This is a genomic window from Bhargavaea sp. CC-171006 (assembly GCF_009761675.1).
GTDB lineage: Bacteria > Bacillota > Bacilli > Bacillales_A > Planococcaceae > Bhargavaea > Bhargavaea changchunensis.
Genome location: NZ_QUZH01000007.1, coordinates 1 through 57,671, shown reverse-complemented (window position 1 = coordinate 57,671; position 57,671 = coordinate 1). Strand labels below are relative to the sequence as shown.

The window sequence follows — 57,671 nt, the reverse complement described above, 5'->3', positions numbered from 1 at the left end:
TCCTTCCGCTGACTGACCTCTCTTCGATGAAATCGACCGCTTCCTACGAGTTCGAACCTTCCGCGGAAGCCATCCTGGAAGTGCTCCTCCCGCAATACGCGGAAAGCCTCATGTACGGCGCTCTGCTGGACGGCAAGGCTTCCGAGCACGCATCTTCGATGACCGCGATGAAGGCCGCGACTGACAACGCGAAGGAACTGATCGACGATTTGACACTTTCATTTAACCGTGCGCGCCAGGCAGCGATCACCCAGGAAATCACGGAGATCGTCGGCGGGGTCGCGGCGCTGGAATAAGCGCCGGCCCTGTCCATGCTTGGCTCCCGCAGTATACAGACAGGAGGGAACAGCATGAACCAAGGACATGTCCTCCAGGTCATGGGTCCGGTCGTCGACGTAAAGTTCGACGGCGACAACATGCCTGAGATCTACAATGCCCTTACAGTCCAGATTGCGCGCCCGAACGAAGAGGCGCAAACACTGACGCTTGAAGTTGCCCTTCACTTGGGCGACGACTCCGTCCGCACGATTGCCATGTCCTCCACGGACGGCCTTCAGCGCGGAGCGGCTGTCACCGACACAGGTTCGCCAATTTCGGTTCCTGTCGGAGACGTAACGCTCGGACGTGTATTCAACGTCCTCGGCGACACAATCGACCTTAACGAGGAAATCCCTGCATCCGAACGCCGTGACGCCATCCACCGTGATGCGCCGAAATTCGAGGAACTGACAACTGATGTTGAAATCCTTGAAACAGGCATCAAAGTCGTCGACCTTCTCGCTCCTTACATCAAGGGCGGTAAGATCGGCCTCTTCGGCGGAGCGGGCGTCGGCAAGACGGTCCTCATCCAGGAACTCATCAACAACATCGCTCAGGAGCACGGCGGGATTTCCGTCTTTGCGGGTGTCGGCGAACGTACCCGTGAAGGGAATGACCTTTACTTTGAAATGTCCGACTCCGGCGTTATCAAGAAGACGGCGATGGTCTTCGGCCAGATGAACGAGCCGCCGGGCGCACGTATGCGTGTTGCTCTGACGGGTCTGACAATGGCTGAATACTTCCGTGACGAAAAAGGCGCGGACGTACTTCTCTTCATCGACAACATCTTCCGGTTCACACAGGCCGGTTCCGAAGTATCGGCCCTTCTCGGCCGCATGCCTTCCGCGGTTGGTTACCAGCCGACGCTGGCAACCGAGATGGGTAAACTCCAGGAGCGGATCACATCCACGAACAAAGGGTCCGTCACATCGATCCAGGCGATTTATGTCCCTGCCGATGACTACACTGACCCGGCTCCTGCGACAACATTCGCCCACCTCGACGCAACGACAAACCTTGAGCGTAAGCTCTCGGAGATGGGGATTTACCCTGCGGTTGACCCGCTGGCTTCCTCTTCCCGTGCGCTTTCCCCTGAAATCGTCGGCGAAGAGCACTACGAAGTCGCGACACAAGTCCAGCAGACGCTCCAGCGCTACCGTGAGCTTCAGGACATCATCGCGATCCTCGGTATGGACGAGCTCGGCGACGAAGACAAGCTTGTCGTCGACCGTGCCCGCCGCATCCAGTTCTTCCTTTCCCAGAACTTCCACGTTGCCGAGCAGTTCACGGGCCAAAAAGGTTCTTATGTACCGGTAGCGGAAACGGTCAAAGGCTTCAAGGAAATTCTTGAAGGCCGCTATGACCACCTTCCTGAAGATGCATTCCGTCTTGTCGGACGCATCGAGGAAGTTATTGCAAAAGCGAAGGAAATGGGCGTAGAAGTCTGATTATCCTGACCAGGAGGGAAAAGCATGAGCACAATCAAAGTGAATATCGTCACTCCCGACGGTCCGGTATATGATTCGGATGCGAACATGGTCATCGCGGTCACTACGACCGGTGAACTCGGAATTCTTCCGGGTCACATCCCGATGGTCGCGCCGCTTGAAATCGGCGCCGTCCGCCTGAACAAAGACTCGTCCACCGAACGTGTGGCGGTCAGCGGCGGATTCCTGGAAGTCCGTCCGGATCAGGTCACGATCCTCGCCCAGTCCGCCGAACTTGCGGAAGACATCGACACTGCCCGCGCCATCGAGGCGAAAAAGCGTGCCGAGGCCCGTCTTCAGCAAAAGCAGGGGGACCTGGATGCCAAACGTGCAGAGTTGGCACTCAGTCGCGCGATGAACCGTTTGGACGTCGCGAAAGGCAAAATCTAACGATATCCTCACAGAGAAAAGCGGGCAGAATCGATCTGCCCGCTTTCTTTTTATTTTTTTGCTTGTTAGCGGATAATGTTGATATTTAACTGTGGAGTGAAGGGCGGCGACTCCAGCGGGAAAGGAAGTGCGGAGAGACTCCGCAGGAGGCTCGATGCCTTCCCCGCGGAAAGCGTCCGCCCGGAACGGAAAGCAACAACACTCTATAACAGAGCATTAATTTTTGGCATGAAGGACTGAGAAATCCGGATTTTTCAGAAGAACCTATTCAGAAAGGCGGTTTGCGGAGTTGGATCAATATTTTGCCTTCCAGTCTGTGACAGGGCTTATTTCCCATATCTTTTTCATCGCAGTCGCTTTTTATGCACTGCAGGCGCTCATGCCCGAAAGCTGGATCCGGAAGAACAAAGTGTTTCAGGCACAGCTCCTGTATATTCTGCTAAGTATCGCCATCGGTTCCGCTGTATCGAATTTCTTCCTGGACATATCCTATTGGTCAAGGCAGCTCCCCAGCCTTTTCGGCTGAGGGCTGTCCTTCATGGACGGGCGCGCGGAGCATCCGTTGTGGTGTGTTCCTGTCTCCGTCCATGAAGGACAGATAAGAAAAAAGACAGGAAGCTGTTTAACACAAATTTCATAGGGAATGAACAAATTAGGTATGAAGACCCGTGCCGGCCGGTGGGCGCTTACCGACACAAAAACAGAAGAATCGACGTATAGTATGACGAATGTGTAAAATTTACGCTGCTAAGTGGCCGATGACTGGCGCAAATCTTGAAACGGCGACGGAAGCATTGTAAAATGTTAATGGTTTGTGTTTTTATAGCGGACCCGCAGAATTCCTGACTGCAGGGCTTCAGAGGCGGGCCGTACCTTACGATACTACTTGAAAATCAGATCACGGAACACACGGATACGAGAGAGAAGCCGGAGGGACTTATATTGGAAAAGATTATTGTTAAGGGTGGTCAGGCGCTGAAAGGGTCGGTTCGTGTCGAAGGGGCAAAGAACGCGGTTCTTCCTGTTCTTGCCGCGGCACTCCTTTCAACTGAAGGGACGAACATCATCAAGGATGTCCCGATTCTGACGGATGTATACACCATCAATGAGGTATTGAGGAGTTTGAACGCAACGGTCGATTTCGACGCGGAGCGCAATGAAGTGCGGATTGACGCATCTGCTCCGCTGTCAAGCGAGGCACAGTTCGAATATGTGCGCAAGATGCGGGCATCCATCCTTGTCATGGGGCCACTGCTTGCACGTAACGGTTACGCGCGTGTTGCGCAGCCGGGCGGCTGTGCAATCGGGTCCCGGCCGATAGAACAGCACCTGAAGGGCTTTGAGGCGATGGGTGCCAAGATCAAGACGGGCAACGGCTACGTCGAAGCAAAAGTGGAAGGTCGCTTGAAGGGCGCCCGCATTTACATGGACTTCCCGAGCGTCGGCGCAACGGAGAATATCATGTCCGCGGCTGCGCTGGCCGAAGGGACGACCATTCTTGAAAACGCGGCGAAGGAACCGGAAATCGTCGACCTTGCGAACTATATCAATGAGATGGGTGGCCGAATCATCGGTGCCGGTACGGATACGATCCGGATCGAAGGCGTCAGGTCACTGCGCGGAGCAACCCACCACATCATTCCGGACCGGATTGAAACCGGCACGTTCATGGTTGCCGCAGCGATCACCAAGGGCGATGTCATCATCGAGAATGCGGTGCCTGAGCACAATGCCGCACTGATCGCAAAGCTTAAGGAAATGAACATCGAAATTGAAGACACCGATGCCGGCCTGCGCATCCGCGCTGATCAGCCTCTGCGTGCGGTGGATATCAAGACGATGCCATACCCTGGCTTCCCGACAGACATGCAGTCCCAGGTGATGGCGCTCATGCTGACGGCTGAAGGCACAGGAGTCCTTACGGAAACCGTATTTGAAAACCGCTTCATGCATGTGGAAGAATTCCGGCGCATGAACGCAAACGTTAAGATCGAGGGGCGTTCCGTCATCATGAACGGCCCGTCCAGCCTGCAGGGCGCCGAAGTGGCGGCCACTGACCTGCGTGCTGCTGCTGCGCTGATTCTGGCGGGGCTTGCGGCAGAAGGCATCACACGCGTGACTGAACTTATCCACCTTGATCGCGGCTATGTCGACTTCCATGGGAAGCTTGCACGTCTCGGAGCGGATATCATCCGTGTGAATGACGACGAAACAGCAGACGAAAAGGAAAAGGAACTGGTATGATTTCTTCGGGAGGGCGGCTACAGCCCTCCTGAAGATTGTGGAATGGTCTGCAAGGCCGGCTGCCACACCGCCAATGCATTCATCTTATCCTTATCTATCTATAAGCAAAGCGGACCGGCTGTGAGCCGGTCCGCTTTTTCATATCTCTTCTTTCCGGCACATAGAATCGGGTATGAAAAAAATAATTGCACTCGGACTGATCATCTTCTTGTTTTGCATGCCGATTCTGTTGAAAAAAACTGAAGGTATGGCGGGGGACAAGCTTCCCGCGGCAACTGCGCCGATAGAAGTCGCTGTCACGGAAGAAGGAGCGGGGTGCCAAGTTTTCCTGACAGTAGAGGGAGAGCCTGAACCGGTCCCGCTTGAGGAGTACGTAGTCGGCGTGGTTTCGGGCGAGATGCCGACCGGCTTCAGCAAGGAAGCACTGAAGGCGCAGGCTATTGCTGCCCGCACGTACGCCCTGCGAGTAACGTCCGGCGGCAAGCAACCGATTGGCAAAGACACCGCACACCAGGTGTATAAGCCTGAGGCGGAGCGGAAAAAAGAGTGGGACAAGGCCTATTCGGATAACGAGCGGAAAGTGAGGGAAGCGGTGACCGAGACGGAAGGCAAAGTGCTGATCCATGAAGGTGAGCTCATCTCTGCCATGTTCCACTCCACCAGCAACGGAAAGACTGAAACGGCGAAAAATTACGGAGGCACTGATATTCCGTATCTTCAGAGTGTTGAAAGCCCAGAGGATGCCAAGGTATCTCCAAGATTTGAGGATTCGGAGACCTTCACACTCAGCCAATGGAACAAGAAGCTCGGGGGAGATTGGAATGCGGCCAAATTCGGGACGCTCCGTCTGAAGCGGAACGAGACCGGACGTGTTCAGCAGGCGGAGGCGAACGGATTTACGATGGAAGGACGGGAGATGCGGGAAAAGCTGGGACTCCGCTCCACGGACTTTGACATCGCATTCGATCCGGTCAAGAAAATCGTTCATGTTTTTACGAAAGGGTACGGCCATGGTGTCGGCATGAGCCAATACGGGGCAGAAGCCTACGCGCGCGAAGGGTGGCCTGCTGAAAAGATTTTATTCCACTATTATGAGGGAACAACAATAAAAAAATTGGAAGCGGACGATCCGGAGTGTTTAAAATCCCCTTAACCTGCCAACAATGCGGTTGAGGTGATGATAATGAGAGAAGAGAAACCGAATAATCCTTCTCAGAAGAACAAGAATCGCAAAAGCTGGTTGTGGCCGGCCATCTATTCAGGATTCGCGGTCTTATTCGTAGGGATGGTCTGGACCTATCAGGCAGTAACGAATGACGATGCAGGTGAAAAAGCTGAAGTATCACAATCCGGTCCCGCAGGTGGAGGCGGAAACGTCACTGTGGAAACCAATGCCTCGAACGAAACCATGAAATTCCCGTTCGATGAAGCGCTTCTCGATGGCGTATCTGTTATTCAGGAATACTATGACATGGAAGCAGATTCAGAGCAGCGAGAGAAAGCTCTTCTCGTCTTTAGTCAGACGTATGTGACAAACAGCGGCGTGTCACTCTCGAACGGTGATGAGCCGTTCGAGGTGAAGGCAGTGCTGAGCGGCACGGTGGAAGACGTGGTTGTCGACGAATTCATGGGCAACAAGGTGACCATCAAGCATGCTGATGGCCTGGAGACGACTTATGGCTCGGTCACGGGCATTCAAGTGGAAAAGGGCGACCAGGTTGCCCAGGGTGAGACGATCGCCACTACTGCCGCCAACGAGTGGAACCCGACGGCAGGCAATCACCTGCTCTTCGAAGTGAAAAAAGATGGTGTCGCGGTGAATCCGGGGAATTACCTGGCATTCTGATCTCAGCCGGGCAGCCGACCAAGTGTCGTGCTGCCCGGTTTTTAATGTTTTGGGGATCCGGTGAGGGGGGGACGTTAACAAAGTATATTGAGACGTTGCTAAAGAAGCGTTGCAAACGACAATCCTCCCGAACAGTGCGGTCACCGCCTTTCTTCCCAAAGACGATTTTCCTTCATCCGGTCTGAATCCCCGATTGGCGGCATATGTTGTGAAAAGCGTTCCTACATGAGGAAAGGAAGAGAACGTGCACGAACATATCCGGCGCCGATGCCTGAAGTTGGGGGAATTGCTGCTGGAGACGAGGGCGACCGTCCGGGCGCTTGCCCGATCGACGGGATATTCCAAAAGCACCGTCCACAAGGATCTGACGGAGCGGCTCCCGAACGTGGATGGGGAGCTGGCACGTGAAGTCGCGGAGGTGCTCGCCTATCACAAGGCGATCCGGCACCTGCGCGGAGGCGAGGCGACGCGCGACAAGTGGCGCCGCACCCGCACCGGGTCGGAAGGGTGCAAGGAACCGGCGGCCCCGAAATCCTGAAAAAGCGGTCCGCGTCCGGCATTCTGCCGGACCGACGGGGCGCTTTTTTCATGGGAGAGCAGCCGTGATTCCCATATGTTCATTGTCCGGCTGCTATGATAAAATGGGACAAGACAGAAAAACGTATGGGAGACGGACGAAGGGAGCACGGATATGTTCTACAGGGATATCGGAATCGACCTCGGCACGTCGAACACGCTGATTCACGTGAAGGGGAGCGGCGTCGTGCTGAACGAGCCTTCGGTCGTCGCGATTGATCCGAAAACAAAACAGGTGCTGGCTGTAGGGGACGAGGCATACCGGATGCTCGGACGTGCGCCGGGGACCATCCAGACCATCCGTCCGCTGAAAGACGGCGTCATCGCCGATTTTGATATGACCGAAGCCATGCTGACCAAGTTTATTGACCGTCTCGGTGTAAAAGGATTTCTCCGAAAACCGAGAATTCTGATCTGCTGCCCGGTCGAGGTGACCGCTGTCGAGCAGAAAGCGATCCAGGATGCTGCGCTTAAGGCTGGTGCCCGCAGTGTATACATAGAAGAAGAGCCGAAGGTTGCCGCAATCGGCGCCGGTATGGATATCTTCCAGCCGAGTGGCAATATGATCATTGACATCGGCGGAGGCACGACCGACATTGCGGTCCTGTCGATGGGGGGGATCGTCACAAGCCAGTCCGTCAAAATCGGAGGATACACGTTTGATGCGGACATACTGCAGTACATCAAGAAACATGAGCAGCTGCTGATCGGGGAACGGACAGCGGAGCTGATCAAACAAGAGATCGGGACGGCGCTTCCGGGTGCGGAAAAGAAGACGATCGACATTCGCGGCAGGGATCTCGTCAGCGGCCTTCCCCGTGCCGTTACAGTGGATTCCGACAAAGTAGCCGGTGCCATAAGGGAATCTGTCATGGCGATCGTCCAGGGAGCCAGGAACGTGCTGGAAAAGACACCTCCGGAGCTTTCGGCGGACATCATCGACCGGGGCATCATCCTGACGGGCGGAGGCGCGCTTCTTGACGGAATTGACGGCCTGCTGTCTGAACAGGTGAAGGTGCCTGTCTATCTGGCAGACGATCCGCTTGGATGTGTAGTGACGGGGACAGGCATCATGCTGGACCGTCAGCGGCCGGTATTCGTCAAACGCTAAATCAATGCACGGATTAGGGAGATTGCAATGACTGGAAAAGAAAAGACCGAACAGAATACCGGCAAACGGCAAAAAAACGGGATAACCGGCCGCTCAGGTGAACGGACATTCCGCGCGACAAACCGGACGGCTGAGCGGCAAAAAACTGCCGGACGGAATAAAGCCTCCGTGGCCGCAGTTCCTCCACCGCAGCGTACAGCAGGCAAAGTGTTCAAGGCAACCAACCGGACCGCGGAGCGGGAAAAGGCGCTTGCAGGTGCACGAAAAAAAACGGCGGGAAAACAGGCTGCAACGGAAGGCGGCCGGCAGGAGGTCGGCCGCTGGGTCCAGATCCGGCTCATTCCGATCTGGCTGCGCGTACTGTTGTTTCTGATAGGTGTCGTGCTGGCCGCCGTGCTGGGCGTGATGTTCGGCTACGGTGTCATCGGTGACGGCAAGGCACTTGATGCACTGAAGCCGGAGACATGGCAGCACATCTGGAAAATGATCAAAGGCGATGTATGACCGCCATCAGGCAGGCCATATTGAAGGAGGAGCACGTATGTTGACGACAGAACAGATTCAGGCAATCCTGCCGCACCGCTATCCGTTTCTTCTGGTCGACCGGATAACGGAACTGGAAGAGGGCAAGCGGGCAGCAGGCTATAAGAACGTGACCATCAATGAAGATTTCTTCAATGGACATTTTCCCGGCTATCCGGTCATGCCGGGTGTCCTGATCGTCGAGGCGCTGGCGCAGGTAGGGGCGACTGCAGTACTTTCGATTGAAGACAATGCAGGCAGGCTTGCGTTTTTCACCGGCATCGACAATTGCCGCTTCAAACGGCAGGTAAAGCCTGGTGACCGGCTGGATTTGGAAGTCGAGCTCACGCGCCTCAGGGGCACGATGGGCAAGGGCCATGCCATCGCCCGGGTCGACGGCGAAATCGCATGCGAAGCGGATATCCTGTTCGCCATCGGCCCCAAGGCCGAAGCGTCAGAAGCCTGACTTCATTTAGCATGTGCAGGAAAGTCCGCTTCATGCGGGAAGTGCAGGCTGAAATAGGAAATGAGAATTTAATCATCGTTCCTCCCCAAACGGCCAAGCTAAGACCATCGCGCAGGCCTGCGTGATGACCGAGGCAGAGTGGCCGTCCGGACGGCCGTGCTGAAGCCTTGCACAAAAGCCGGAGGGGAGGATTTTTAATGCTGAAAAAAGCGGCACCGACACTGTTTGCCACCGCTGTCATACTTGCGGGTTGCAACGGGAACAACCAGGACGCACTCCCGGCAAACAACGAAACTCCGATGGAGGACATCCAGGACGGCAATAACCGGATGTACGATGAAGACCGGATCAATGACGGAAACGGTGACGGCATGAACGGGAACGGGACAAACGGCCCCGTCGACCGAGATGGTACGGGACCGGGATTCGGTGAGTTCGGAAATGATAACGGCGGAGGAACGGATGTCGAACAGCGGAAAGATATCATAGAAGATGATCTTAACCGCAATGGAAACGGCAATGGCGGCGGCATGGGCGGCGGCTGATGAAAAAGAACCCGGCTCGGGCAGGCGCCCGGCCGGGTTTTGTCATGTAAAGAACCGCCTGCAGAGGCGGCAAGCTCAGGAATTTTGTTTATCCCGGTCGCGCTTAAGCTGCGGCCGGTTTTTCATGTCTGACCTGAAACGGTCAAGCATTTCGTCTCCCTGCAGCCCTTCGGCGATCAGTTCCTCGAGGAGGTGTTCGGCGTACTGGGAACGGACCCGCTTTAGCGGTCCTTTCAGAAGGATTGAGATATGGTCGCCGATTTCTTTTACCGCATAAACGGCGAGCCTGAATCCGGCAGGTTCGTTTTCAGGGTAGGAAATGACAGCCTTTGCGTTAAGAACTTCACCCGATTCAAGCCATTCATCAAACACCGGCTTGTGCTCTTTATCGATGAACATCTCCAGGATCCAGGAGCGGCGGCTGTTTTCTTCATTGATGATGATTCCGTCGAAAAGTGGGCAGGAAAAGAATTCTCCGTCATTCCTCTCAAAATGGACAGACAGCAGTTTAAATGATTTCACAGGGCTTCACCCCCCGGTATTTTGTACGCCCAGTATACCATACCGGAACCTTGCAGAAATATTCTTTCGTAACTGCCAAAATTCGATTTTAGAGGTGACCGAAAAAAACAGAAAACCCAGTTATGACAAGGATGCAGCTATTTGCTTAACCGGAGTTCATTTTGGGCAAAAATCAATTTTGCCGCAAAATACGGGTCCAATCTTCAAAAATAGCGTTTTGCTTCCTGCCTCTCTGCTCAAGTATGCTTGGCTCAACTACAGTGAAGGAGGTGAACGATTGAATCAGGTGGCATTGGTCGGGCGTCTTACGAAGGATCCCGAACTGAAGAACCTTTCGGAAGGGCGGGTCCAGACCAGTTTTGTGCTGGCCGTCAACCGAAGGTTCAGGAATGACCGGGACAATGACGCGGATTTTGTTTTGTGCACGGCCTGGGGAAAAGCGGCAATCAACACCGTGAAGTACTGCGGCAAGGGATCGCTTGTCAGCATCGGAGGCCGCCTGCAGGCAAGATCCTATGAAAAAGACGGCAACCGGGTCTATGTCACGGAGGTGGTGAGTGAGGAAGTCCGCTTCCTTGCTACAAAACCGCCTGCCCGCACGACTGTTGTGGCCGACAGTCCGCAAGGGGGCAATGCAGCAGGGACAAATGCCGGACCATATCAGAACACAGGGCCGGAAGAACGGGTAAAGCAGGACTACCATCATGACCGACACGGAAGTCCGGCTGTCAGGGGACAGACCCTTCCGCCCGAGCTGGTATTCGAAAACCGGAAAGAAGAAGACCAAGAAGAACCGATCCGGCCATGACCCGGGAATCCGGCGGGACCGCAACGCCGGAAAGCCCGGATCGCTAACCGGACCCATTAGGGCCATCCCACACACCCTTTGATCAGGAAACGCCACCCTTCAGAAAGGAACTTATGGCATGGAGCACATTAAGCAGCAGCTCGGCCGGACCGAGCAGCAGATTGAGCAGCTGATCCGGATTGTCGCCCATCTTAACGAGCGTGTCATTTATCTGGAGAAAAAGCTGAGTGATCGTCATTGGCAAGAATCGGATGTTCTGAAATTCGTCATGAAGCGATGAATGAGTGAAAAATGGTGGAGAATACAGGATAAAAGATGGCCCGGCCATGGGGGTGGCCGGGCCGTCTGCTACATAGGACAGCTTGATATGAAATGGAAGGATCGTCAACGTTTCACAAAAGATCATCAACATCTCACCAGAGATCATCACCGTTCCGCCGCTCACCCGATCATGAACAGGTCGTTCAGTTCTTCGTCAGTGAGTTCCGTGATCCAGGCGCCGGACTGGATGAGGTCGGCGGAGAGAGCAGCTTTTTCGGAGATCATCTTGTCAATCTTTTCTTCGATTGTGCCGATGGTCACGAATTTGCGGACATGCACAAAGCGATCCTGGCCAATCCGATAGGCACGGTCGGTCGCTTGGTTTTCGACAGCCGGGTTCCACCATCGGTCAGCATGCAGCACATGGTTGGCTGCCGTAAGATTCAGCCCGGTACCGCCGGCCTTCAGCGACAGGATGAACACCGGGAAGCCGCCGTCCTGAAATTCCTCGACGAGACTGTCGCGGCGGCCCTTCGGCATGCTGCCGGTCAGGAATGGTGCTTCAATGTCATAAAGGCTGGACAGGCAGTGACGGATCAGTTCCCCCATGCCGATGTATTGGGTGAAGATGAGCACCTGCTCGCCGCGGTCGACAATATCCGCTGTGAGCGTCATGATCCGCTCGAGCTTCTTGGACCGGGCAATCATCTCATCCGGCTCCGCGAACGGCTCCTTCAGGAAAAGGGAAGGATGGTTGCAGAGCTGCTTCAGCCGGCTAAGCATTTTAAGGATGATGCCGCGCCTGCGGAATCCTTCCGCTTCCATAAGAGTCGCTTTTGTTTCGCTGATATAACCTTCATAAAGTGCGGCCTGCTCTTCGGTGAGCGGCACGAACTCGTTTTCCTCGAGCTTGTCGGGAAGGTTGAGCTTTAGCGCCGGGTCTGATTTGATCCGCCGCAGAAGGAATGGGGAAATTTTTGCTCGCAGACGCTGCATCTGTTTTTCCGAACCGTCCCGCTCGATCGGCCCGATAAATGCTTCCTGGAACTCCGAGAAGCGGCCCAAGTAACCTCTGTGGATAAAATCGAAGATCGCCCATAGTTCTGCGAGCCGGTTTTCGATAGGCGTGCCTGTCAGGGCGATGTGGTGCCTGCCCCTGAGTTTCCTAACCGCCCTGGACTGTTTGGTCTGCATGTTCTTGATGTTTTGAGCTTCATCCAGCGAGACGGCGTCCCACTCCATCGCAGTCAGTTCCTCATGATCCTGCATGAACGTGCCGTAAGTCGTCAGGACAAGGCCGTTGCCGAGTGATTCCAGTGCGGCTTCCAGATCACCGCCCTTCAGGCGGGAAATTCCGTAGTGGATAAGGACCGGGTGTTCCGGTGCAAACCGCTGTAGTTCTTTTTGCCAGTTTCCGATAACTGAGGTAGGGCAGATGATGAGGGAAGGGGCTTCCGCGTTCCCGGATTCCCGGGCATGCAGCAGGTAGGCGATAAGCTGAACGGTTTTGCCGAGCCCCATGTCGTCCGCAAGCACCGCCCCGAATCCATGATTCCGCATGAATACGAGCCAGTCGAACCCTTTCTGCTGGTAGGGCCGGAGTTCCGCCTGCAGTCCGGAAGGTACAGGGGTTTCCGGGATGCCTTCCTTGCTGCGGATCCTTTCCACCGCGTCTTTCAGCGAATGCTGGAGAAGGAAATCAAACAACGGATCATCTTCGTCCTCGTCCTCCGCTTCTTCCCGGCCCGTACCGAGTTCCTCTTCAAGGTCCCTGAACAGGAGGTCCTTGACGGTCCAGCCGCTTTTCTCCGCCGTCTCCATCATCTCCCTGATGCGGGCGAGCCATGCGGCGTCCAGCCGGAACCACTCATCGCCCGCACGGATGAACTCACGCTTTTCCTCGACGAGCCGCTTGAAATATTCGGCGGAAATGTCGGAACCGCCTAGAGAAAACGTCCAGTTGAAGTTGAGTGCATCCTCAAGGCGGGCATTGCCTGAAGAGCCGGCGGAGGCGGATGCCCGCACCCGTACACGGCGCTCCGCGGCTTCCCGGAGCCAGCCCGGCAGGATGACGTCGATATCCAGCGCTTGCAGGAGCGGCAGATCGTCTTTCAGGAATTTCCGAACCTCATGGTCCTCGAGTGAAAGAGCGATAAATGAGCCGTCCCCGACGCCATGTTCTACGGAGAGGACGGTGCGGATGCTGGACTGCATCCTGGAAACGGGGCCGGCATGCGTTTTCCACTTTTTCGGCAGAGACTCCGATGGGGGCTTTGAGACCTTGCCTGCTGCCGGTGTCCAGTGCGTGCCGGTTTTCGGGTTCACAAGGATGCTCTCCAGCATCCACCCGTCATCCTCATCTTCCGGCTCCGACAGACGGAGCGCCATTCGGAAGGGGAGGGGGGCGTCCGTTGTTTTGGCGGCCTCCGACCGGCGGAAGCGGATGACGTCTTCCAAACGTTCCTGCCCGATTCCCCCTTCAGCCAGGATTTCAGCAAAGACCCTGTCGAGGAGGCGGGCTGCTTCCGCTGACACGCTTTCCGCTACCTGCAGCGAGCCGCCCGGTGCCCCGATGATCCTGGGCAGGCCCGGTTCCCGGTAAATGGCCGCGGCTTCTTTGAAGATGCCGATCCACCGCTCGTCTTCATCCGACTTTCCGAGATAGCGGACAAACGGGTGGGAATCGCCGAACGATTCGACCACTTCACGGCTTCCTGCCCGGACAGCACCGTCACTGTCTTCGATGAGGAGTCCCATATAAGAGCGCGTGTGGCTGAAAAAGAGCAGTTCCTTCAGTGGCCGGCTTCCGATAAAATCGCCGGACGAATCGAATCCGGCAAACAGAAACCTGCCGTCGGGTGATTCGCTGACGGACAGACGGATGTCGCGGTTCAGTGTGAGCGGCTTCATGACAGCAGTCCTCCTTTCTCAAGTTCCTCCATGAGTGCGCGGAGCCGCTGGTGGCGCCGACGCAGTGCTCCGACGTAGCCGGACCACCATTCTGACCGTCCGGCTTTTTTCGCAGCGCGCTTCATTTTTTTCAGGATGCGGACAGCCTCCCGGTAATTCTGCCTGTTCTTCTGGGCGATCTGTTCCTCCACATGAATATTCATGAGGAAGACAGCCTCCATAGGGGCTTCGTCCATCATCGTCTTCAGACCGGTCCGCTCAATCCTTTCGAGGCTGGAACGGTTCAGGTGATGGTACGCCGCCCATTCCCTGTAATGGCCCTTGCTGAGGAGAAATTCTGCATATTCAGCCTCTGCGGCGCTGCCGCATCGGAACAGGATATCGGCCGCCGTTTCATCTGGTACGTCTGTTTCACGGCATAGGTCGGCAAGTCTCCCGGCTGCGGTGCGCTGGTCCAGAAATGATACAGATTCCATGTAGTTTCCGATCTGCGGAACAAGCGACATAAGGAGGTTCCTTGCCTCATCGGATTGTCCATTTTCTGCAAGGCTCGATGCCATGTCCAGATAGGAAGGGAAAAGCGGCAGGTCGCTTTGGCCGAGCGGTGTATCCAGACCCGTGGCCGGAACTCCGATAAGCACTTCCAGATAAGCGGTCATGAGCCGAAGGGCAGGCCGCTCTTCATCCTCCTCATTCATCTGGCGAAGCTTATCAAGCTCACGTTTTCCGGCATCGCTTCCGCTGAAAAGGGATTCCCACATCTCACGGTAAATGCTCAGCCACCTGCCCTGGGCATTTTCAGCGGAAAGGGTCAGCGACCGGATCAGCTCCTCCAGATCCCGATAAAACGGGTCGGCGGCAAACAGGCGGCGGGTGGTGGATAGAAGCTTCAGTTCGTCTCTGATGCCGTCTGTGAGTGAATCGAGCAGGCGCCCGTACTGCCACCGATCATATCCGATTGAGAAGCCTCCCGCCGGCGCACCGGCAGTGACTGCATGAAAGCCGAACAGCCCGGCATACAGCCGGAAAAGCGGCTTCCACTCCTGTTCGAGAGGCTCCGCTTCCCGCACCTGCTGGCGGTAAAGAGTGACTGCAGACGAAATCATATGAAAGGGGACATTGTCCCCCATCGGAGGGAAAGTTCCCGTCAGCTGACCGAAAAACTCACGCCATGCTTCCGGTGTTTTTTCCGCCGTACGGGATGGAGCAGCGGTATGGCTTGCGGAGTGGCGCCACTCCGCAAGCCAGTCCGACAGGGAGGCGAAACGCTGATATAGCGCGAAATAGGCGGCCGTAGTATGCTCGCACCCCTTATCACCATGGACACTGCATAATGCCCGCGGGTTGTACAGGCGGATTTCCGCTTCCGGCTGGGGATAGCCGGGGAAGGCGAACCGGACAATCCCGGTCTGATCGGACTGAAGAAGCCGCAACCAGTCATTCCGGACCATCATCGCCGCCTGGCGGAACCGCCGTTCCCTCACTTCAAGTGTGACAGGAAGCCGCTTCTGCTGCTCCATCGCATCAATTATTTCCGTTCTATATATATCGGCAACTTCTGTAAGCTGATCGATCAATGAACACACCGCTTTCTCTGGGCTGTTTTCCTGGCAGGAAGGAACGCCGGGCGCCCGGAAATGCCCTTAAACTAAAAAAGGCTGTCCCTCCATTATACGATGACTGGAAACAATCGTAAACGGAGGGACTGCCGATTCTCTTTAGGATGTCAGTCGAGTCTCATGTCTTTGAAAATATCCAGCATGCGCCTGGTGACTGACAGCATCTCTTTCCGTGTCTTGGGATCCTGCCCGGAGACAAATGAAATCAGCTCCCGCAACTCTGCCGACTGTTCGATAACTTCACCGTACGATTCTGCGAACGAGGCATAGTATCGGGCTTGTGCCTCCCGGGCCTCCTCGAGCAGCCTGGCCGTGTCCCGGCCACCACCACCGTATGGCCTGCCAAGCATCATGGCCAGGAATTGCTCATCTGTCATTCCGAACACTTCTTTCGCCCTGACCAGCAGATCATTCGGAAAGTCCCGCTTCCCGAGCTCATAGTTGGAGAGCACGGCCGGTTCCACGCCAAGCCGGTAAGCCATTTCTCTCTGTTTGATGCCGAGCACATCTTCCCGATATTCCCGGAACTTATCTTGAATTGCCACGATTCCATTCCCCCTTCGGGCCTGTCATGGACCCAAATTAACGGTTGGAAAGGAACCATCGTGCTTAATCAACAAAACGTTGATGATAAATCGTCATTTTGTCGATTTAAGTCTTTGAATTAACGAATATTGTAAATATGATGATAGCAATGGATCAGGGAGAAAGGAGCGGTTGAGATGACGCGGTATGAAATAAGGGTAATCGGAAAAAAGGACGGAATCAGGCCGGGGAAGTGGAGGCTCATCGAGAGAAAGGGAGGAGGGATGACCGGCTACAAGGTGGTCATGGAAGGAGACGGAGATTATATCCGGCTTCCGGAAATGGATTATGGGCCATTCCGCCTCAGCAATGTCAGCATGGATTTTACTGAGCAGGCCATTGTCTTCTATAAGCCGGTCGAGGACCGCCAGCTTTTCCGTGAGACCGGACATGCCTTCCTGTCATCCTATGTCATGGAATTCGGGAAGGACGGCTTTGGTTTCTTCGTGGACGCCAGCAGCAGACCCCGGAAAAAGAGCCGGAAAAGTCCGGGCCACAAGGAATAAAAAGATACCGGGCTTCAAGCCCGGATTATTTTGTATGCGCTTTCATATAATTATGGTAAACTGTCGATAACGGAATATTTAGAAAAGGAGGGAGCCCCATGCTGCACATCCAACGAATGAAGCCATTTTACGTTACGCAGGAACAGGCGAAGGTGAAGTTGGTCTTTGAGTATCAGTATTTCACGATCAAAAAAGGTGAAGAGCTTTTTCATTTCATTCCGGCGGAGGGGAAAGAGATCCACATCAACCTCCAGAACCTTCAAGTCGAAAATCTCGGTGACATTTTCGTTTTCCAGAAAGGCAGCCGCTTCATCCGCCTCCCGCTTTATCAGTTGCTGCTCATTTCAGATATACACACCCATCTCAAAGAAATCCTGCAGGGGGCGGACATTATGGAAAATGACCCGCTGCTGCTCGAACCCGGTGAAGCGGAAAATCTGATCGAAGAACTTGAACGGATGAACCTGTTGAACCTGATTGACCGCGCACTCGAAACAGGAGACCGGGACCTCTTCCACCATCTGACCGGTCAGTTGAATGGAACTTTATAAAATAGATGAAATCTAAAGAACCCGCCGTATGGTTTCCGGCGGGTTCTTGGCGTTTGGGATAAGACTTCACAGATGATGGAGTACTTCGAGCATCAGCGTACGAATAATCGCACCTTTTGGATAATCCTCAGGACCTGTGTCGTTTGAATGAATACAAAACAGCTTTTATTTGGTAAAGTTGGAGAGAAGCTATTAACCTATCGGGCTTGAAGGGGTATGGATGTATGTTCATTGAATTCAAATTCTGGCGTTTCCTGCTGAATCAGCGGAAACTGACGGACCGGATGGACGTGTTTGTGATGAAGGGCTTCAGATGGCGGATAGCCGGACTGTTCATCTCCGCGGCCGTCCTGTATGCCCTGATGGACATGTGGGGACTTGGGTCGAGGGGCCTCACGCCAATCGCCGTCAGCGGCGCGGAGGAAACGTTCGCCCTCAGGCGGATTTTGTCGCTCGCAGCCGCGGTCCTCTGGTCTGTCATTTATACAGCGTTTCATGTGTATGTCGTTTCGTTCATCCTACATAAGCTCACAAATGCCGGATACCGGAAACTCATTGTCCTGCAGCTGTTCGTGGCAGCGATTCTGCTTTTGGAGAAAGCAGTCGTTTTTGCAATTTTCCTGGCCAGCGGAGCCGCCACGCCGGTCTCGCCGCTGTCGTTCGGCCCGCTTGCCTCGACATTCCTGACGCATCCGGTCCTGATCTACTTTCTGAACCAGCTAAGTCTTGGAACTGCGCTTGTTGTTGCATACCAATTTCGTTTTATCCGCCAGCTCCTTCCGGAAGCCGGCCGGAGCCTTCTCTGGATCATCATCGGCCTCCAGGTGCTGATGGCGCTTGCCGTGTCCCTTTTTGGGATGATACCGGCCGAGAGCTTGTTCACGGAGCTTTTCGGAGGAGGTGGGTCGGTTGAATAAGTTTGTGAATATCGCTGTCTCGGTTGCCGTCACCGCTTTTATCGCGACAAATCTTATGTTGCTGTACGGCGGGAAAAGCCTGATTCCGAAAGATGTCTATGCGCCCGAAACCGAGCGCATGGTCGCTGCTGACTATGCGAAAAAGATGGCCAAGGAAGCGTTTGTCATTCCCGATACGGTCTACACAGCGTATGTGGACAACGATGCGACTGTGGAGGAGTGGCTTGTCCAAGAAGGGGGAGCGGTCACCGCCGGACAACCGATCGCAAAGTTGGATTCGGGCCGGATGGAAGGCCAGCGTTCGGTCTGGCAGGCCGAACAGAGTGCACTTGAAGCCCAGGAGCGCGAACTGGAGTCCACGCTGAGCCAGCTCGAACAGGAACGCCTATCTGCGGAATCCGGGTCGGGCTCCAATACCAACGCTGACGAACGGTTTGGAAACAGCAGTCCCGGGAACGACAATCCGATTGTCGACCTGAGTGTTGATGTCAATGTTGATGTTCCTCAGGAAGGGGCCTATGCCCATGCCATTGCCGCGGTGAAAAACCAAATAGCGGACATCAGGCGGCAGCTGACGGTCGTCCAGGCCCAGCTGGAGCAAAGCGGGGACTCACCTTCACTTGTCAGCCCGGTGGAAGGAACGGTCGCCAAGGTCCACAGGCAGGGGCAGCAGCTTGCCGTGGATTTGTATTCATCAGAGCGGACGATCCTGACATTTGCAGCCGGCGAAGAGTGGCAGGACATCCAGCAGGAAGACCGTGTGTTCATCCAGGCGCCCGGCCTTGATGCCGCCATCGAAGGCAGTGTGTATTCTGTTTCGGAGGTCGAGGCACCGGAATCGAAGTGGTTGGACACTTACAAAAGCCTCGACAAACGTGATGTCAGCAACCCGCTGGCCTATTACGAGGTGAGGATCCTGCCGAATGAGAACGTCGTCACGCTCCCGTTCGCGAATAATGTCAACGCCGTGATCTACACTGAAGAAGCGTTCGACGCGGTCGCTGTGAAGTCCGGCGCCCTCTCCGGCAGATACAGGGATGAAGCGATTGCCACGGTGATCAACGGTGATGGATATGCTGTGGACGTGCCGGTCATCACGCCGTTTGACTGGAAAGGGCAGAGCGTCATCACGGACAACCTGTATGCGGGTGACTTCGTGATTACGGGTCCGATCTATGACCGGAATATCTCGCCTCCGGCTATCATCCTTCCGATGCCGCTAGAATGGCCGTCCAAAGACGAATGGAAAGCCCATGACTGGCGCGATTATATGCGTTTCATGTTATTCCGATAAGCTCAACTGCAGCGAGGCCGTCCGAATTGCGGGCGGCTTTTCGTGTTTATCCCTATGTGCAGCGGGTAACCTCAAACTAGACTGCTAAAGGAGGCGTTAGGAAACATGACTGAACGTAGAGTAGTAGGTTATTATGACAACGAACAGCAAGCAATCGATGCAATCGAGGATCTGAAACGCCAGGGGTACGGATCGGATGACATTTCCGTCATCTCGAAGAACAATGAAGACGTGGAAGCTATCGAGGATGAGACAGGCACACAGGCTGCCGAAGGCGCGGCGACCGGTGCTGCGACAGGCGGCGTACTGGGCGGCCTCGGCGGCGTGCTTGCCGGTCTCGGAGCATTGGCTATCCCGGGCATCGGGCCGATTGTCGCCGCGGGTCCGGTCGTTGCCGGACTGACCGGAGCGGCTGCAGGTGCGGGCGTTGGCGGACTTGCCGGCGCACTGATCGGCATGGGTGTGCCGGAAGACGAGGCGGAGCGCTACGAAACGTACTTTAACGAAGGCAAGATTCTTGTCCTTGTCGACCGCAATGCCAGCGTAGAAGACACATCCTTCGGGGTGGGAAGCTCACTTGCCGATGAAACGACATTCACTACCGGCCGCGACCGGATTGACGAATCGGCCGCCACAACTGATCGTACAATGCTTGATGACACGGTGGATCCTGCAAACCGTGACCGGTTCAACGATCCCCTATAAATCGATTTTCGGACGCATCACTCCGCTGCACTTAAGTGCAGCGGTCTTTTTTTATGAATAAAGCCGCAGCGGGAGTGGCACGATGAAAGAAGTGAATGAAGAAGGAAAGGATGCGTCCTTATGTTTGATGGCTGGGGAGAAGGGTGGGGAGATGTCCACTTTTGGGAAATGGTCTTCCGGACAACCGTATCGTTCGCGGCACTCCTGCTTCTGACAAGGCTTCTCGGCAAAAAGCAGATGAGCCAGCTGACGTTTTTTCATTACATTACCGGAATCACGATCGGCTCAATCGCAGCGAATATCGCCGGTGAAAGCGAGACACCATTCTGGAACGGCCTTGTTTCACTGGTCGTCTGGGTGCTGCTTGTCGTTCTTCTGAGCTTCATCACCCTTAAATGGGGCGGTAGCAGGATGATACTCGACAACCAGCCGACCATTGTGATCAGGGATGGCCGACTTGACGAACAGGCGATGAAATCAGTTCAGCTGCACTTGGATGACCTGAACATGATGCTTCGCGAAGGGGGAGTCTTTACGATTAAAGATGTACAGTATGCCGTCCTGGAAACCAACGGCGCGCTGAGCATCCTTCAGAAAGTTCCCCAACTTCCCGCAACCAAAAAAGACGTCAAGGCAGGCGGGGGCCCTCCTCAGTACATGCCGTCGGAAGTCATCGCTGACGGAAGGGTCAACCGGAAAAATCTGAAGCAATACGGACTGAGCGAGGATTGGCTGCTGGAGGAGATCAGAAAGCATGGGGTGTCCCGCTCAGATCAAGTGTTTTTTGCGCAACTATTGGAAGACGGCACCCTCGATGTCACTCTGAAACAGCCTAAATTAAAAAAATGAACCTTGGGACTTGTTAGATTTAACGGGTCTCAAGGTCTTTTTTTGTACCTCATGAAAACGATAAGGTGTCTGCTCCAAATATGTAGCCCAAGATAGATGATTCCATTCAGGTAAATCTCGATAGCATTCAAAAGACAAATAAGCTGACGGTTGCGGACAGTGACAGCGGCAACACGTACAAACTGAAAGCGAAAGAAAGCACCAGCACGTTCAAGGCGGACGGCCCGGGGACCTTCACGGCAAAGAGATGATCATTACAAGTTCCGTTCCGGAAAATCTTCCGGAACGGGTTTTTGCTATCGGAAATAAAGATTACAATATGATTACATCACTGGGAAAACGGAAATAGAAGAGTACTAGACAGAAGGCGGTGGATACCAATGGTAAACCCGAGGCGGGAAGTGGAAATATTGCTGGAAGAGAAGATCCGTCAGCAACGCAAACAGGCACGGCCGCCGAGACGGCCAAGACGATACAAGACTTCTGTGAGAAAAGCCGCAAGCTATGTAGTCCTGGATTTTGAAACGACCGGATTCCGCTCGGGTGCGGACCGGATCATACAGATCGGTGCAGTCAAATACAAGGACCATGAGAAAACCGGCACGTTCGAGACGCTCATCAATCCGAAGCGGCATATCTCGCCTAGAATCACCCAACTGACCGGCATCACAAACGACGCCGTGAAAAACGCCCCCATGATCGACGAGGTCATCGGCGGACTGATCGACTTTATCGGCGACCTCCCGATTGTCGCGCATAACGCATCATTTGACATGGGCTTCCTCTATGCCATCGAAGACCTGTACGGCATCCAGATCCCGGAGTATACGGTGATTGACACGGTACAGCTGTCCAGAAAAGTCATCACTGAAACACCTGATCACAAACTCACCACGCTGAGCCGTTACCTGAAGCTTGAGCACGATGCGCACAATGCCATCGGGGACTGCCTGGTCACGGCCAAACTTTATCAGCACTGCCTTGGCGTCATCGGTTGAACGGCCTGCCGCCTGGCAGGCTTTTTTATATGCGGCGACTTCCTCCCGGTCTGGTATACTTACAGCTATGAAAGAACATGCCTTGCAGGCTGAGGAAAGGAAGACCGGCCCATGTGGAAGATTTATTTGATGCTGACGCTCGTGATGTTCATGTGGGGACTGAACCTCCCGATGCTGAAGTATTTGCTTGAGTTTGTAGGGCCCGTCACGATGACGTCCCTCCGTATTTCCACCGCTGGGGTAGCCGTCTTCATCATCCTCTCGGCCATGAAAATCATCCGTCTTCCGCGCCGTTCTGAATGGATTTATATCATCCCGGGAATGCTGCTGAACGTCGTGGCACATCACTACTTCCTGAATGCGGGACTGACCATGACCTCCGGCACCAATGCCGCACTCATCCTGGGGACAGGACCGTTCCTGACCGCAGTGTTCTCTTCGCTGCTCATCCGGGTGTTCCCGTCCAGGTTGCAGTGGCTCGGTGTCCTTCTCGGACTGATTGGTGTCAGCTCGGTTGTCCTTGCAGGCGGCGGACTGTCGGACATCTCACAGGGTGACGTTTTCATCTTCCTGTCCATCGCCGTACAGGTGCTCAGTTTCCTGATAGTTGCTAAAGCTGCGGCGACACTCGATCCGAGGCTGCTGACAGCCTATATGCTTCTGATCGGCGGCTCCACCCTGTTTGTGATCGGCCTGTTCGCGGAACCAGGCGAACTTGCCGCGTTTGGACAGGTCCCTCCGACATTCTGGCTGATCTTCGGGCTCAGTGCCCTGTTCGGAACCGCCATCAGCCATATGCTCTACAACTACTCGGTCGGCCAGGCCGGTCCGACCAAAGCCGCCATCTTCATGAACCTGAACACCTTAATCGCACTTCTCGGCTCCGCCGTCTTCCTCGGCGAACCCCTTACCAACCGTCACCTGCTCGGCCTCGTCCTGATCGTCACCGGCGTCCTCTTCGGATCCGGAGCGGCGGAGGATTTGTGGAAGAAGCGGAAACAGCGGAGTGCTGACGAGTCGGGGTGAGACGTTGACCATCTGTTGTGAGACGTTGATTATCTTCGCTGAAACGTTGACTAAGTTTAAAGAAATGTTGATTAACTTCATTGATGCAGAATTCATAAAATTAAAAATTCAGTTATTGCGTCACGGCTCTCCTTCCCCTATGGTAAAGGAAACGAAGCCGGACGCTTTTTATTTTGCGATCCCCCTCCGGCCGGAGAGGAGACTCAAGTGGATACGACTGACTGGGAGGTTCATCGCCTGGAACGCGCCGTTGTTCGTCTTCAGCCTGAGGAATTGGAAGAGGTGGGCCGGACAGACGTGCCGACAGTTGAAGCGATGCTGGGCATCGCCTCAAACGATGGGAAGTTTGAACGGGAGAGAAGGCAGGCGTTGGAAGATATTGAAACCATCCTTTATCGGAAAAGAGCAGGGAGGGCAGGGGAAGAGGCGGTAGAGCAGACACTTTCGGAAGTGATTTTTCCAGAAGGGACACATGTATTTAGAAACGTCTCGCTACTGATCAGGAAAGGCTACCGGATTGAAATCGATGTCCTGATTCTCACGCCAAGCTTTGTACTGGTCCTTGAAGTGAAGAATATTGCCGGGACTCTCTTTTTCAATGAAGGGGAAGGGAAGACCGTCCGCATCCGGGAGAATGGTCAAACCGATGAGTTTGATTGCTATGTAAATCAGCTGGATCGGCAGATTAACGGCCTTAATCAGTTTCTGTCCACCCTTCAGATTTCATTGCCAGTCTATGGGGCCATCGTCTTGGCGAACCAGAACACAGTCGTGAAGAAGCGGCCGGCCACGTACACGCTCCTGTACCGGAAACAGCTTGCGCGTTATTTCCGGTCACTTGTGGCAGATGGGCTGCCACTTGCTACGAAGATATTTGCCCGTTTAGCCGAATTGATCGGATCTCAGGTCCCCGACAGCGCCAGACTTCCTCTACGTCAAGAACTGGAACTAAACCCGAAGCTTTTTCGAACGGGTGTGCTCTGCCTCAAATGTCACCGGCTGATCCACAACGTCCGTAAGCGAAGCTGGTACTGTAAAACCTGCGACCTGCCGGGAAGAGAAGCGGTGCGCCAGGCGGTTGAAGACCGCCTGATCTTGATCGGGCCGGAAATCACGAACAAGCAATGTAGAGAATTTCTCCGGCTCCGGCATAGTTCCCAGGCGACAAGAGTCCTGAAGTCCCTGACTCTGATCAAATATGGTGAGCCTCCTGCAACCCGTTACGCTAAATTGGGCAACGGTCCGCTGATGTGGGCGGAAGAACAGGGGATTGAGGTACCTGGTGAGAATATATCAACGTCTCAATGAAATATGTCAATGTCTCAATGAAATATGTCAACGTCTCAATATAATAACGCAACGTTTCACCCTAATTACGCAACGCCACTCTTCTATCCGTCGCGGAGGCCATCATAAACTGACTGATAAGGAAAGGATGATCACTATGGCACTCAGGATCAATCCGCTGGTGGAGCAGACGCCGCTTTCGGGGATCCGTCAGATGTCGAACCGGCTTGCGGAGCATCCGGGGGCGGTGAATCTGACGGTGGGACAGCCGGATTTTCCGCCTCCGGATGAGGTGAAAGAGGCGGCGCGGCAGGCCATTGCACAGCGGGGGACGGGGTATTCGATGAATGCTGGGCTGCCGGAGCTGAGGAGGGCGGCTGCCGAGTACTATGGCAAAAAGTATGGGTTCCTTTATGATCCGTCAACCGAGACGGTGATCACAGCGGGCGGGAGCGGGTCGATGGATGCAGTGCTTCGGTCGATTCTGGAACCGGGCGATGAGGCGATTATCCCGGTACCGATTTACGCAGGCTATGAACCGCTGATCCGTTTGGCCGGTGCGTCTCCGGTTTATCTGGATACCCGGCGGACCGGGTTTATCCCGGACCCGGAAGCGCTTGAAACATTGATCACGCCGAGGACGAAGGTCGTCATCTTCAACAACCCGTCAAATCCGACCGGTGTCGCGATCCCGAAAGACCAGATGGACCGGCTCGCCGAGGTGCTCGGCAGGCATGAGGTCTTTATCCTGTCTGATGATATCTACTCCGAGAATACGTTCGACGCACCACATCAATCATTCGGAGTCTACCCGGCGCTCCGGGACCGGCTGTTCCTGATCCATGGCCTTTCAAAGTCCCATTCGATGACAGGGTGGCGGATCGGGGTGCTGTTCGGGCCGGCAGAGGTGATGCAGCACATCGTGAAGATCCACGCGTACAATGCTATCTGTGCACCGACCCCGTCTCAGTATGCGGCAATCGAGGCGTATACGGGAGACACTGATGCACCCGGTAAAATGAACCGGACCTATATCAAGAGAAGGGCATTCATCACCGCAGCACTGAAAGACATGAATCTTCCTCTCGTCCGCCCGACCGGTGCTTTCTACGCATTTCCCTCAATTGAGGAATTTCCGCTCACCTCAAAAGACTTCGCCATCCGGGCACTCGAGGAAGAGGGCGTGGCGGTCGTCCACGGCAGTGCGTTCACCATGTACGGAGAGGGACACATCCGGATCTCCTATGCCGCCAGCATGGACCAGTTGGAGAAGGGAATGGAGCGGCTCGGCACGTTTGTCCGGAAGGTTCGGGGAGACATGCGCACCGGCGTTCCGGATCCGCCTGTTAAATAGAAACCGGATAGTGGTATGATTAACTTGAAAACATGATCCGGACGGTGGATGATTATTGGAAAAAATAGAAGTACTGAATATAGAACTGGATAATTACACAAAAGAAGAATTATTGATTGAGCTTCTGGAATCAGTCAAAAATAACCGGAAAAGATTTCTGGTTACTGCCAACCCCGAAATCATTATGATGGCCAGGCAGAATCCGGAATTTGCGGGAGCTATACAATCAGCTGATTATGTAGTCCCGGACGGTATCGGACTGATTATAGGCTCACGTATTATCGGACATCCATTGAAGGAACGTATACCAGGTGTTGAATTGGTGGAAGAGCTCCTGAAGATCTCGGACGAAAATAATCTGGCGGTCTACTTCTACGGGGCGAAGCCGGAAGTATTAAAAAGGCTGTTAGATTCAGTTAATAAAAAATACCCCGGAATCCGGGTTGCCGGATCAAGTGACGGTTATACAAGTTCTCCGGAAGCTGTGGCAAAACAGATAGAATCTAAATCCCCGGACATAGTCTTTGTAGCAATGGGTGCTCCAAAACAGGAGGAATGGATTTATCGTCACTTTAAGAATTACAGTAAAGGGATCTTTGTAGGCGTCGGCGGGAGTTTTGATGTTCTTTCCGGTACGGTTAAACGTGCACCTGTAATCTGGAGGAAATTGAACCTTGAATGGCTCTATCGGCTTTTACGGCAACCCTCCAGATGGAGGAGAATGATGTTGTTGCCTACCTATCTGCTGGCTGTTATCCGAGACAGCCTGAAGAGAAAGCCGCCCAATGAATAATAAGTTAATGAATATTTGATGTGCTCCGGCATTCCTTCGTAGAACGAAAGACTGCCGGACTTTTTTTGTGTGCGACCATTTACCCACTCCAATTTCTGCTAAATAGATTCTTCTGGCATATTCCTGAATTTTGAATATAATGATAAATTCATAATTGCCACTCTATTATCGGGTGAAAAATTGCATCATAAGGGGGAAAATGGCTTGAAAACGATGAAGCGTGCATTGCTTTTGGCACTCGCGTTCGTCCTTTCATTCAGCACCGCGGCCTTTGCGGCTGTCCCGTCGGCCGGCAATGTACCGTCTTCGGGCAAGCTGGCGCTGGAAAAGTCTGCGCCAAAGCTGTCTGAGCGGCTGGCAGATCCGGAAAAACCGGAGGCAGAGGTGCGGGTCATCGTCGAGCTGACTGAAAAGCCGGCGATCGAGGAAGCGACGAACAGAGGAATCCTTTACAAGGACCTCTCCAAATTCCAGAAAGAAAGCACTCAAGAGAAACTGAAAAGTGCTCAGCAAAATGTGCTGAAAAACGCAAAGGCTAAAGCACCGAGCATGAAAGTGAAGAACCAGTTCACCACGGTCTTCAATGGATTCTCGGCCAATGTGAAAGCGAAAGAAGTGAAGGCGCTTTCTTCTCTGAACGGGGTCAAAGCTGTTTATGAAGCGGCTGAATATGAACGCCCTGCGGAAAAGCCTGAAATGATTTCTTCGAAGGATCTCGTACAGGCCCAGCGTTTCTGGGAAGAGTACGGATTCAAGGGTGAAGGCATGATCGTTGGCGTCATCGACACCGGCATGGATCCGAAGCACCGGGATATGGTTCTTACCGATCCGTCCACGGGTGAGCTGACGAAAGCGGAAGTCCAGAAGGAACTGGCAGCGGGCACCCTTCAGGGCGGGAAATACTACACGCCTAAAGTTCCGTTCGGCTACAACTATATGGATGAAAACGACATCATCGGCGACATCGCGCCGGACGCTTCCATGCACGGCATGCACGTGGCCGGCACGGTAGGGGCCAATGGTGACGAAGAAAACGGCGGAGTGAAAGGCGTCGCACCTGAAGCCCAGATCCTCGCGCTGAAAGTGTTCGGGAACGATCCGCTTTATCCGTCCACTTACGGGGATGTCTACGTCAAGGCGATGGATGATGCCATCCAGCTTGGCGCTGACGTCCTGAACCTGAGCCTCGGCTCTACAGCAGGTTACGTCGATGAGACAAGCCCGGAACAGCAGGCGGTCTCCCGCGCTGTCGAGAACGGGATCCTTGTCGCCATCTCGGCTGGGAACTCTGCTCTCTTCGGTGATGGTTACTTCTATAACTATGTGGAAAACCAGGACTACGGCGTAACAGGGTCTCCGAGTGTCTCGAAGGATTCCCTAGGGGTTGCATCGTTCGAAAACGACATGGTCCGTTCGATGAGCTTCGGCTATAAGATCGGCGGCGGTGAAGAGCAGCGGAGCGGCTATATGCTCGCGAACGACGTGGATCCGCTGGCCCAGGAACAAAAAACATTTGAAATTGTGGATGCCGGCTTCGGCCATCCGGAAGACTTTGAAGGCAAAGACTTTACGGGTAAGTATGCCCTCATCTCCCGCGGTGACATTGCATTCACAGAAAAAGGCCTCAACGCGCAGGCAGCCGGTGCTGCAGGCGTTATCATCTACAACAACACGGCTGGCACAATCAACATGGCATCCGACCCTGCGATCCGGATTCCATACATGTCGATCCTCCAATCTGATGGCCTGGCAATGTCTGAAGCGGCAAAGGCAGGCGAGACTGTCACAGTCACATTCGACGGTGAATATGTTGATACGCCAAATGCCAACGCAGGACAGATGAGCGACTTCACGTCCTGGGGTCCGACTCCGAACCTGGACTTCAAGCCGGAAATCACTGCTCCAGGCGGCAACATCTTCTCGACACTCGAGAATGACCAGTACGGCATCATGAGCGGTACGTCGATGGCGGCACCCCACGTGGCGGGCGGGGCAGCACTCCTGTTCGAGCGTGTTGATGAAGAGTTCGGCCTGACGGGACGCGAGCGTTCCGAATTCGCCAAGAAACTTCTCATGAACACGGCCAATCCGGTCGTCTTCGATGAAGGAAACGGCGATTATGTTTCTCCTCGCCGTCAGGGTGCAGGCCTGATGCAACTGGCCAATGCACTCCATACGGATGTTGTCGTCACTGACTCGGCAACAGACGAAGCGAAAGTGGCGCTGAAGGAAATCAAGAACAATACAATCACCCTGTCGCTGACTGCAGAAAACTTCTCCGATGAAGAGAAGACGTACAATGTCTCCACTGCAGTCCAGGCGGACCAGCCGGTTAATGCGGGTGGAACACTGGTAACAGCTTCTAACCTTATGGGCTCCATGGTTCTCACAGAAGATGTGGCAATCGATGCACCTGAAACCGTCACGGTTCCGGCCGGCGGCACAGCCACCATTGATGTCACAGTCGACCTTTCCAATGCAGATAGCCTGAAGTCAATCTTTACGAACGGCTACTTCGTGGACGGATTTGTCTTCCTTGAAGACCCGAATGAAGAAATCTCAGGCAATGTCCCTCTTTCCGTTCCGTTCTTCGGATTCAACGGCGGCTGGGATGACGCTCCGATCTTTGATTACTTTGCATGGGACGAGCGTACGTACTGGGGCTACACTGCCCTTGCGGATGAGCAAGGTGAGTTTGTCGACGGCGGAGGAAACTTCGAAACAGACCGCTTCGGCTTCTCTCCGAACGGTGACGGACTCCGTGACCAGGTAACCCCGGTCTACTCGCTGTTCCGGAACGCCAAGCAGATGGAAGTGAATGTCCTTGATGCGGACGGCAAGAAAGTGCGGACAATCCGTACTGCTTCAGATCTTCGTAAGCACTACATCGCTTCTGCGACTGCACTGCCGTACACGTACAGCATGAACTACGCTTGGGACGGCAAGATCAATGGCCAGCCTGCTGAAGATGGCCAGTACTTTATCGAACTCAAGGCGGTCATCGACTTTGAAGACGCCGAATGGCAGTCGATCAAGTTCCCTGTGAAGGTGGACACTATAGCACCTGAAGCCGAATTCTCCTACAATCCTGAAACGGATGTCGTCACTGCCGGCAACTTCACGGATGAAGGAACAGGCGCAGATGTCTGGGAAGTCATCCTGAACGGCGAGACAGTCGAGACGCTTCCGGTCAGCGAAACCACATTCGAGATTGCAGCGGATGAGGATGATGAGCTGAAAGCGCGTGTCTATGACGCAGCCAAAAACGTTTCTGAGTATGACATTTCAATGAAACCGGCAGAACAGAACCGGCCGGTGATTTATATCGATGAGCCGACCAACTTCTCTGTATACGGTACAAATGAAGTCACGGTCAGCGGTCATGTGGAAGATGAATCCGCAATCGCTTCTGTTACGGTCAATGGGGAAGCTGTTTCGGAATTCGATGGCAGCAATTTCTCCCACACAATCACGCTGGAAGACGGATTCCAGACAGTGAAAGTTGGCGCGACGGACGAACACGGCAACGAGATGTCCATCGCCCGCAGATTCTTTGTTGATGCGACAGCGGCACAGCTCTCCATCAAGTCGAAGCTTCCTAAAAAGACCGAAGAAGAATCTGTCACTGTTCAGGTACAAGTGAAAGACAACTTCGATGACATCCGACTCTATGTAAATGATAGCGAAGTGTTCGCCAATGACCTGAGCGAACCTTACGGCAGCAAGAACTTCGACCAGACAGTCGAAGTGGATGTTCCGCTCGTTGAAGGCAAGTTCGACTACACATTCAAAGTGGTTGATCTTGGCGGACACGAAACGACTGAGACCGTCACAATCGAGCGTACACCGGTAAAGGGCGAAACACCTGGACCGGGCAAGCCGGGTAAACCTGAGAAACCGGGTAAACCTGAGAAACCGGGTAAACCAAAGAAACCGGGTAAACCTGAGAAACCAGGTAAGCCAGATCAGGCAAGATAACCGGGAGCAAATTCTATAAAGAAATACAGAAACGGGCAATCCCAAGAATAATGGGATTGCCCGCTTTTGTTTTGTGGGATCTTGCGACTCAAAGAGTACGGCGTGAGAGTCAAGCCGCTGCACTCGGGTGCTTTGCCGATCCGGTCTGTTTTAGTGTTTCTTTTATCGGGTACTTTTAAAGTACGACCCGACAGGAGGGAAACGACATGAACCGAGAATTTGAGCAGAAAAAAAACAAGCAACCACTGGAAGACGCCCACTATGCGGGACTGCCGGAAGAAGCCGGCCCGTTCATGGAAACCGGACGGACCGATCCGCCGTCACCGGAGCTGGATGGGGATCTGGCGAGTGCAACGATGCCATCCGATGCTCTGCTGGAAGATAATCTGCACCCGTCGGAACAGCGAGGTTTCTATAATGCGGAAGACCGCGAAGAAGCGGTCAGGGAAGGACGGCTTAAAGAAGACGGCCATGTGGGAGAGGCGCAAACGAAAGATGGTGTCGCTGTTACCGGCGGGGACCGGGATGTGTATAATACATTCCGTGATCCGGATAACGGGGACAGCGATGTTATCGGGGTAGAGGACGGCAGCGTGAATTCCCCGGGAGTTGACCGTGAACCTGATGAAGGATCCGTCAGCGTTGGTCCGGACGCCAGGGAGTTTAAAGAAGAACAGTTGAACCGGAGCGGAAGCAATGCTGCCGCGGAAGGCAGGATTCCCTCTGAACTTGTGGATGAAAATTACTATGACGGTGGAGTGCCTGCCCCTGGTGCGGACCCGAATCTTGGCCCTGCACCGTTCGGTGAGGAAGTGGAACCGGTCATTGATAATTACGAGTCCAATATTACGCGGGACCGGATTGATGATCGCCACCGTGAACGTTTCCTGTAAATAGGATAAATGGATGGCGGCTGCTGTGCGAGGCAGCCGGCATCTTTTCGCATGGACAAAAAGCGGCCGCGTGCCAGTAAATAAATACATAGTGGAAGGGGAACGTAAATATGTTCCAGGAAACACTTGAATGGATCGTCGGAAAGGGGAATGACCTTCTGTGGTCATTTGTCCTGATTTACGTACTCCTTGGCGTGGGGGTGTGGTTCTCAATCAGAACCAGGTTTGTGCAGGTGCGGCTGTTTGGGGAAATGTTCAGGCTAATTACAGAGAAAAAAGATGACAAAGACGGAATTTCTCCGTTTCAGGCATTTGCCATCAGTGCCGCTTCACGAGTCGGGACAGGGAACGTGACAGGCGTTGCCCTGGCAATCGGAATCGGTGGACCCGGAGCGGTGTTCTGGATGTGGGTGGTCGCACTGGTCGGCATGGCGACGGCATTTATTGAAAGTACGTTGGCGCAGGTATACAAAGTACGGGACGGGGATACATTCCGCGGAGGACCGGCTTATTATATGCAAAAGGCTCTTGGCAACCGTTCTTTGGGCATCGTGTTTGCCATCCTCCTCACTCTGTCTTTCGGATTCATTTTTAATGCGGTACAGGCAAACACCATCAAGGAGTCATTCAGCAGTGTGTTTGCCATTCCTGACTGGGCGGTTGGCCTGATACTGATCGGACTCACTGCAGTGGTCATCTTTGGCGGGGTCAAAAGGATTGCGAGTGTGACACAGTTTCTGGTTCCAATCATGGCAGTGATTTATTTGCTCGTCGTGCTTGTCGTACTGGTCATCCATTTCCGGGAAGTTCCTGCGATGTTCTCACTTATCCTTTCAGAAGCATTTGGTCTGCGGGAAGCAGCTGGAGGCGCAGTCGGAGCAGCCATCATGCAGGGCGTCCGCCGCGGATTGTTCTCCAATGAGGCCGGGATGGGCAGTGTTCCGAATGCTGCTGCCACCGCCAGCGTCTCACACCCCGCCAAACAGGGACTCGTTCAGAGCCTTGGTGTCTTTTTCGATACAATCGTCATTTGTTCGGCGACTGCTTTCATGATCATTCTTGCAGGTGTCTATGGCACAACCGAACAGGAGGGGATTGTCCTGACACAGGCGTCCCTGGACGTGCTGGTCGGTTCCTGGGCCCCTTATTTTATTGCGGTTGCGATTTTCTTCTTCGCCTTCAGCTCGATTCTCGGGAACTATTATTACGGCGAATCGAATATTGAATTCATCAATGCAAACAGGGGCTGGCTGACAGCGTATCGCATCGGTGTCCTTGCCATGGTCATGTTCGGCTCACTGACACAAGTCCAGCTGATCTGGAACATGGCGGACCTGTTCATGGGAATGATGGCAATCATCAACCTGGCCGCAATCCTCCTGCTGGGGAAAGTGGCATATAAGGTGCTTGAAGACTTCACTGTGCAGAGGAGTCGGGGGCTGAACCCTGACTTCCATGCGTCGGCTATTCCGGGCCTCAATGGCGCTGAATGCTGGGAAGACAGAGAACAAGGCTAAATATGCAGCAGAAGCTTCCGGTTTACGTTGAGGGGACACAATAGTAAAATAAGTAGGCACTGTTGACAGCAGGAGGGAAACTCATCAATGGAATATAGCATCATCAGAAATCTCATCGTCGAAATCCCGCAAGTGCCGGGAAATTTCGCAAAAGTCGTTTCTGTGATCGGTTCTGAACAGGCCGATCTTGGAGACATTGAAACGCTGAAAATCGGAACACATTCAACAATCCGGGACATTTCGGTCCAATTTGAAGACGAAACACACATCGATCGTGTCGTTGAGAAAATCAACCAGCTTGGCGGGGGTATCACAATCCATGCCGTATCGGACGATGTACTGAAGGCACATGAAGGCGGAAAGATCCATATGGGCAGCCGCAGGGAAATCCGCTCTCTCGGAGACCTTCGCCGTGTCTATACACCCGGTGTGGCAAACGTCTGCAAAGCGATCGAGAAAGATCCCGAGAAGGCGAACTACTTTACCAGCATCGGCAACAGCGTCGCCATCGTAACAGACGGCACAGCCATCTTGGGTCTCGGTGACATCGGGCCAGTCGCAGGCATGCCGGTCATGGAAGGGAAAGCTGTACTGTTCGATCAGTTTGTCGGCATCAGTGGCGTTCCGATCCTGCTGGATACAAGTGATCCGGATGAGGTGGTCGAGACGATCAAGCATATCCATAAAGGATACGGCGGGATTCTCCTCGAAGACATCGGTTCGCCGCACTGCTTTGAAATCGAGGACCGTCTAAAGGCGGAGCTTGATATCCCGGTGATGCATGACGATCAGCACGGCACGGCTGTTGTCACCCTTGCGGCTATCCTGTCCGCCTGCCGGACAGCAGGAGTCGACCTCGCAAAGGCGAAGGTCGGCCAAATCGGACTCGGCGCAGCAGGCCTTGCCATCTGCCGGATGCTTATGGCATATGGTGTGGAAGAAATGTATGGCAGCGACCTGAGCGACGATGCCAAGGACCGCCTTGAAAAAAGTGGAGGGACAGTTGTTTCTTCCATCGACGAAATCATGGAGAAAAGCGATATCGTCGTCGCGACTACGGGTGTGCAAGGTCTGATCAAGAAAGAGCAGGTCAGGGAAGGCCAAATCATCCTGGCGCTGTCCAATCCTCATCCGGAAATCAAACCGGATGACGCGCTCGAGGCAGGAGCTGCATTTGCGGCGGATGGCCGGCTTGTCAATAACGTGCTCGGCTTCCCGGGCATTTTCAGGGGAGCTCTGAATGCCCGTGCGAAAGACATCACATACCCGATGCTGATTGCCGCAGCACAGGCGATAGTGGAAAGCACGCGCGATGGAGACCTTGTTCCGCATCCTCTTGATCCGAACGTGCATGTGGCGGTGACAGAAGCAGTGGAACGGGCAGCAAACACCGGGCTGGTTCAGTGACGGTTCATACGACCATAATAAAAGGACGTGAATAGATGGCAAACAACATTCGGTATGTGAAGGTGGCGGACAAAAAAGAGGGCGCGGAAGTCGTTCTCGAGCGGATGCGCAAGGAATTGGCAGGTGGCCTGGAAGTGCTTGGCCTTGCGACAGGCAGCACGATGGAACCGATCTATGCGGCATGGGCAAGCTCGGACCTTGACTTCTCAGGCGTCACATCGTTCAACCTGGACGAATACGTCGGTCTGGAAGCGGATAATCCGAACAGCTATGCCTGGTTCATGGACCATCATCTGTTCAGCAAAAAGCCCTTCAAAGAGACAAACATTCCTGATGGAACCGCAGATAACCTCAAAGAGGAATGTGAGGAGTATGAGGCACGTCTCCGTGACGCCGGACTCGACCTGCAGTTCCTCGGTGTCGGTGAAAATGGCCACATTGCATTTAATGAACCGGGAACGCCTTTCACTTCGATCACGCATGTGACACAACTTACCGATTCAACGTTAGGCGTCAACAGCCAGTATTTCGAAGACAGGTCCACGATTCCTGAAACCGCCCTGACGATGGGAATCGCCTCGATCCTTTCTTCGAAGAAAATTATCCTGGTCGCTTTCGGAGAGAAAAAAAGACATGCATTGAACCAACTCGCGAAAGGTGAGGAGACTACCGAGTTTCCGGTCACGGCACTCCTAAGACATCCAGATGTCACCATCATCACCGACCTCGATGGCATTCAGCCATAATAAAAAGGATCCCGCAAAGCAGAGCCTGCTGCGGGATCCTTTTTTGTTTTTCTTAGAGTCTTGGCTGACCCGGACCTTCCAGGTCATCAAAGAAATCATCAAGCGGCTCCTGTTCGTCATAGCGTGTCAGGCGCTCCTCTTCGCTCAGAAGGTTCCCTTCACTTCCGTCATAGCGGCCTGTCGGATCACCATAGACCGCCTCAGTTCCATAGTCGGCGCGGCTGCCTTCGGTTACTTCTTCAACGGCAGCTTCTCCCCCTACGGCACCCAGTTCCGTAAAGTCGGAAACAGGCTGCTGCTCAGAGTAGCGGGAGGTCTGATCCTGGGTGTATTCCTGGTCACCTGTTGACTGGCTGCTTAAATCCGGAACGGCATCAAGCTGCACGCCATTCTGATATTGGTTGCGTGTCTGGTATTCAAATTCGCCGGCTGCATGTTTCCGATCCTGGCTGCTCCACTCGTTGCTTCCGCTGTCCTTGCTGGAGGTGCTTTCGCCCATCCGTGCTTCGTTTCGGTCTTTCACGTCACCAAAAATCTCCTTTGTTTTGCCGGCCAGTTCTTCAAGGGAGTTTTTGGCCTTGTTGATGAATTCTTGATTGTCCTGTCCCATTGAATTTGCCTCCTTGACGCTTTAGTTATATTGATTATTTCCCCTGTATCGCACAATTGAAACTGAAAAGAAACTTTTTACGTCCTTAATCGTCTATTTACACTGGGTTAACATTTGAGAGATTGTGGTATAATAAACGAAACGTTTAAAGCGATTCGCGGGAGGCAGGTAAAATGATAATAGCAATACTTGTAACGCTGATCGCGGTATTGCTTTATACTCCAGTTGTAAAACGGGCAGCCGTTTTACTGGGAGCTATTGATAAGCCGAATTATAGAAGAATTAATACTCGGAATATCCCCAGGATGGGAGGCCTTGCGATTGTAGCGGCTTTCATGACTGGATTGATTGTGGCAAAACCGGATAACGAGGATCTTTTGCCTATACTGATCGGTGCACTCATTATTACAGTGGCGGGTGTACTGGATGACATACTTGATATCACTGCGAAAGCCAAGCTGTTCTTTCAACTGATAGCAGCTGGCGTTGTCGTGGTATACGGCGGACTACATATCGAATTCATTAACTTGCCATTCGGGGGCCAGTTGGATTTTGGATATTTAAGTGTTCCGCTTACAATAATCTGGATTATCGGAATTACAAACGCGATTAATCTGATTGATGGGCTCGATGGTTTGGCCGCCGGAGTTTCAATGATAGCTTCATGTACACTGGCAGTCATGGCGGTGATCATGCAAGACTCATTCGTTGTCGTGATGGCCGTTCTCCTAGCTGTATCTTGTGCCGGTTTTTTGTTTTATAATTTCTATCCTGCCAAGATATTTATGGGTGACTCCGGCTCACTGTTTTTGGGATATATGATTTCTGTTTTGGCATTGCTTGGCTTCAAAAACGTCACGATCATATCGTTGGTCATTCCGATACTTATTCTGGGCATCCCTATTTTGGACACACTTTTTGCCATTGTCCGCAGGGTTAAGAATAAGCAGCCGATTTCAGCGCCGGATATGCTTCATCTTCATCATTGCCTGATCAATACCGGATTCTCACACCGTCAATCCGTACTTTTGATTTATGTGGGTTCAATCATGCTTGGAGGTGCAGCCATTTTATTTTCCCAAGCAACCGTATGGGGTGCTCTTGTTATAACGGTTATTATCCTTTTGGCAATGGAACTGATTGTTGAGTTTTTAGGTTTGGCCGGCAGAAATTATCGCCCGATTCTGGGGTTAGTCAGACAAAGAAAATGAATATTCGATGTGCAACCTATATAGAAATAAAACTCCGGCAATTTGCCGGAGTTTTTTTAATGTCTCAAGGAGAAAATCTTGCAGCTCATCAGGTTACCGATTTATTAGTAATACCTTAAAAGAGTGGGCCGGATTACTGCTTTGTAAGTTTGATATGAACTTGGAAGCTTCGGAAGTCCATTTAAAATTGCCAGAAAAAACGAGCCGGGACATTTTTCATTGTCCGCAGCTCGTCTGTTTAATGATGGGAATTAGCGATTTTCTTCTTGATGCAACTCTGACTTGTCATCGTCTTGCTGAATGCCGAGGGTTGTATCTAATTCCAGATGGCTCCTTAAATCGGCAGAAAGGTTCTGAAGATTTTCTTGATTTATTCTCCAATAATATACTCCAGTGGAACTATCATCAGTGCCTTCGAGTGTATAGGTTTCAATGAGAGGCGAACCGTTGTTCAAATAGGCAATCATCGCCTTCATATCATTGAATGTTAAATCCGTCGTCATGTTGTTTCCGAGGGCATCGATGACCTCTCCGTATTTGCCGACCGATGTAACCGAACCGGCTTTTTCAATCATCGCTTTAAGGATTACTTGCTGGCGCTTGCCTCTTTCAATATCGTTGTCCGCCTTTCGGGTCCTTGCCAAAGCCAAAGCATGGCGTCCATCAAGATTTTGCAGCCCAGGTTTAAGGTGAATGGTTTTCTTGTCATTTTCATCTAATTCAATGCGCTCATAAGGAACGTCTACTGTAATGCCGCCTAGAGCGTCCACTACATCAATGAATGCGTTGAAGTTCATTTTGACAAAGTAATCGACCGGCACATCAAGTAATTCCTCTACAGTTTCAATCGAGGCTTCTACTCCTCCAAAGGCATGAGCGTGTGTGATTTTATCCTGGTAACCGACTTCAGGAATGTACACAAGTGAGTCTCTTGGAATACTCAAAAGTTTAATGCTCTTGTCATCATTATTCAGAGTAGCCAGCATCAATGCATCTGATCGGCTATTCTTACCACCATTTCGAGTTTCACTATCATCCACGCCAATGAACAATATGGAGACATTGTCTTTATATGGTTCAATCTGTTCATCCCGAAGAGATGAGCCTTCACGGGCATGATATGCATTATCTGCGGCATTTTGAGCTTTTTTATACAGGTAAAGAGTGTAGACGCCGGCAAAAAGCAAAACAGTTACAAGAAGCACACCGAATATCTTGTACGTAATCTTTCTTTTTGAGGCATACCTTCTTTTTCTGTATTCTTTTCTTTTCATTAATTTTTCCTCCGGGAAAGTCAAATTCTATGGCCCCGTGTAAATACCTGAAAACAACTCTGGTAAAATTGCCAATGTCTTTTATTATACTACCTTCATATTCCTACGTAAAATTCAAAATCAATTTATACGTCAAACTCCAGAAATTCCTTTCGCTCCAGGTCGACAACTGCCTGGCCGTTTGTCAGATTGGCGATCCAGTCGCGAAATTTGTCTTCCTCTGCGGCCGGCACATAGACAAAAACCGAGACGGCTTCTGCGTAATCCAGGCGGTCCAGGGGATAGGCCGACAAATGAAGTTCATTTTCGACTTTTCCGAGCCATGTGTAGTCAATTGTCACTTTCATGAGGTGATGAAGCCGTCGTTCGACAATTCCCGTTTGGCTCAGCACGTCCGAGACAGAGCTGCCATATGCGCGGATCAGCCCGCCGCCACCCAATTTGATGCCGCCAAAATAGCGTGTAACAACGACGACGGTATCCTTCAGATTCTGCTTTTTCAGCACTTCTAGCATCGGAACACCGGCGGTTCCGCTCGGTTCTCCGTCGTCATTCGCTTTCTGTATCTGATCGTGCTCGCCGATCAGATAGGCCGAGCAGTTATGGGTGGCCGAATGGTGGGCCTGCTTGATTTCAGCGATGAAGGACATCGCATCTTCTTCTGATTCGGCACGGGCGACGTGGCCGATGAATCTGGACTTTTTAATGATCAGCTCGCTTTCACCGTTACCTTTCACTGTGCGGTAGTCGTCTCTCATGTCGTCAGCCTCCCTGCTGTAATGTAATTTTAATATATTTCAACCGCTGTAATGCTATAATAAACACAGTCTAAACTCAAATGCCGGAAATTACCGGTTCCGGATGATGAGGGGATTGAAGAAATGCCTGTAGATAAAGTAGACATACATGCACTTGACGCCATTTTCAGTTCAATGGTCCGGTCGCTGGACCAGTCTAAAAGCGATATTTTCATTATTAATGAAGAAAGCCGCCGTCAGCTTGAAGAGCTGAGGGAGGATCTTAAGCGCACCAATGAGGAAATTTCCCGGGCAATAATGGAAGGGGAAAAGCTGTCTTCAGCCTCCCTTAAGTCACGGGAAAAACTCCAGCATGTTTCTGTCCATTTCGCTGATTATACGAAGGACGAAGTGCGCGAGGCTTATGATTCAGCGCACGAAGTTCAGTTGGAATTCATGCTGAACAGCACGAAAGTCCGCCAGCTGAATGACCTGAAGATTCATCTCGAAAACCGCATCCGGACATATGAGGATTCGATGGATAGGGCGGATCATCTGGCAGGCCATGTGAACATCGTGACCAAGTACCTCACTTCGGAACTGAAGGATGTCGGGCCGGCACTGGAGTCGGCCAAGATGCGAAAGCATTTCAGCATGAAAGTGCTGGAGGCTCAGGAAGAGGAACGAAAGCGGCTTTCCCGTGAGATCCATGACGGTCCCGCCCAGATGATGGCAAACCTGGTGATGCAGCTGGGGCTTGTCGAGCGAGTGTTTAATGACAAGGGCATGGATGCCGGGCTGGATCAGCTTGGGTTCACGAAAGAACTTGCCAGGAACACACTGTCTGAAATCCGAAGGATCATCTATGATCTCAGGCCGATGGTACTCGATGATTTCGGGCTTGTGCCCGCACTCAGCAAGTATGTGGAAAAGATGCAGGATTACCATCCGTATATCCGTTTCACATTCGAATCAAAAGGCATCATGGCCCGGATTCCGCAGAGCACGGAAGTGGCTGTTTTCCGTTTGGTCCAGGAGGGCGTTACGAATGCCATCAAGCACAGCGGAGCGAAAGTGATCGATATCCGGATAGAGATTTGTGAAAACTGGATCCGGGCTTCGGTCACAGACGACGGACGTGGATTTGACCCGTCAAAGACCGGCGATTCTTCTTTCGGCCTTCAGGGAATGACAGAACGTGTGGCACTTCTGAAAGGCGAATTTGAAATTAGAACAGAGGAAGGGGAAGGGACCGAAGTGATCCTGACCCTTCCGCATGATCAACATGCAACAGATAAAGACGCAGGGGGGAAATCAGGATGACAAACATCATTATCATCGACGATCACCAGCTCTTCCGCGAAGGCGTGAAGCGGATCCTGGATTTTGAGGAAACATTCAATGTAGTGGCGGAAGGCTCTGACGGGGACGAAGTTATCGGATTGTACGAGCAGCACCATCCTGATGTCGTCCTGATGGACATCAACATGCCTGGGAAAAGCGGAATCGAAGCGACCGGCGAGTTGATGGCCTCCCATCCGGAAGCAAAGATCATTATACTCTCAATCCACGACGACGAATCTTACGTGACCCACGCAATGAAGACGGGCGCGCTCGGCTACATGCTGAAGGAAATGGATGCCGACGCCATCGTCCAGGCCATCAAAGTAGTTGCGGCAGGCGGTTCGTACCTTCACCCTAAAGTCACTAAGAATCTGGTGGCAGAATTCCGCCGGCTTAGCGCGAAAGAGCACCTTGGCTCATTCCACCAGGCGGAAATCCGCCGGCCATATCACCTTCTTACAAAGCGGGAATGCGAAGTGCTTCAACTTCTGACGGATGGACAGAGCAACCGGGCTATCGGGGAATCTCTCTATATCTCCGAAAAGACGGTCAAGAACCACGTTTCCAGCATTCTGCAGAAAATGAACGTCAACGACCGGACTCAGGCCGTAGTTACCGCCATCAAAAATGGCTGGGTGGAAGTTCGCTGATAAGATCAAACAACAGCCCGGACTTATCCGGGTTTTTTTGTTGCACTGAAATGGAACCACAGTTGCCGAACCTTTTTGTTCACCGTTTCGTCAAGGTATCGGATAGTCAATTAATTGCATCGGAATCGCTTCCTGTGCCAAACTATCCGAGGAGGGAATTACATGAAAAAACTAAAATGGTTTCTGGCCCCTGCTGCGGCTCTGCTGCTTTTGGCGGGCTGTGGTGGGGCGGAAGAAGGAAATAGCAATTCGGCTGATGATGGCAATGCGCCCGCTGGACAGCAGTCGGCCATCGGACATGGTACGGAAGATGGGGCAATTGGTTTCGAGATGACGGATGACGGCTCGATCGAAGAAGCATCCGGTATCCCGGAAAAAGAAAAGGCGGCAATCCTGGAATCGTTTGATCGCTATATCGACACATTCAATAATGGAGACATTGATGGCTATCTGGACGTCCTCGCAACAGGAGAAGACGCATACGATCCGGATCAGGAACGTGCGGCGTTCGAACAGATGGCCGCCCAGTTTGAGAAGGTCGAGCGGACGCCGTCCGATATGACTGTCGTGTCTTATGAAGAATCTGAAGCGCAGCTGTTCGCGAACCTGGAGACGACACTTGTCGAAAAGGAAAGCGGTGAGTCCAAAACTGAAAAAGGCCGGCAAGTCACCGTGTTTACAAAGCAAGATGAAAAATGGAAAGTAAAGGAAGTCTATTACGTCGGCAATGCGCCGGGGCAATGATCTCCTGAAGCCCGGACGGAATTCCGTCCGGGCTTTGATATTGATTCCGTTTTTTAACGGGATTTAGTAGAATGGGGACAACGGAGGTAGATAGAATGAAAACGGCCATTGTGACCGACAGCACCGCTTACCTGCCCGGGCCTGAACGGGACCGGCTGGGCATCCGTATGGTTCCGCTAAGTGTCATCATCGACGGGAATACCTACGAGGAAGAAGTCGACCTCGAAGCGGACAAGTTCTATGATCTTGTAAGGGAAGGGGATCTCCCTAAAACCTCCCAGCCTCCGATCGGAAAATTTGCAGATTGTTTTGAGGATCTGAAGAATGATGGGTTTGAGGCGGTTGTCGTCGTCACTCTCTCAAGCGGCATCAGCGGAACGTTTACATCTGCAAGTCAGGCCGCAGACCTCGTGGACGGTTTGAAAGTCCATGTGTTTGATTCCGAAATCGCATGCATGCCCCAGGGATTTTACGTGTTGAGGGCGGCAGAAATGGCCCGGGATGGAGCTGTGCCAGCGGCGATTTTGGCGGAACTGGAAGAGATGAAGAAATCACTCCGTGCCTATTTCATGGTGGATGATCTGGCCCACCTGCAGCGAGGAGGCCGTCTTTCCGGTGCACAGGCACTGATCGGCGGACTTTTGCAGGTAAAACCGCTGCTGCACTTCAAGGACAAAGTGATTGTCCCGTTTGAGAAAATCCGCACCCGAAAAAAAGCTATGAACCGCATTGCCGAATTGCTCTCACAGGATACCGGCAATGGCCCGCTTGAAGCGGCCATCATCCATGCGAACCGCAATCAAGAGGCGGAAGAATGGCGGACGGAACTGAGCCTGAAATTTCCGGATGTGGATTTTAGGATCAGTTATTTCGGCCCTGTGATCGGAACCCATTTGGGAGAAGGTGCTATGGGACTTGGGTGGGTGAAAAAGTGACCGTATGTGAGGTCGCTTTTTTTACAGGAAGTCAATTCGGAATATTCTGTTCGAACGGGGGAGTGGGGAATAAGTATTCAGGACGAATTGCAGGAATTCCTGCAGGGACGGATATGGTTACGTGAACTTCTGCCGTTTGGGGAAGAGGCAGTAGAAGATCTGATCAGGGACGGTCTCATCGGGACAATTCCCGGAGTGACCACATTCCGGAGGTGGCATGGGGGAACTGTTTTCCTGTGCAACAGGTGTCTGTCTGAAGACCAAAGGCACTTTCATGCGTTCAACTGCAGAAAGTGCGGGAAGGTCTGCAGGTATTGCCGGCATTGCCTGAACATGGGGCGTGTTGCAGAGTGTGATGAACTGATTTATTGGCGGGGACCCGACCGTCTGCCTGCGGGAAGTCCGACACTGACATGGGAGGGCAGGCTCACTCTGCTGCAGGAGCGGGCGTCCGTAGAACTGGAAGAAAGCCTTCTTTCCGGCAGGCCGCACCTGCTCCATGCCGTTTGCGGGGCGGGCAAGACAGAAATCCTTTTCAGGCCGGTCCATCGCCTGTTATCTGAAGGGAAGCGGGTGTGCATTGCGACACCGCGCACCGATGTCGTGCTGGAACTCTTGCCGCGATTCGATAAGGCGATCGGCGGGACGGTCATTCATGGACTCTACGGCGGTTCGGGGCACGGTGAAGGTCTCGCCGGACTGGTGATAGCGACCGCCCATCAACTCTATCGGTTCAGGGAAGCATTTGATGCAGTAATTGTCGACGAGGCTGACGCATTTCCCTATTCGTTCGACAAGACGCTGCGGCTGGCAGTCAAAAAAGCGCTGAAGCCCCGGGGGGTGCTGGCTGTCGTCACGGCAACTCCATCCCCTGCCATCCTGTCGGAGATCGGAAGGGAGGGCGGCAGATCGGTGATTCCGGTGCGTTTCCACGGCCATCCGCTTCCGGTGCCCCGCACGGTACCGCTTTTCGGTTACCGAAAAAAGATATCCGCGGGGAAGATGCCGGATAGGCTGAAGGCTTGGACGAAAGAGCGGCTGAGGAACAAAGAGCCTTTCCTCATTTTCTTCCCTTCGGTGCCGCTCATGGAGCAGTGCCATCCGCTTTTCTCGCAGCTAAGCGCCGAAATCGGGGCGGTGCATGCATCACATCCGGACAGGCGGAGTCTTGTCTTGGCACTCCGTGGGGGCCGCATTCCAGGCCTTCTGACAACGACCATCCTTGAGCGGGGAATTACGATTCCCCGTCTACAGATTGCCGTCGTGGGCTCGGAGAATGCGGTGTTTGACCGCTCGGCCATCATCCAGATCAGCGGCCGGGCAGGCAGGTCGCCGGAGTATCCGGACGGGGATGTCGTGCTGTTCCATCACGGAATCACTCCCGAGATGGATGCGGCAGTGCGAGAGATTCGCCGTCTGAACAGGGAAGGGGGAAAGGCCTTTGGAATGTCTGCTCTGTAACAGCCCGTTCTCGCGGCCTCCGACATGGATGGGACTGTTTACCGACCGGGGGCAAAGCCCTCTTTGTCCCCGGTGCGAGGGCGGATTTGTTCCGGCTGAAGGCAAGCCCCCTATCAGTGACTGGAAGGGGACACCATATGAGGGGGCGCTGGATGCCGCCGTCTCGCTTTATTCTTATAACGATGTGATGAAAACCTACCTCCGCCAGTATAAATTTCTTAAGGACGCGGCTTTGGCCGGCGTGTTTTCTGAAGCGCTGCGGCACGCCCCCATCCTGAAGGGACGCACGGCGGTGCCCGTGCCGATGCACCCCGAGCGCCTTGCCGAGCGCACGTTTCCGCAGGTGGAGGAGTTGCTCGTGCGTGCGGGAATCCCGTTCGTCCCGCTCCTTGAAAAGACGACTGCCCGGAATCTGGGCAGGATGGGACGGAAGGAGCGGATGGCGTCTGATCTGCTTTTCTGCCTGGCGGAAGATGCGGAAATCCGCCGTATAGACTACGTGCTTGTCGATGACCTGTACACGACCGGGACGACGCTTCACCATGCAGCCCATGTACTCAAAAAATCCGGAGCCCGCTCGGTCGCAGCCCTGACGCTGATCCGCGCTTAAATGCCTCCCAATCGACAAATTCGGCTTTGTTTCTTAGAGGGATATCGAGGGAAGATGTAGAATAGAACATATATAGCCTGACAAAGGAGGAGTTCGTATGCTGAATTTCAATATCCGCGGTGAAAACATCGAGGTCACGCCCGCCATCCGCGAGTATACGGAAAAGAAAATCCAGAAACTCGAGCGGTACTTCACGGATGAGGTGAACGCGACGGCACATGTCAACCTGAAGGTGTACAACGACCGCCAGACAAAGGTTGAAGTGACGATCCCGATGAAGAACCTGACCCTCCGGGCGGAAGAACGGAACTCCGATATGTATGCGGCAATCGATCTGATTAACGAAAAACTCGAGCGCCAGATCCGGAAGTACAAGACAAGGGTGAACCGCAAATTCCGTGAGCGGGAAGGTGTGGCTTCTTTCTTTGCCACTGTGACAGAAGGGAACGAAACGGCTGCTGCACAAGAGGAGAGCGACACGGAATTCGATGTTGTACGTACCAAACAATTCAGCCTCAAGCCGATGGACCAAGAAGAGGCTATCCTCCAGATGAACATGCTGGGACATTCATTCTATATTTTCACGGATGCAGAATCTAACGGCACGAACATCGTGTATAAGCGAAAGGATGGAAAATACGGCCTGATTGAAACTGAGGTCGAATAACCTGCATTGGCTTACCAAGGCCCGCCTCTTCGGCGGGCCTCTTTTCGTTTGGGGCCGTGAAAGGGATCCCGGGGGGCTGGGAAAATATGAAGGCGGCGGGTATGAAAGCAGAAAGGATACCGGAAACTTTCAAAGTCCGACAGCGTCCGTGCGTATATGCCACTCGTGTATGTTTGCAACGGGTGCATGGCGGGTGTTAAAATGGACTTTGAGACTAGTTAGGAAGTGACGACATGCTAGGCGTTTTAAATAAAATGTTCGACCCGAATAAACGGGATGTCAAGAAGCTTGAAAAGATTGCTGATGCTGTTGAATCCCATGCTACTGAAATGGAACTGCTGTCAGATGCCGAACTCCAGTCAAAAACTTTAGAATTTAAAAGCAGGATCGATTCAGGAGAGTCTCTTGATAAGATCCAGCCCGAAGCATTCGCCGTTGTCCGCGAGGCGGCAAAGCGCGTAACCGGTATGTTCCCGTTCCGCGTCCAGATCATGGGTGCTGCTGCACTGCATGACGGGAATATCGCAGAAATGAAAACCGGTGAAGGGAAGACCCTTACCTCGACGATGGCTGTTTATTTGAATGCATTGGAAGGCAAGGGTGTCCACGTCGTGACGGTCAACGAATACCTTGCAAGCCGTGATGCATCCGAAATGGGACAGATCTATGAGTTCCTCGGCCTTACGGTCGGCCTGAACCTGAACAGCATGGACAAAGATGAAAAGCGCGAAGCTTATCATGCGGATATCACGTATAGCACAAATAACGAGCTTGGCTTCGACTACCTGCGCGACAACATGGTTCTCTACAAAGAAGAAAGAGTCCAGCGGCCGCTCCATTATGCCGTGATTGACGAAGTCGACTCCATCCTGATCGATGAGGCGAGAACACCGCTGATCATCTCGGGCCAGGCCGAGAAAAATGCAAGGCTTTATATTCAGACAAATGCGTTCGTCCGCACGCTCAAGAAAGATGAGGACTACTCATACGATGAGCAGTCAAAGGGCGTCACGCTCACCGAGACGGGAATCGAGAAGGCCGAAAAGGCGTTCCAGATCGATAACCTGTTCGATTTGACCCACGTCCGACTGAATCACGCGATCAACCAGTCGCTCAAGGCGCATGCGAGCATGCATAAAGATGTCGACTATGTCGTCGAAGAAGGCAAGGTCGTCATCGTCGACTCGTTCACAGGACGGCTGATGAAAGGCCGCCGCTACAGTGACGGCCTACACCAGGCGATCGAGGCGAAGGAAGCACTCGAGATCCAGAACGAATCGATGACCATGGCGACGATCACGTTCCAGAACCTGTTCCGGATGTACGACAAGCTGTCCGGCATGACCGGTACTGCCAAAACGGAAGAAGAGGAACTCCGCAACATCTACAACATGAATGTCATTGTCATCCCGACAAACAAACCGATTGTCCGGGACGACCGGCCGGATCTGATCTACGCGACGACCGAGGGGAAATATAAAGCGGTCGCGGAAGAGATCAAGGAACGCCACGAGAAGGGCCAGCCGGTTCTTGTCGGCACGGTTGCGATTGAGACATCGGAGGTCATCTCCGCCTATCTCCGCAAATACGGCATTCCGCATAATGTACTGAACGCGAAAAACCACGAACGGGAAGCCGAAATCATCACGGAAGCCGGCAAGCGAGGCGCAGTCACCATTGCGACGAACATGGCGGGCCGCGGGACCGACATCAAGCTCGGCGAAGGCGTCCGTGAAACCGGCGGACTCGCTGTCATCGGTACGGAAAGGCATGAATCGCGGCGGATTGACAATCAGCTTCGCGGTCGTTCAGGCCGTCAGGGAGATCCGGGCATCACACAGTTCTACCTGTCGCTTGAGGATGACCTGATGCGCCGTTTCGGCTCTGACAACATGAAGAACATGATGTCCCGGCTCGGCATGGACGACAACCAGCCGATCCAGTCGAAAATGGTTTCCCGTGCGGTTGAATCCGCCCAGAAGCGGGTAGAGGGCAATAACTTCGACGCGCGGAAGCGCCTGCTCCAGTATGATGATGTCCTGCGCCAGCAGCGCGAAATCATTTATAAGGAGCGCAACGATGTGCTCGAAACAGATGACATGCGCGAGCTCGTGGAATCGATGATCGACGATGTCATCGAACGCATGATCCCTGTGTATACAGCCGACGATAACAGCGAAAACTGGAACCTGAAAGGCCTGGAAGATTTCCTTGCCGCCAATCTGCTTCCTGAAGGGGCATTGACTATCTCCGACCTGAAAGGCAAAACACAGGCCGATGTCATCGCGATGGTGAAGGAAGCGGTGAGGAAGCGCTACGATGAGAAGGAAGAGGAAATGACTCCTGACAGGATGCGGGAATTCGAGAAAGTTGTCCTGCTCCGGTCCATCGACACCAAATGGATCGACCACATCGACGCTATGGATCAGCTTCGCCAGGGGATCCACCTCCGGGCATATGGCCAAAATGATCCTCTCCGCGAATACCAGAACGAAGGATTCCGGATGTTCGAAGACATGGTTGATGCGATCCGTGACGATGTTGCCAAGTATGCGATGAAGGCTGAAATCCGCCAGAATCTGCAGCGTGAAGAAGTCGCAAAGGGTGAGGCCGTCAATCCGAAAGAGGGCGGCGGCGAAGTCAAGAAAAAACCGATCCGCAAAAAAGTGATCGTCGGAAGAAATGATCCTTGCCCTTGCGGAAGCGGCAAGAAGTTCAAAAACTGCCACGGCAGCACGGCGTGACAGCCCGGACGGCAGACAGCCGTCCCGCATGATCTGAGTGCAGTCCGACATATTTAGGAGGAAATCATTATGATGGAACTTGCTGACGCAAGAAATCAGCTCGATACTACAGCCGGGAAACTGGCGGGCTTCAGGGGGTCTCTTTGACTTAGAAAACAAAGAGGCACGGATCCAGGAACTCGACGAGCGCATGCTCGAGCCGGGGTTCTGGGACAATCAGGATGAAGCCCAGAAAGTCATCTCCGAGGCGAATGGCCTGAAAGACGTCGTGAACGAATACCGCCGTCTGGAAGAAACCCAGGAGAACCTTGAAATGACACTGGAACTGCTCCGGGAGGAAGATGACCCGGACCTCCACGAAGAACTTTCGGAAGAACTTCACTCGTTCGGCAAAGATCTGGAAGCATTCGAACTTGGGATGCTATTGAGTGAGGAGTACGACAAAAATAATGCCATTCTCGAGCTTCATGCGGGCGCGGGCGGAACAGAGTCCCAGGACTGGGCATCGATGCTTCTCCGCATGTATACCCGCTGGGGAGAAAAGCGCGGTTACAAGGTGGAGACACTTGACTATCTGGCCGGTGATGAAGCGGGCGTCAAGTCGGTCACCATCAGCATCAAGGGCCATAACGCCTACGGTTACCTGAAGGCCGAGAAAGGCGTGCACCGGCTTGTCCGGATATCGCCGTTTGATTCGTCTGGCCGTCGGCATACATCCTTCGTTTCGTGTGAAGTGATGCCGGAATTCGACAACGAAATCGAGCTGGACATCCGTACGGAAGACCTGAAAATCGATACGTACCGTTCAAGCGGTGCGGGCGGACAGCACGTCAACACGACCGACTCCGCAGTCCGGATCACGCACCTTCCGACCAATACGGTCGTCACCTGCCAATCCGAACGTTCACAGATCAAAAACCGCGATCAGGCGATGAAGCTCCTGAAGGCAAAGCTTTATCAGCTGAAAATCGAGGAACAGGAAAAAGAACTCCTTGAAATCCGCGGTGAACAAAAGGAAATCGGTTGGGGCAGCCAGATCCGCTCCTACGTATTCCACCCGTACTCGATGGTAAAAGACCATCGGACGGACACGGAAACAGGCAATGTGCAGAACGTCATGGACGGCGACATCGATCTGTTCATCAACGCCTATCTGCGATCCCGGCTTTCCTGAAATACAGAAAAAGATGGAGGCAGCACTTCAATGGTGCAGCTCCATCTTTTTTTGTGTCAAACTGTGCATGAACACACGGTTTTTGTGGATGCCGATGAAAAATCTTTTTGTCGTCAGATCTACAAAAACACAGTTATTTCCATCAAACTCATCCCTTTGTCATGAAAAGCCAGTAAGACTCGGCGTTTTATGTTTGAAAACGGGACGGTTTGGTATACTAATGGGGAACGCATGTAGAAACAGGAGGGATCAGAGAATGAAAAAGAAACTCTTGGCAATGCTGTTCGGCTCTGCACTCATTCTGGGTGCCTGCGGCGGTGGAAATGATACAGCCGACGATGCGGCCGATACAGGAAATGACAACACAGCCACAGAAGAATCTGCAGGTGAGAACACAGCCGGTGTAGATCCTGAAAAGGTCGTGCAGCAGAAATGTATTTCCTGCCACGGTGAAAACCTCGAAGGTCAGGGGAATTTCCCTGCACTGAATGATGTCGGCTCCCGCCTGTCGGAAGATGAAATCCGCGATACCATTGCAAATGGTAAAGGCGCAATGCCTGGCGGCCTCATCGAAGGTGAAGAACTCGATGCCGTTGCGAAATGGCTCTCAGAAAAGAAATAATCATGCTGCCGTTTTCCCGCTGAATCGGGGAAACGGTCTTTTTTTGTCATTTTTTTGATAGTTCGATCTCTTCTTGGTGCTTTCAGTTTACCCATTTTATACAGACATTACAAAAAAACTTCATACTTCGTTGTCAAGCGACAAGAATCCAGTAATATCAACGATTTTCTGTAGTCAAAATGAAATATACTTGTAATAAAATAAGAGATTTAGAGTGTTATAATTAGCGTGCCGGAAAAATTTAGCCCGATTTAAGGGCGTAAGGTGATTTTTTAATGATTAAAATGAAAGACGTTTACAAGAAATATACCAATGGTGTCGTTGCTGCGAACGGACTCAATGTCCAAATCGCTCCCGGGGAGTTTGTTTATGTCGTCGGGCCGAGCGGTGCAGGCAAATCGACATTCATCAAAATGATGTATCGTGAAGAAAAACCGACTTCTGGAGAAATATATATCGACGGGACCAACCTGGCCACGCTGAAAAACAGGGAGGTTCCGTTTGTTCGGAGAAAACTCGGGGTTGTCTTCCAGGACTTCAAACTGCTGCCCAAGCTGACGGTGTACGAAAATGTCGCTTTTGCAATGGAGGTCATTGAGGCCCCGTCCGACACGATCCGCGATCGGGTGACTGAAGTGCTCGACCTGGTCGGGCTAAAGGCCAAGGCCCGGATGCTGCCGACCGAATTGTCGGGAGGCGAGCAGCAGCGGGTGTCAATCGCCCGGTCGATCGTCAACCGTCCCAAAGTGGTGATTGCAGACGAGCCGACAGGCAATCTGGACCCGGAAACTTCATGGGACATCATGAATGTGTTCAGAGACATCAATGAACAGCTCGGGACGACGATCGTCATGGCAACCCATAATAAGAATATCGTCAACCGGATCAGACACAGGGTCATCGCCATTGAGGGCGGGCTGATTGTGCGGGATGAAGCGGAAGGAGTATACGGCTATGAAATTTAGGACCCTTCGCCGCCACTTCCGTGAAAGCTTCAAGACGCTCGGCCGGAACGGATGGATGACCTTTGCATCCGTCAGTGCGGTCACGGTCACACTGCTTCTAGTAGGCGTGTTCGTGGCTATTATGCTGAACCTGAATAAAATTGCGGACGACCTTGAACATGATGTTGAAATGAAAGTCTATGTTGAGCTTGCAGCAGATGAGGCCTCCACAACCGCTCTTGCAGAACAGATCAGAGAGACGCCCGGGGTAGCTGAAGTCATTTATTCAACCCGAGACCAGGAGTTGGAGAGGATGGTCCAGGACTTCGGTGAGGACCTGAAGCTTTATGAACAGAGCAACCCGCTGCGTGAAGCTTTTTATGTAAAGGCGACAGAACCTCAGCAGACGGCGAAAGTCGCACAGACGATTGATGAGTACCCGAACACCTATGAAGTGGTCTACGGGGAAGGAAAGATCGAAAAACTATTTGACTTCCTGAACTTCGGGCGGAATGCGGGACTGATCCTGATCCTCGCACTTCTCTTCACCGCGATGTTCCTCATCTCCAATACGATCCGCATCACCATTGTGGCGAGACAGACTGAAATTGGAATCATGAAGCTGGTCGGGGCTACGAATAGCTTTGTCAGAATCCCATTTGTTCTTGAAGGGATCTGGATGGGAATCCTCGGATCAATCATCCCGATCCTGGCCGTTGTATTCGGCTATCTCCAATTCTACGACTATGCGGAACCGAGGCTCCGGGGTGAAATGATCCAGATCCTGGCGCCTGTCCCGTTCCTCTATATAGTGACAGGCATACTGTTCTCGATGGGAGTTTTCATCGGTATATGGGGCAGCTTCATGTCGGTCCGCAAATTCCTGAAAGTATAATTTACGCATAAAGCAGCACGATCAGACAGATAGAAACGTAATGTCCTGAAAGGGGAAATGACAAGTTGAAGCAGTCTAAGCCACTGATCGCCGCCGTGGCAGCCACGATGGCCCTGAGCTTTGGGCTCGGCACGACCGGCGCGTCGGCCAGCAAGCTCAATGATCTCCAGAACGAACAGCAGCAGATGGAACAAAAGAAAAACGAGCTGAACCAGGGAATCCAGGAGAAAGCATCCAATATAAAAGTGAATTCCGAGAAAATGGACAAGCTTCTTGCTCAGATCAAAGACCTTCACGGAAAGATCGAGACCAAACAAAGTGAAATCGCCGAGATCGAGCAAGAGATCCAGGAGACAAAAGCAGAGATCGAAGCTCTCCGCGCCTCCATCAAAGATCTGGAACAGAAAATAGCAGATCGCGATGCCTTGCTTCGTGATCGTGTCCGTGCCATGCAGGTAACCGGCGGGTCTACGGGCTATATCGATGTACTTTTGGGTGCAAGCAGCTTCTCCGATTTCATTGACCGGGTTTCAGCGGTCAATACGCTAAGAGAAGCTGACCGCCAGATCATCGCTGAACAAAAAGCGGACAAGGCGACTCTTGAAGACCAGAAACAGCAGGTCGAGGACAAGCTCGCCGCCCAAGAAGAAAACAAGAAAAAGCTTGAGGAAGCGAAAGCTGAACTTGATCGCCAGAAAGCCGAACTCGATGGCCTGGTGACTCAACTTGAAGAGGAACAGGCACGTCTGCAGAAAGAGCAGGCCAACCTGGAGGCTGAGTACGAGGAAGTACACGAAGTCAGCCAAGAGCTTACCCAGAAGATTGTGGCTGAACAGGAACGTCTTGCTGAGATTGCCCGAAAAGCCGAAGAAGAGCGGAAGCGCAAGGAAGCTGAAGAACGCCGTAAGGCTGCAGCTGCCGCAGCGGCGCAGCAAGTAGAAAATAACCGGAAGGGTACGTCTTCTTCAGCTGGAAAGACTTCTTCTTCATCCGGAAAGACTTCTTCCCCATCGAGCTCTGTAAGCCAGACGAGCGCACCAGCCCCATCGGTATCCGGAGGCAATTGGACACGGCCAGCATCAGGCAGATTATCGTCGAATTATGGCTATCGTAATCTGAGCTGGGCATCGTCGAACCACGCAGGTGTGGACATCGCGAATTCCACCGGCACACCTGTCGTCTCGGCGGGTAACGGCGTTGTCTCATATACCGGCCAATTCGGAACGTATGGCAATGTCATCATGGTGACCCACCACATGGACGGAAAAACTTTCACGACGCTTTATGCACACCTGTCCTCCATCAATACGAGCAAAGGCCAGAAAGTCGGCAAAGGCCAGCTGATCGGCAAGATGGGCTCAACGGGACGTTCAAGCGGACCTCACCTTCATTTTGAACTCCATATCGGATCGTACGGCAACCCGGTCAACCCGGCGAGTTACGTACCTCTATAAGCATGAATAAAAATCCCGCCTTTCAAAAGGCGGGATTTTTATGTTGCCGTGTCATAGAATGGACAAGAATCTGTTCCGGTCTTGTCTCGGAAGGTGGACGGCGTGGCGTCCCATCCTCTAATCTTGAAGATGGAAAACATCCGGCTGGAGGCGCGCACATGCAAGTAACAGAAGCCATTACCATCTTTAAATTATCTGTGCCATCGTCCCATCTCTCTGCATTGGCTGCACTGGCTGCAGCTTATATACTGCTACGGGTCATGTTTGGCAGCCGGCAGGCCGGGTTGTATGGGGATGCCGTGTTTTATTTTGTTTTGATCTGGAAAGGCAGCTATGTTCTGACTGACTTTGACAACTTCATGAAAGCTCCGCTGTCTCTTCTGTATTACAATGGCGGACTGACGGGAGCTCTGGCAGGTCTCCTGGCGGCCCTCTTCTTTCTTTGGAGGAAGGGCATGGCCGGAACTCCAGCCGTCCTCATGGCAGCCGTTGCTGTTCAAGGCGTCTATCAGACCATGATGGCGTTATTGAACGAAAATGGACGGATGGCGGAGGCAGTGACAGTGACTGTGTTCGGCATCCTGCTCTTTTTGACCGTTTCTCAGATAAATGGCTCTATCCTTTGGCAGAGGCAGCTGACTGTGTTGTTTTTGGCAGCCCATCTGATTGTGGCAACTTTTCAGCCTGACGGTTTTGGCGGTTTGCCGTTTGCCGCGACCGTTATCCTGATTATTTATCAATTCATCTTTTTATCTGCAGGCAGGAGGAATAACTTATGAATAAAAAGTGGTTCGGTTCAATTGTTGCATTGGCCGTGATAGCGGCGATGGTCGGCATCATGTTGAAAAACACTGCGGATGACGGCCTCAGCGGACAAAAAAAGCAGCTCGAGCGTGAGTTGACCCAGTCGGAGATGCAGGCAGAGGCGGATTCCGGCAACGGGGGCGAGCCTGAGGAGGGGATTGCCAAAGGAGAGGCGGCTCCCGACTTCACCTTGGAGACGCTTGATGGAGAAAAACTGACACTGTCGAAGCTCCGCGGCGAAAAAGTGATCCTGAATTTCTGGGCTTCATGGTGCGGGCCTTGCCGTGCGGAAATGCCGCATATGCAGGAGTACTACGAGGAGGAGGCCGAGGAGGCCGGTGTCAGGGTGATTGCAGTCAACCTTTCAACTTCTGAACGCGGCGACAAGGAAAAGGTGATGGAGAACATCCAGTCGTTTGTGGACGAATTTGGCCTGACATTCCCGATCCCGCTTGATGAGAAGGGGGAACAGATGGACATCTACCGGGTCATCACCATCCCGACCACCTACGTCATCGATACATCCGGCATCATCCGCCACGTGGTCCGGGGACCGATGGATGCGGAGATGATGAGGAGCCTGACGGCCAATATTGATTGAGTGAATCCCGGTGTCCGGGAGAGAAAAATCGGCCATGCGTGTCGTATGCTTACCAGTCTGTTCATACACTTGGACAGAGGAGGGATGCCAGATGCGCATGAGCCGATTTTTAATGTTTGTGGCGGTCTGCGCGGCAGCGGGCGGAATCTTTTACTTCGTCCAGAACGGGAAAGGCGAATCGGCGGAGTCCGTCAGCGGAAAAAAGCCGATTGATGAGGCGTATGACCTGATCTTGGAAAAGGCCGTTCACCGTGTCGGCGGGGACGAGCTGGTCGAGGGGGCTGTCAGGGGGATGGCCGATGTGCTGAACGATCCGTACAGTACATACATGACCGAAGAGGAAGCGGCTGCCCATGAGGAATCGCTCTCGGACGAGCGTGTCGGAATCGGAGCGGAAATCACGGAATCCAGAGGACGATTCATTATCGTTGCTCCGGTCCGTCATTCGCCGGCGGAAAAGGCCGGCATACTCCCGTATGATGAAATCGTCCGTGTCGACGGGGAGCGTGTGGACGGGAAGACGATGAAGGAACTTCTTTCCCTGATCAAGGGGGAGGAAGGGACGGATGTCACGCTGACCATTTTCCGGCCGGACGAAGACAGGCATCTGGAAGTGGCGATGAAGAGAAGCGCAATCCCTGTCAAAACAGTAAGCAGCCGGATGATTGAGAAAGACGGCTATCATGTCGGCGTCGTATCCATCTCGATGTTCGGAGAGGAGACGGCCGCTGAGTGGGAGGAACACACGAAAAAACTGATCAGCCAGGGGGCGGACGGATTCATCATCGACGTGAGAGGCAATCCCGGCGGGTACCTGTTCAGTGTGTCCAAAATTGCGGGCAGCCTCTTGCGGGAGGGGACGGTCTTCGCCTTTATGCAGAATGCGGAAGGGGTCAAGGAACCGGTCCGTTCCGAACAGCCTGAGGATGAGGAATACGGGAAGGCGATGCGCCGTATGAAAGCTGTGCTTCTACAAGACAAGGGCAGTGCTTCCGCAAGCGAAGTGCTGAGCGGTGCCCTCCGGGATAACGGGCGGGCGTTTATCATCGGCACCGTCAGCTTCGGCAAGGGAACGGTGCAGGAAACGTGGCCGCTCTCCAATGGCGGTGAGATGAAGCTCTCGACGCATAAGTGGCTGACACCGTCAGGAGAGTGGATCCACGGCAAGGGAATTAAGCCGGATTTGGAATCCAAGCAACAGACGCTGTACGGTCTGCCCGTCATGCCTGTGGAAGGCAGCTTCCAACCAGGTGATTACGGTGAAGATGTGGGATACGCCCAACGGGTGCTTGCGGCGCTTGGCTATGATGTGACACGCGAGGACGGCTACTATGACGAAACAACGCTGAAAGCGGTAGAGCGGTTCCGTGACAATGAGAAACTTAATCCCGGTGATGCCATGGACGATGCCTTTTTCCGGGCCCTGCGCGCCAAAGTGATCGACTACAAGGCGGACGATAAAAATGACGATCAGCTGCAGCTTGCCGTCGGATATATGAAACACGTATTGAAGTCCGGCAACTAAAACATTCTCATCCTACCCCGGGTTTGATAGAATGAAGTAATGAAGTTTGTTTTTTTAGAACCGGGGATGGTGACAGTCTGATGTTCCAGGAAATTATGGTTGAATTGTTGCATGGCGCGGGAAAGTTTTTCATGAACCCGCTGTTTTATATCACTATGCTGTTCTCAGTACTGCTGGGATACACGAGAGTCAAGCGGGAGCGGAAGCATTTCCGGGTAAGGGTGGATGAAGGCCTTGCTGAATTCCGCAGGCTGATCAAGGAGTCCTGGCTGGCCGCTCTCGTCCTGTCTTTGATCATTGCAGGTGCCGGACTTGTCGTGCCGAAGGGCTGGCTCGTGCTGTTCTGCGGATTTATGCTGGCGGCTGTGCTTTTATTCCGCTACCAGGCAGGGGCTCCGATTTATGCTGCCGGACTTGCTGCACTTGCCTACTGGCTTCTGGGCCGCTACGATGTCGTTACGGACTGGCCGGTCATCGGATGGAACTATGCGGGTATGACGGGCGATGAGGCTGTCACTATCACGGTGATTGCCGGCCTGCTCACGGCTGCCGAGGGACTTCTGATCCGCAAGTACGGCGCGCGTGACGCCTCTCCGTTCCTCCAAGAGACAGGAAGAGGCCTGCAGGGAGCCGTCTACCGGACCAAGCGCCTCTGGCTTCTGCCGCTTCTATTTGCGGTCCCGGGCGGCCCGCTTTCGGAAATGTTCCCTTATTGGCCGCAGTTCAGTCTCGGCGAATCTTCTTACTATCTGATCTTCATCCCTGCTGTGATCGGCTTTGAACATACGGCAAAGCATGATCTGCCGGGACGGATCTACGCGGAATATGGCAAGTCGGTTTTTGTAACCGGACTGGGTGTCACGGCAGCCGCTTTTCTCGGCCTTTGGGAACCGCTGGCCGGATGGGCAGTTCTGGCACTTGGAGTCATTGTGAGGATGGTCATCACCATCATGGCCGCGGTGCGGGATAGCAAAGGGAACTTGGCTGTCTCTCCAAGAAGTGACGGAGTAGTGGTGGCAGCGGTCCTTCCGGGATCTCCGGCCGATAAAATGGGTATCCTTCCCGGCGAGACCATCCGGAAGGTCAATGGCGTTACCGTGACGGATGAGCGGGAATTGTACGAGGCCATCCAGGTCAATGCGGCACATTGCCGCGTTGAGGTGCTCAATAGGGAAGGGGAACTGCGGCTTTGCCAGCATGTCATCTTCCGGCATGACCATCACCGGATGGGCCTGCTTGTCGTCCGCTGACCGGTATTCGCAGGAGAGGGGGATCGGCCTGTGGAATCTTATGCACTTAAAGTTATTCTGGCGCTATTCCTGCCGGCGGCACTGGTCATCCTGTTCACCCGGGTGACCTACCACCATGTGGTCGGGCTGGTCCTGACTGTGGCTTTGATCGCAGCCTCTGTCTATGCGGGATATACGCATACCTGGCTGTTGTACACGATTGACGCACTTTCTCTGACCGCCGGATTCTACATTGCCGGCAGGATGAGGGAAAGGACAAAGCAGGGGCAAGAGCAAAATCAGGAATGACAAAAAACGGCCCGACGCAAAATGCGTCAGGCCGTTCAGACTGTAGACAAAGTGAGTGAACTACTCCTTGGTCTGCAGTTTTTTCTATTCCTGAAA

Annotated in this window: 56 protein-coding genes (1 of these 56 running past the window's edge); 49 read left to right on the top strand and 7 right to left on the bottom strand. The window is 53.1% G+C overall.

What is annotated here, in order from left to right; all coding sequences use genetic code 11:
* From atpG to DZC51_RS03630, 12 genes are all read left to right on the top strand, one after another.
* Positions 1-296, top strand: partial view of an ATP synthase F1 subunit gamma gene (gene atpG / locus DZC51_RS03685; RefSeq protein WP_157294027.1) — the end only. Its footprint begins 562 nt before the window's first position; only the last 296 of its 858 coding nucleotides appear in the window; its start codon lies off the left edge, out of view; the stop codon is at positions 294-296.
* Between the two features lie 54 nt (positions 297-350).
* Entirely contained in the window at positions 351-1,766 is a 1,416-nt protein-coding gene (atpD, locus tag DZC51_RS03680; RefSeq protein WP_157294026.1) for a F0F1 ATP synthase subunit beta, read from the top strand.
* Between the two features lie 24 nt (positions 1,767-1,790).
* Positions 1,791-2,195 carry a F0F1 ATP synthase subunit epsilon gene (locus tag DZC51_RS03675; RefSeq protein ID WP_157294025.1) on the top strand — a complete coding sequence of 135 codons (405 nt, stop codon included), beginning with the start codon at positions 1,791-1,793 and terminating at the stop codon, positions 2,193-2,195.
* 289 nt (positions 2,196-2,484) lie between these two features.
* Positions 2,485-2,721: a DUF1146 family protein gene (locus DZC51_RS03670; RefSeq protein WP_092054486.1), complete on the top strand. Its 237-nt coding sequence runs from the start codon at positions 2,485-2,487 to the stop codon at positions 2,719-2,721.
* A gap of 416 nt (positions 2,722-3,137) precedes the next feature.
* A complete protein-coding gene (gene murA / locus DZC51_RS03665) occupies positions 3,138-4,439 on the top strand; it encodes a UDP-N-acetylglucosamine 1-carboxyvinyltransferase (protein ID WP_157294024.1) in 1,302 nt (433 codons plus the stop codon).
* Positions 4,440-4,668: 229 nt separating this feature from the next.
* Positions 4,669-5,592, top strand: a complete 924-nt coding sequence (gene spoIID / locus DZC51_RS03660) for a stage II sporulation protein D (RefSeq protein WP_232524049.1) — start codon at positions 4,669-4,671, stop codon at positions 5,590-5,592.
* Positions 5,593-5,622: 30 nt separating this feature from the next.
* Positions 5,623-6,285: a M23 family metallopeptidase gene (locus DZC51_RS03655; protein WP_157294022.1), complete on the top strand. Its 663-nt coding sequence runs from the start codon at positions 5,623-5,625 to the stop codon at positions 6,283-6,285.
* Between the two features lie 244 nt (positions 6,286-6,529).
* A complete protein-coding gene (locus DZC51_RS03650) occupies positions 6,530-6,823 on the top strand; it encodes a sporulation transcriptional regulator SpoIIID (protein WP_157294021.1) in 294 nt (97 codons plus the stop codon).
* A 153-nt stretch (positions 6,824-6,976) separates the two neighbouring features.
* A complete protein-coding gene (gene mreB / locus DZC51_RS03645) occupies positions 6,977-7,972 on the top strand; it encodes a rod shape-determining protein (RefSeq protein WP_157294020.1) in 996 nt (331 codons plus the stop codon).
* Between the two features lie 27 nt (positions 7,973-7,999).
* The gene (locus DZC51_RS03640) at positions 8,000-8,476 is read left to right on the top strand and encodes a DNA-directed RNA polymerase subunit beta (protein WP_157294019.1); all 477 of its coding nucleotides are present in this window, start codon (positions 8,000-8,002) and stop codon (positions 8,474-8,476) included.
* Between the two features lie 37 nt (positions 8,477-8,513).
* Positions 8,514-8,960: a 3-hydroxyacyl-ACP dehydratase FabZ gene (gene fabZ, locus DZC51_RS03635; protein WP_157294018.1), complete on the top strand. Its 447-nt coding sequence runs from the start codon at positions 8,514-8,516 to the stop codon at positions 8,958-8,960.
* A gap of 197 nt (positions 8,961-9,157) precedes the next feature.
* Positions 9,158-9,505, top strand: a complete 348-nt coding sequence (locus DZC51_RS03630; protein ID WP_157294017.1) for a hypothetical protein — start codon at positions 9,158-9,160, stop codon at positions 9,503-9,505.
* A 75-nt stretch (positions 9,506-9,580) separates the two neighbouring features.
* On the opposite strand, the gene DZC51_RS03625 is transcribed toward DZC51_RS03630, so the two are convergent.
* Positions 9,581-10,027 (bottom strand): YwpF family protein, encoded by a 447-nt coding sequence (locus DZC51_RS03625; protein WP_198304048.1) that lies wholly within the window; start codon positions 10,025-10,027, stop codon positions 9,581-9,583.
* Positions 10,028-10,313: 286 nt separating this feature from the next.
* Between DZC51_RS03625 and DZC51_RS03620 the strand changes: the two genes are divergently transcribed.
* Together DZC51_RS03620 and DZC51_RS16190 are read left to right on the top strand one after the other, a co-directional pair.
* The gene (locus tag DZC51_RS03620; protein WP_232524054.1) at positions 10,314-10,835 is read left to right on the top strand and encodes a single-stranded DNA-binding protein; all 522 of its coding nucleotides are present in this window, start codon (positions 10,314-10,316) and stop codon (positions 10,833-10,835) included.
* A gap of 118 nt (positions 10,836-10,953) precedes the next feature.
* Positions 10,954-11,115: a hypothetical protein gene (locus DZC51_RS16190; protein WP_198304047.1), complete on the top strand. Its 162-nt coding sequence runs from the start codon at positions 10,954-10,956 to the stop codon at positions 11,113-11,115.
* 161 nt (positions 11,116-11,276) lie between these two features.
* Here DZC51_RS16190 and DZC51_RS03615 read toward each other — a convergent pair whose 3' ends face one another.
* The 3 genes from DZC51_RS03615 to DZC51_RS03605 all read right to left on the bottom strand — a co-directional run bounded on the left by DZC51_RS03615 (position 11,277) and on the right by DZC51_RS03605 (position 16,170).
* Entirely contained in the window at positions 11,277-14,006 is a 2,730-nt protein-coding gene (locus DZC51_RS03615) for a DEAD/DEAH box helicase (RefSeq protein WP_157294015.1), read from the bottom strand.
* Positions 14,003-15,583 (bottom strand): hypothetical protein, encoded by a 1,581-nt coding sequence (locus tag DZC51_RS03610; protein ID WP_157294014.1) that lies wholly within the window; start codon positions 15,581-15,583, stop codon positions 14,003-14,005. The genes DZC51_RS03615 and DZC51_RS03610 overlap by 4 nt, the downstream gene beginning before the upstream one ends.
* Positions 15,584-15,732: 149 nt before the next feature.
* Positions 15,733-16,170 (bottom strand): helix-turn-helix domain-containing protein, encoded by a 438-nt coding sequence (locus DZC51_RS03605; RefSeq protein ID WP_157294013.1) that lies wholly within the window; start codon positions 16,168-16,170, stop codon positions 15,733-15,735.
* A 177-nt stretch (positions 16,171-16,347) separates the two neighbouring features.
* On the opposite strand from DZC51_RS03605, the gene DZC51_RS03600 reads away from it, so the two are divergent.
* The 16 genes from DZC51_RS03600 (at position 16,348) to DZC51_RS03525 (ending at position 35,031) form a co-directional block, all read left to right on the top strand.
* Positions 16,348-16,716, top strand: coding sequence for a hypothetical protein (locus DZC51_RS03600; RefSeq protein WP_157294012.1), 369 nt, complete (start codon positions 16,348-16,350; stop codon positions 16,714-16,716).
* Positions 16,717-16,814: 98 nt separating this feature from the next.
* Entirely contained in the window at positions 16,815-17,267 is a 453-nt protein-coding gene (locus DZC51_RS03595) for an IDEAL domain-containing protein (RefSeq protein WP_157294011.1), read from the top strand.
* A gap of 224 nt (positions 17,268-17,491) precedes the next feature.
* Positions 17,492-18,184: a hypothetical protein gene (locus tag DZC51_RS03590; protein ID WP_157294010.1), complete on the top strand. Its 693-nt coding sequence runs from the start codon at positions 17,492-17,494 to the stop codon at positions 18,182-18,184.
* Positions 18,177-19,478: an efflux RND transporter periplasmic adaptor subunit gene (locus DZC51_RS03585; RefSeq protein ID WP_157294009.1), complete on the top strand. Its 1,302-nt coding sequence runs from the start codon at positions 18,177-18,179 to the stop codon at positions 19,476-19,478. Before DZC51_RS03590 ends, DZC51_RS03585 begins: the two co-directional genes overlap by 8 nt.
* Positions 19,479-19,583: 105 nt before the next feature.
* Positions 19,584-20,183 carry a general stress protein gene (locus tag DZC51_RS03580; RefSeq protein ID WP_157294008.1) on the top strand — a complete coding sequence of 200 codons (600 nt, stop codon included), beginning with the start codon at positions 19,584-19,586 and terminating at the stop codon, positions 20,181-20,183.
* Between the two features lie 120 nt (positions 20,184-20,303).
* Positions 20,304-21,032 carry a YetF domain-containing protein gene (locus DZC51_RS03575; RefSeq protein WP_157294007.1) on the top strand — a complete coding sequence of 243 codons (729 nt, stop codon included), beginning with the start codon at positions 20,304-20,306 and terminating at the stop codon, positions 21,030-21,032.
* A 380-nt stretch (positions 21,033-21,412) separates the two neighbouring features.
* Positions 21,413-22,030, top strand: a complete 618-nt coding sequence (locus DZC51_RS03570) for a 3'-5' exonuclease (protein WP_157294006.1) — start codon at positions 21,413-21,415, stop codon at positions 22,028-22,030.
* Between the two features lie 111 nt (positions 22,031-22,141).
* Positions 22,142-23,056, top strand: coding sequence for a DMT family transporter (locus DZC51_RS03565; RefSeq protein WP_157294005.1), 915 nt, complete (start codon positions 22,142-22,144; stop codon positions 23,054-23,056).
* 207 nt (positions 23,057-23,263) lie between these two features.
* Positions 23,264-24,364: a nuclease-related domain-containing protein gene (locus tag DZC51_RS03560; RefSeq protein ID WP_157294004.1), complete on the top strand. Its 1,101-nt coding sequence runs from the start codon at positions 23,264-23,266 to the stop codon at positions 24,362-24,364.
* A 136-nt stretch (positions 24,365-24,500) separates the two neighbouring features.
* The gene (locus tag DZC51_RS03555; protein WP_157294003.1) at positions 24,501-25,697 is read left to right on the top strand and encodes an aminotransferase class I/II-fold pyridoxal phosphate-dependent enzyme; all 1,197 of its coding nucleotides are present in this window, start codon (positions 24,501-24,503) and stop codon (positions 25,695-25,697) included.
* A 55-nt stretch (positions 25,698-25,752) separates the two neighbouring features.
* On the top strand, positions 25,753-26,490 hold the full coding sequence (locus tag DZC51_RS03550; protein ID WP_157294002.1) for a WecB/TagA/CpsF family glycosyltransferase: 738 nt from the start codon (positions 25,753-25,755) through the stop codon (positions 26,488-26,490).
* 213 nt (positions 26,491-26,703) lie between these two features.
* Complete coding sequence (locus DZC51_RS03545; RefSeq protein WP_232524053.1) at positions 26,704-30,468, top strand: S8 family serine peptidase; 3,765 nt, start codon at positions 26,704-26,706, stop codon at positions 30,466-30,468.
* Positions 30,469-30,674: 206 nt separating this feature from the next.
* A complete protein-coding gene (locus tag DZC51_RS03540; RefSeq protein WP_157294000.1) occupies positions 30,675-31,361 on the top strand; it encodes a hypothetical protein in 687 nt (228 codons plus the stop codon).
* A 110-nt stretch (positions 31,362-31,471) separates the two neighbouring features.
* Entirely contained in the window at positions 31,472-32,878 is a 1,407-nt protein-coding gene (locus DZC51_RS03535; RefSeq protein WP_157293999.1) for an alanine/glycine:cation symporter family protein, read from the top strand.
* An 87-nt stretch (positions 32,879-32,965) separates the two neighbouring features.
* A complete protein-coding gene (locus tag DZC51_RS03530) occupies positions 32,966-34,285 on the top strand; it encodes an NAD-dependent malic enzyme (protein ID WP_157293998.1) in 1,320 nt (439 codons plus the stop codon).
* A gap of 35 nt (positions 34,286-34,320) precedes the next feature.
* Positions 34,321-35,031: a glucosamine-6-phosphate deaminase gene (locus DZC51_RS03525; RefSeq protein WP_157293997.1), complete on the top strand. Its 711-nt coding sequence runs from the start codon at positions 34,321-34,323 to the stop codon at positions 35,029-35,031.
* A gap of 52 nt (positions 35,032-35,083) precedes the next feature.
* Here DZC51_RS03525 and DZC51_RS03520 read toward each other — a convergent pair whose 3' ends face one another.
* Positions 35,084-35,641 (bottom strand): hypothetical protein, encoded by a 558-nt coding sequence (locus DZC51_RS03520; protein WP_157293996.1) that lies wholly within the window; start codon positions 35,639-35,641, stop codon positions 35,084-35,086.
* A gap of 173 nt (positions 35,642-35,814) precedes the next feature.
* Between DZC51_RS03520 and DZC51_RS03515 the strand changes: the two genes are divergently transcribed.
* Positions 35,815-36,852, top strand: coding sequence for a glycosyltransferase family 4 protein (locus DZC51_RS03515; RefSeq protein ID WP_157293995.1), 1,038 nt, complete (start codon positions 35,815-35,817; stop codon positions 36,850-36,852).
* Between the two features lie 251 nt (positions 36,853-37,103).
* On the opposite strand, the gene DZC51_RS03510 is transcribed toward DZC51_RS03515, so the two are convergent.
* A complete protein-coding gene (locus DZC51_RS03510; protein WP_157293994.1) occupies positions 37,104-38,126 on the bottom strand; it encodes an LCP family protein in 1,023 nt (340 codons plus the stop codon).
* A gap of 125 nt (positions 38,127-38,251) precedes the next feature.
* Positions 38,252-38,884 (bottom strand): YigZ family protein, encoded by a 633-nt coding sequence (locus DZC51_RS03505; protein ID WP_157293993.1) that lies wholly within the window; start codon positions 38,882-38,884, stop codon positions 38,252-38,254.
* A 123-nt stretch (positions 38,885-39,007) separates the two neighbouring features.
* On the opposite strand from DZC51_RS03505, the gene DZC51_RS03500 reads away from it, so the two are divergent.
* The 18 genes from DZC51_RS03500 (at position 39,008) to DZC51_RS03415 (ending at position 57,575) form a co-directional block, all read left to right on the top strand.
* Positions 39,008-40,186, top strand: a complete 1,179-nt coding sequence (locus DZC51_RS03500) for a sensor histidine kinase (protein ID WP_157293992.1) — start codon at positions 39,008-39,010, stop codon at positions 40,184-40,186.
* Positions 40,183-40,857 carry a response regulator gene (locus DZC51_RS03495; RefSeq protein ID WP_157293991.1) on the top strand — a complete coding sequence of 225 codons (675 nt, stop codon included), beginning with the start codon at positions 40,183-40,185 and terminating at the stop codon, positions 40,855-40,857. Before DZC51_RS03500 ends, DZC51_RS03495 begins: the two co-directional genes overlap by 4 nt.
* 162 nt (positions 40,858-41,019) lie before the next feature.
* Positions 41,020-41,601, top strand: coding sequence for a YybH family protein (locus DZC51_RS03490; RefSeq protein ID WP_157293990.1), 582 nt, complete (start codon positions 41,020-41,022; stop codon positions 41,599-41,601).
* A 95-nt stretch (positions 41,602-41,696) separates the two neighbouring features.
* Positions 41,697-42,536, top strand: a complete 840-nt coding sequence (locus DZC51_RS03485) for a DegV family protein (RefSeq protein ID WP_157293989.1) — start codon at positions 41,697-41,699, stop codon at positions 42,534-42,536.
* A 333-nt stretch (positions 42,537-42,869) separates the two neighbouring features.
* Positions 42,870-43,997, top strand: coding sequence for an ATP-dependent helicase ComFA (locus DZC51_RS03480; protein WP_370513670.1), 1,128 nt, complete (start codon positions 42,870-42,872; stop codon positions 43,995-43,997).
* Positions 43,978-44,607, top strand: coding sequence for a ComF family protein (locus tag DZC51_RS03475; protein ID WP_157293987.1), 630 nt, complete (start codon positions 43,978-43,980; stop codon positions 44,605-44,607). The genes DZC51_RS03480 and DZC51_RS03475 overlap by 20 nt, the downstream gene beginning before the upstream one ends.
* A gap of 97 nt (positions 44,608-44,704) precedes the next feature.
* Complete coding sequence (hpf, locus tag DZC51_RS03470; RefSeq protein WP_157293986.1) at positions 44,705-45,274, top strand: ribosome hibernation-promoting factor, HPF/YfiA family; 570 nt, start codon at positions 44,705-44,707, stop codon at positions 45,272-45,274.
* A 233-nt stretch (positions 45,275-45,507) separates the two neighbouring features.
* The gene (gene secA / locus DZC51_RS03465; RefSeq protein WP_157293985.1) at positions 45,508-48,018 is read left to right on the top strand and encodes a preprotein translocase subunit SecA; all 2,511 of its coding nucleotides are present in this window, start codon (positions 45,508-45,510) and stop codon (positions 48,016-48,018) included.
* Between the two features lie 72 nt (positions 48,019-48,090).
* A protein-coding gene (prfB, locus tag DZC51_RS03460; RefSeq protein WP_157294090.1) for a peptide chain release factor 2 occupies positions 48,091-49,192 on the top strand; the annotation gives its coding sequence in 2 pieces (ribosomal slippage) (positions 48,091-48,162 and positions 48,164-49,192; 1,101 coding nt in all).
* Between the two features lie 256 nt (positions 49,193-49,448).
* Positions 49,449-49,814, top strand: coding sequence for a cytochrome c551 (gene cccB, locus DZC51_RS03455; protein WP_157293984.1), 366 nt, complete (start codon positions 49,449-49,451; stop codon positions 49,812-49,814).
* A gap of 275 nt (positions 49,815-50,089) precedes the next feature.
* On the top strand, positions 50,090-50,779 hold the full coding sequence (ftsE, locus tag DZC51_RS03450) for a cell division ATP-binding protein FtsE (RefSeq protein WP_157293983.1): 690 nt from the start codon (positions 50,090-50,092) through the stop codon (positions 50,777-50,779).
* Positions 50,769-51,653 (top strand): permease-like cell division protein FtsX, encoded by an 885-nt coding sequence (ftsX, locus tag DZC51_RS03445; protein ID WP_157293982.1) that lies wholly within the window; start codon positions 50,769-50,771, stop codon positions 51,651-51,653. The genes ftsE and ftsX overlap by 11 nt, the downstream gene beginning before the upstream one ends.
* 65 nt (positions 51,654-51,718) lie before the next feature.
* The gene (locus tag DZC51_RS03440) at positions 51,719-53,107 is read left to right on the top strand and encodes a murein hydrolase activator EnvC family protein (RefSeq protein ID WP_157293981.1); all 1,389 of its coding nucleotides are present in this window, start codon (positions 51,719-51,721) and stop codon (positions 53,105-53,107) included.
* A gap of 158 nt (positions 53,108-53,265) precedes the next feature.
* Positions 53,266-53,886 (top strand): hypothetical protein, encoded by a 621-nt coding sequence (locus DZC51_RS03435; protein WP_157293980.1) that lies wholly within the window; start codon positions 53,266-53,268, stop codon positions 53,884-53,886.
* Complete coding sequence (locus DZC51_RS03430) at positions 53,883-54,512, top strand: redoxin domain-containing protein (protein WP_157293979.1); 630 nt, start codon at positions 53,883-53,885, stop codon at positions 54,510-54,512. The genes DZC51_RS03435 and DZC51_RS03430 overlap by 4 nt, the downstream gene beginning before the upstream one ends.
* A gap of 91 nt (positions 54,513-54,603) precedes the next feature.
* Positions 54,604-56,037, top strand: a complete 1,434-nt coding sequence (locus DZC51_RS03425) for a S41 family peptidase (RefSeq protein ID WP_157293978.1) — start codon at positions 54,604-54,606, stop codon at positions 56,035-56,037.
* Between the two features lie 131 nt (positions 56,038-56,168).
* Positions 56,169-57,287 carry a PDZ domain-containing protein gene (locus tag DZC51_RS03420; RefSeq protein ID WP_157293977.1) on the top strand — a complete coding sequence of 373 codons (1,119 nt, stop codon included), beginning with the start codon at positions 56,169-56,171 and terminating at the stop codon, positions 57,285-57,287.
* Between the two features lie 30 nt (positions 57,288-57,317).
* Positions 57,318-57,575, top strand: a complete 258-nt coding sequence (locus tag DZC51_RS03415) for a CsbA family protein (RefSeq protein WP_157293976.1) — start codon at positions 57,318-57,320, stop codon at positions 57,573-57,575.
* Positions 57,576-57,671: the final 96 nt, after the last annotated feature.

Coding starts and splice junctions, on each gene's coding strand:
- DZC51_RS03570 (WP_157294006.1), top strand. CDS start 21,413: ATGGTAAACCCGAGGCGGGAAGTGGAAATATTGCTGGAAGAGAAGATC.
- DZC51_RS03675 (WP_157294025.1), top strand. CDS start 1,791: ATGAGCACAATCAAAGTGAATATCGTCACTCCCGACGGTCCGGTATAT.
- cccB (WP_157293984.1), top strand. CDS start 49,449: ATGAAAAAGAAACTCTTGGCAATGCTGTTCGGCTCTGCACTCATTCTG.
- DZC51_RS03480 (WP_370513670.1), top strand. CDS start 42,870: ATGGGGCGTGTTGCAGAGTGTGATGAACTGATTTATTGGCGGGGACCC.
- DZC51_RS03640 (WP_157294019.1), top strand. CDS start 8,000: ATGACTGGAAAAGAAAAGACCGAACAGAATACCGGCAAACGGCAAAAA.
- DZC51_RS03590 (WP_157294010.1), top strand. CDS start 17,492: ATGTTCATTGAATTCAAATTCTGGCGTTTCCTGCTGAATCAGCGGAAA.
- DZC51_RS03430 (WP_157293979.1), top strand. CDS start 53,883: ATGAATAAAAAGTGGTTCGGTTCAATTGTTGCATTGGCCGTGATAGCG.
- DZC51_RS03490 (WP_157293990.1), top strand. CDS start 41,020: ATGAAAAAACTAAAATGGTTTCTGGCCCCTGCTGCGGCTCTGCTGCTT.
- DZC51_RS03555 (WP_157294003.1), top strand. CDS start 24,501: ATGGCACTCAGGATCAATCCGCTGGTGGAGCAGACGCCGCTTTCGGGG.
- DZC51_RS03575 (WP_157294007.1), top strand. CDS start 20,304: ATGTTTGATGGCTGGGGAGAAGGGTGGGGAGATGTCCACTTTTGGGAA.
- DZC51_RS03420 (WP_157293977.1), top strand. CDS start 56,169: ATGAACCCGCTGTTTTATATCACTATGCTGTTCTCAGTACTGCTGGGA.
- ftsE (WP_157293983.1), top strand. CDS start 50,090: ATGATTAAAATGAAAGACGTTTACAAGAAATATACCAATGGTGTCGTT.
- DZC51_RS03535 (WP_157293999.1), top strand. CDS start 31,472: ATGTTCCAGGAAACACTTGAATGGATCGTCGGAAAGGGGAATGACCTT.
- DZC51_RS03485 (WP_157293989.1), top strand. CDS start 41,697: ATGAAAACGGCCATTGTGACCGACAGCACCGCTTACCTGCCCGGGCCT.
- DZC51_RS03520 (WP_157293996.1), bottom strand. CDS start 35,641: ATGGGACAGGACAATCAAGAATTCATCAACAAGGCCAAAAACTCCCTT.
- fabZ (WP_157294018.1), top strand. CDS start 8,514: ATGTTGACGACAGAACAGATTCAGGCAATCCTGCCGCACCGCTATCCG.
- atpD (WP_157294026.1), top strand. CDS start 351: ATGAACCAAGGACATGTCCTCCAGGTCATGGGTCCGGTCGTCGACGTA.
- DZC51_RS03545 (WP_232524053.1), top strand. CDS start 26,704: ATGAAGCGTGCATTGCTTTTGGCACTCGCGTTCGTCCTTTCATTCAGC.
- DZC51_RS03655 (WP_157294022.1), top strand. CDS start 5,623: ATGAGAGAAGAGAAACCGAATAATCCTTCTCAGAAGAACAAGAATCGC.
- secA (WP_157293985.1), top strand. CDS start 45,508: ATGCTAGGCGTTTTAAATAAAATGTTCGACCCGAATAAACGGGATGTC.
- DZC51_RS03540 (WP_157294000.1), top strand. CDS start 30,675: ATGAACCGAGAATTTGAGCAGAAAAAAAACAAGCAACCACTGGAAGAC.
- DZC51_RS03435 (WP_157293980.1), top strand. CDS start 53,266: ATGCAAGTAACAGAAGCCATTACCATCTTTAAATTATCTGTGCCATCG.
- DZC51_RS03565 (WP_157294005.1), top strand. CDS start 22,142: ATGTGGAAGATTTATTTGATGCTGACGCTCGTGATGTTCATGTGGGGA.
- DZC51_RS03505 (WP_157293993.1), bottom strand. CDS start 38,884: ATGAGAGACGACTACCGCACAGTGAAAGGTAACGGTGAAAGCGAGCTG.
- DZC51_RS03595 (WP_157294011.1), top strand. CDS start 16,815: ATGCTGCACATCCAACGAATGAAGCCATTTTACGTTACGCAGGAACAG.
- DZC51_RS03525 (WP_157293997.1), top strand. CDS start 34,321: ATGGCAAACAACATTCGGTATGTGAAGGTGGCGGACAAAAAAGAGGGC.
- hpf (WP_157293986.1), top strand. CDS start 44,705: ATGCTGAATTTCAATATCCGCGGTGAAAACATCGAGGTCACGCCCGCC.
- DZC51_RS16190 (WP_198304047.1), top strand. CDS start 10,954: ATGGAGCACATTAAGCAGCAGCTCGGCCGGACCGAGCAGCAGATTGAG.
- DZC51_RS03515 (WP_157293995.1), top strand. CDS start 35,815: ATGATAATAGCAATACTTGTAACGCTGATCGCGGTATTGCTTTATACT.
- ftsX (WP_157293982.1), top strand. CDS start 50,769: ATGAAATTTAGGACCCTTCGCCGCCACTTCCGTGAAAGCTTCAAGACG.
- DZC51_RS03425 (WP_157293978.1), top strand. CDS start 54,604: ATGCGCATGAGCCGATTTTTAATGTTTGTGGCGGTCTGCGCGGCAGCG.
- DZC51_RS03530 (WP_157293998.1), top strand. CDS start 32,966: ATGGAATATAGCATCATCAGAAATCTCATCGTCGAAATCCCGCAAGTG.
- DZC51_RS03630 (WP_157294017.1), top strand. CDS start 9,158: ATGCTGAAAAAAGCGGCACCGACACTGTTTGCCACCGCTGTCATACTT.
- DZC51_RS03615 (WP_157294015.1), bottom strand. CDS start 14,006: ATGAAGCCGCTCACACTGAACCGCGACATCCGTCTGTCCGTCAGCGAA.
- DZC51_RS03500 (WP_157293992.1), top strand. CDS start 39,008: ATGCCTGTAGATAAAGTAGACATACATGCACTTGACGCCATTTTCAGT.
- DZC51_RS03580 (WP_157294008.1), top strand. CDS start 19,584: ATGACTGAACGTAGAGTAGTAGGTTATTATGACAACGAACAGCAAGCA.
- DZC51_RS03510 (WP_157293994.1), bottom strand. CDS start 38,126: ATGAAAAGAAAAGAATACAGAAAAAGAAGGTATGCCTCAAAAAGAAAG.
- DZC51_RS03600 (WP_157294012.1), top strand. CDS start 16,348: ATGACGCGGTATGAAATAAGGGTAATCGGAAAAAAGGACGGAATCAGG.
- mreB (WP_157294020.1), top strand. CDS start 6,977: ATGTTCTACAGGGATATCGGAATCGACCTCGGCACGTCGAACACGCTG.
- DZC51_RS03495 (WP_157293991.1), top strand. CDS start 40,183: ATGACAAACATCATTATCATCGACGATCACCAGCTCTTCCGCGAAGGC.